The 40,450-nt window shown below is 71.3% G+C and carries 40 protein-coding genes and 1 pseudogene; 14 read left to right on the top strand and 27 right to left on the bottom strand.

Annotated features, from left to right (window positions below; translation table 11 throughout):
* From AE652_RS02870 to AE652_RS02845, 6 genes are all read right to left on the bottom strand, one after another.
* On the bottom strand, positions 1-888 hold an 888-nt coding region (locus tag AE652_RS02870; RefSeq protein WP_049649476.1), incomplete at its 3' end, for an acyl-CoA dehydrogenase family protein.
* A complete protein-coding gene (locus AE652_RS02865; RefSeq protein WP_082345178.1) occupies positions 885-2,741 on the bottom strand; it encodes an ABC transporter ATP-binding protein in 1,857 nt (618 codons plus the stop codon). The genes AE652_RS02870 and AE652_RS02865, both read right to left, overlap by 4 nt.
* Positions 2,738-3,595, bottom strand: coding sequence for an ABC transporter permease (locus tag AE652_RS02860; protein ID WP_049649475.1), 858 nt, complete (start codon positions 3,593-3,595; stop codon positions 2,738-2,740). The genes AE652_RS02865 and AE652_RS02860 overlap by 4 nt, the downstream gene beginning before the upstream one ends.
* Complete coding sequence (locus AE652_RS02855; RefSeq protein WP_234348201.1) at positions 3,592-4,554, bottom strand: ABC transporter permease; 963 nt, start codon at positions 4,552-4,554, stop codon at positions 3,592-3,594. Before AE652_RS02855 ends, AE652_RS02860 begins: the two co-directional genes overlap by 4 nt.
* Position 4,555: 1 nt before the next feature.
* Positions 4,556-6,205: an ABC transporter substrate-binding protein gene (locus AE652_RS02850; RefSeq protein WP_049649474.1), complete on the bottom strand. Its 1,650-nt coding sequence runs from the start codon at positions 6,203-6,205 to the stop codon at positions 4,556-4,558.
* A gap of 384 nt (positions 6,206-6,589) precedes the next feature.
* Complete coding sequence (locus AE652_RS02845; protein WP_049649473.1) at positions 6,590-8,074, bottom strand: MFS transporter; 1,485 nt, start codon at positions 8,072-8,074, stop codon at positions 6,590-6,592.
* 125 nt (positions 8,075-8,199) lie between these two features.
* On the opposite strand from AE652_RS02845, the gene AE652_RS02840 reads away from it, so the two are divergent.
* On the top strand, positions 8,200-8,634 hold the full coding sequence (locus AE652_RS02840) for a helix-turn-helix domain-containing protein (RefSeq protein WP_082345177.1): 435 nt from the start codon (positions 8,200-8,202) through the stop codon (positions 8,632-8,634).
* Between the two features lie 202 nt (positions 8,635-8,836).
* On the opposite strand, the gene AE652_RS02835 is transcribed toward AE652_RS02840, so the two are convergent.
* The 5 genes and pseudogenes from AE652_RS02835 to AE652_RS43660 all read right to left on the bottom strand — a co-directional run.
* Positions 8,837-9,211 carry a hypothetical protein gene (locus tag AE652_RS02835; protein ID WP_049649472.1) on the bottom strand — a complete coding sequence of 125 codons (375 nt, stop codon included), beginning with the start codon at positions 9,209-9,211 and terminating at the stop codon, positions 8,837-8,839.
* Positions 9,212-9,254: 43 nt separating this feature from the next.
* Positions 9,255-10,550: a hypothetical protein gene (locus tag AE652_RS02830; RefSeq protein WP_049649471.1), complete on the bottom strand. Its 1,296-nt coding sequence runs from the start codon at positions 10,548-10,550 to the stop codon at positions 9,255-9,257.
* Positions 10,551-10,623: 73 nt separating this feature from the next.
* A complete protein-coding gene (locus AE652_RS02825; RefSeq protein ID WP_049649470.1) occupies positions 10,624-10,851 on the bottom strand; it encodes a hypothetical protein in 228 nt (75 codons plus the stop codon).
* 36 nt (positions 10,852-10,887) lie between these two features.
* Complete coding sequence (locus tag AE652_RS02820; protein WP_049649469.1) at positions 10,888-11,970, bottom strand: site-specific integrase; 1,083 nt, start codon at positions 11,968-11,970, stop codon at positions 10,888-10,890.
* Between the two features lie 449 nt (positions 11,971-12,419).
* Positions 12,420-12,587 (bottom strand): annotated as a pseudogene (locus AE652_RS43660) (pirin family protein); the annotation flags it as partial.
* 95 nt (positions 12,588-12,682) lie between these two features.
* On the opposite strand from AE652_RS43660, the gene AE652_RS47820 reads away from it, so the two are divergent.
* Both AE652_RS47820 and AE652_RS02815 read left to right on the top strand, forming a co-directional pair.
* Positions 12,683-12,841: a hypothetical protein gene (locus tag AE652_RS47820; RefSeq protein ID WP_234348200.1), complete on the top strand. Its 159-nt coding sequence runs from the start codon at positions 12,683-12,685 to the stop codon at positions 12,839-12,841.
* A 90-nt stretch (positions 12,842-12,931) separates the two neighbouring features.
* Positions 12,932-13,837, top strand: coding sequence for a tyrosine-type recombinase/integrase (locus AE652_RS02815; protein WP_234348199.1), 906 nt, complete (start codon positions 12,932-12,934; stop codon positions 13,835-13,837).
* A 57-nt stretch (positions 13,838-13,894) separates the two neighbouring features.
* On the opposite strand, the gene AE652_RS02810 is transcribed toward AE652_RS02815, so the two are convergent.
* On the bottom strand, positions 13,895-14,086 hold the full coding sequence (locus tag AE652_RS02810; protein ID WP_049649468.1) for an AlpA family transcriptional regulator: 192 nt from the start codon (positions 14,084-14,086) through the stop codon (positions 13,895-13,897).
* Between the two features lie 272 nt (positions 14,087-14,358).
* Between AE652_RS02810 and AE652_RS02805 the strand changes: the two genes are divergently transcribed.
* The gene (locus tag AE652_RS02805) at positions 14,359-15,084 is read left to right on the top strand and encodes a hypothetical protein (protein WP_049649467.1); all 726 of its coding nucleotides are present in this window, start codon (positions 14,359-14,361) and stop codon (positions 15,082-15,084) included.
* Between the two features lie 213 nt (positions 15,085-15,297).
* Here the strand turns inward: AE652_RS02805 and AE652_RS02800 are convergent, their stop codons facing one another.
* From AE652_RS02800 to AE652_RS02745, 13 genes are all read right to left on the bottom strand, one after another.
* Positions 15,298-19,017, bottom strand: a complete 3,720-nt coding sequence (locus AE652_RS02800; RefSeq protein ID WP_159028334.1) for an ATP-binding protein — start codon at positions 19,015-19,017, stop codon at positions 15,298-15,300.
* A gap of 266 nt (positions 19,018-19,283) precedes the next feature.
* Entirely contained in the window at positions 19,284-20,153 is an 870-nt protein-coding gene (locus tag AE652_RS46125) for a hypothetical protein (protein WP_053111940.1), read from the bottom strand.
* Between the two features lie 5 nt (positions 20,154-20,158).
* Entirely contained in the window at positions 20,159-21,700 is a 1,542-nt protein-coding gene (fxlM, locus tag AE652_RS43395; RefSeq protein ID WP_199823031.1) for a methyltransferase, FxLD system, read from the bottom strand.
* Entirely contained in the window at positions 21,663-22,238 is a 576-nt protein-coding gene (locus AE652_RS43655) for a thiopeptide-type bacteriocin biosynthesis protein (RefSeq protein ID WP_049649465.1), read from the bottom strand. The genes fxlM and AE652_RS43655 overlap by 38 nt, the downstream gene beginning before the upstream one ends.
* A gap of 170 nt (positions 22,239-22,408) precedes the next feature.
* Positions 22,409-23,890, bottom strand: coding sequence for a LuxR C-terminal-related transcriptional regulator (locus AE652_RS02780; protein ID WP_159028333.1), 1,482 nt, complete (start codon positions 23,888-23,890; stop codon positions 22,409-22,411).
* The gene (locus tag AE652_RS02775) at positions 23,890-24,396 is read right to left on the bottom strand and encodes a LuxR C-terminal-related transcriptional regulator (RefSeq protein WP_049649463.1); all 507 of its coding nucleotides are present in this window, start codon (positions 24,394-24,396) and stop codon (positions 23,890-23,892) included. Before AE652_RS02775 ends, AE652_RS02780 begins: the two co-directional genes overlap by 1 nt.
* 36 nt (positions 24,397-24,432) lie before the next feature.
* Positions 24,433-25,887, bottom strand: a complete 1,455-nt coding sequence (locus tag AE652_RS02770; protein WP_049649462.1) for a hypothetical protein — start codon at positions 25,885-25,887, stop codon at positions 24,433-24,435.
* Complete coding sequence (locus AE652_RS46120) at positions 25,884-26,075, bottom strand: hypothetical protein (protein WP_159028332.1); 192 nt, start codon at positions 26,073-26,075, stop codon at positions 25,884-25,886. The genes AE652_RS02770 and AE652_RS46120 overlap by 4 nt, the downstream gene beginning before the upstream one ends.
* Positions 26,076-26,390: 315 nt before the next feature.
* Entirely contained in the window at positions 26,391-27,275 is an 885-nt protein-coding gene (locus tag AE652_RS02765) for a phosphotransferase enzyme family protein (RefSeq protein WP_049649461.1), read from the bottom strand.
* Positions 27,272-28,567, bottom strand: a complete 1,296-nt coding sequence (locus AE652_RS02760; protein WP_049649460.1) for a helix-turn-helix domain-containing protein — start codon at positions 28,565-28,567, stop codon at positions 27,272-27,274. Before AE652_RS02760 ends, AE652_RS02765 begins: the two co-directional genes overlap by 4 nt.
* Positions 28,568-28,688: 121 nt before the next feature.
* The gene (locus tag AE652_RS02755; RefSeq protein WP_234348198.1) at positions 28,689-28,970 is read right to left on the bottom strand and encodes a DUF397 domain-containing protein; all 282 of its coding nucleotides are present in this window, start codon (positions 28,968-28,970) and stop codon (positions 28,689-28,691) included.
* Entirely contained in the window at positions 28,967-29,197 is a 231-nt protein-coding gene (locus AE652_RS02750; protein ID WP_049649459.1) for a DUF397 domain-containing protein, read from the bottom strand. Before AE652_RS02750 ends, AE652_RS02755 begins: the two co-directional genes overlap by 4 nt.
* Positions 29,194-30,069, bottom strand: coding sequence for a helix-turn-helix transcriptional regulator (locus AE652_RS02745; RefSeq protein ID WP_063780036.1), 876 nt, complete (start codon positions 30,067-30,069; stop codon positions 29,194-29,196). Before AE652_RS02745 ends, AE652_RS02750 begins: the two co-directional genes overlap by 4 nt.
* Positions 30,070-30,364: 295 nt before the next feature.
* On the opposite strand from AE652_RS02745, the gene AE652_RS02740 reads away from it, so the two are divergent.
* Complete coding sequence (locus AE652_RS02740) at positions 30,365-31,003, top strand: HAD family phosphatase (RefSeq protein ID WP_049649458.1); 639 nt, start codon at positions 30,365-30,367, stop codon at positions 31,001-31,003.
* Here AE652_RS02740 and AE652_RS02735 read toward each other — a convergent pair.
* A complete protein-coding gene (locus AE652_RS02735; RefSeq protein ID WP_049649457.1) occupies positions 30,983-32,290 on the bottom strand; it encodes a helix-turn-helix transcriptional regulator in 1,308 nt (435 codons plus the stop codon). The genes AE652_RS02740 and AE652_RS02735 overlap by 21 nt on opposite strands.
* Positions 32,291-32,465: 175 nt before the next feature.
* Here AE652_RS02735 and AE652_RS46115 point away from each other — a divergent pair, with 175 nt between their 5' ends.
* From AE652_RS46115 to AE652_RS02695, 8 genes are all read left to right on the top strand, one after another.
* A complete protein-coding gene (locus tag AE652_RS46115; RefSeq protein ID WP_049649456.1) occupies positions 32,466-33,224 on the top strand; it encodes a 6-carboxytetrahydropterin synthase in 759 nt (252 codons plus the stop codon).
* The gene (locus tag AE652_RS02725) at positions 33,221-33,781 is read left to right on the top strand and encodes a phosphoribosyltransferase (RefSeq protein WP_234348197.1); all 561 of its coding nucleotides are present in this window, start codon (positions 33,221-33,223) and stop codon (positions 33,779-33,781) included. Before AE652_RS46115 ends, AE652_RS02725 begins: the two co-directional genes overlap by 4 nt.
* Positions 33,778-34,890: a glycosyltransferase family 4 protein gene (locus tag AE652_RS02720; protein WP_049649455.1), complete on the top strand. Its 1,113-nt coding sequence runs from the start codon at positions 33,778-33,780 to the stop codon at positions 34,888-34,890. The genes AE652_RS02725 and AE652_RS02720 overlap by 4 nt, the downstream gene beginning before the upstream one ends.
* Before the next feature lie 65 nt (positions 34,891-34,955).
* The gene (gene folE, locus AE652_RS02715; RefSeq protein WP_234348196.1) at positions 34,956-35,600 is read left to right on the top strand and encodes a GTP cyclohydrolase I; all 645 of its coding nucleotides are present in this window, start codon (positions 34,956-34,958) and stop codon (positions 35,598-35,600) included.
* On the top strand, positions 35,597-36,265 hold the full coding sequence (locus tag AE652_RS02710; RefSeq protein WP_049649454.1) for a hypothetical protein: 669 nt from the start codon (positions 35,597-35,599) through the stop codon (positions 36,263-36,265). Before folE ends, AE652_RS02710 begins: the two co-directional genes overlap by 4 nt.
* The gene (locus tag AE652_RS02705) at positions 36,262-37,314 is read left to right on the top strand and encodes a radical SAM protein (protein ID WP_049649453.1); all 1,053 of its coding nucleotides are present in this window, start codon (positions 36,262-36,264) and stop codon (positions 37,312-37,314) included. Before AE652_RS02710 ends, AE652_RS02705 begins: the two co-directional genes overlap by 4 nt.
* Positions 37,307-38,398, top strand: coding sequence for a DegT/DnrJ/EryC1/StrS aminotransferase family protein (locus AE652_RS02700; protein WP_234348195.1), 1,092 nt, complete (start codon positions 37,307-37,309; stop codon positions 38,396-38,398). Before AE652_RS02705 ends, AE652_RS02700 begins: the two co-directional genes overlap by 8 nt.
* Positions 38,386-39,054 carry a PolC-type DNA polymerase III gene (locus tag AE652_RS02695; protein ID WP_234348194.1) on the top strand — a complete coding sequence of 223 codons (669 nt, stop codon included), beginning with the start codon at positions 38,386-38,388 and terminating at the stop codon, positions 39,052-39,054. The genes AE652_RS02700 and AE652_RS02695 overlap by 13 nt, the downstream gene beginning before the upstream one ends.
* A 10-nt stretch (positions 39,055-39,064) precedes the next feature.
* Here AE652_RS02695 and AE652_RS47815 read toward each other — a convergent pair whose 3' ends face one another.
* Complete coding sequence (locus AE652_RS47815; protein WP_053111939.1) at positions 39,065-39,559, bottom strand: NUDIX domain-containing protein; 495 nt, start codon at positions 39,557-39,559, stop codon at positions 39,065-39,067.
* A 147-nt stretch (positions 39,560-39,706) separates the two neighbouring features.
* Between AE652_RS47815 and AE652_RS02685 the strand changes: the two genes are divergently transcribed.
* Positions 39,707-40,450: hypothetical protein (locus AE652_RS02685; RefSeq protein WP_049649450.1), on the top strand; the 744-nt coding region annotated here is incomplete at its 3' end.

Raw genomic sequence — 40,450 nt, 5'->3', positions numbered from 1 at the left:
GTCGGCGAACGCCTCCACCGCCCACAGCGCGGAGGCCAGGGCGCCGTAGTGCCGGGCCGCGTCCGCGGCGGCGGCCTCGGTCAGCGGCGCCTGCGACCACTGCTCGCGGGCGTGCCGGGCGGCGGCGTCCAGCGCGCCCCGGGCCGCGCCGATCAGCGCGTTGGCCTGGGCGAGCTGGAAGGCCGGGGTGAGGAAGGTGTTGTAGACCCGGGGCACGAAGGTCTTGTCGACGTGGCCGAGCGCCCCGGTCCACGGGATGTTCGCGCCGTCGGCGACCACCGTCCCGGCGGCCAGCGACCGCAGCCCGAACTCCTCGGCGCCGGGCTCGAAGGACAGCCCCAGGTGGTCGCTCATCGCGAGCGCGCTGATCGGGGTGTCGCCGTCCTCCAGGAAGCCCTCCAGGATGGTGATGTCCGACACCGGGTGGCCCAGGACGCGCTCCAGCCGCCCGTGGAACAGCATCTCGCGGCCGGTGTCCTGGATCACCAGGGGCGCCGAGCGGGGCTTCGAGGACCCGCTGTAGAACCACCGGGCCCGGGCCGACACCTCGGCGATGTGCTGGATCTTCTCGTCGGTGCCGATGAACTCGGCGATCGACACCCACACGTAGTGGTGGGCCAGCAGCTCGCCGACCGAGGCGTCGGCCGCCGCGACGGTGCGCACCACCCGGAACGCGGTGGACCACTCCTGGCCGGCCCCGCCGTACTCGACCGGCCCCAGCAGGGTCACCAGGCCGGACTCCTTCAGCAGCCGGATCTCCCGTACCGGCGGGGTGCCCTCGCGGTCGCGCCGGGCGGCGCCGGGTGCCAGCAGCGCCGCGACCTCCTCGGCCCGCCGCAGCCACGCCTCGGCGGCCTCGGGGACGGCGTCCGTCGTCGTGTCAGTCATGTCTCCCACTTCGTGACGTGCTCGCCGTCCTGCCCGGCGACGTGTTCGGTGTCCTGCTCGGTGTCCTGCTCCGGGGCCTGCTGCGGGTCCTGCTCCGGGTCGTCGCGGCCGGTGACGTCGGCGCCGTGCGTCCTGCCCGAGCCGTCCGCACTGCCCGTACTGCCCGTACTGCCCGTACCGTCCGTACTGCCCGCACCGTCCGCGCCGGGCAGCCGCAGGACGGCGTCCAGCAGGGCCCGGGTGTACGGGTGGACGGGGGCCTCGAAGATCCGCTCGGTCTCGCCCTCCTCGACGACCGACCCGCCGCGCATGATCAGCACCCGGTCGGCGACCTGCCGCACCACGGCCAGGTCGTGGGTGATGAACAGCAGGGCGATGCCCCGCTCGCGCCGCAGCCGGTCCAGCAGCTCCAGCACCTGCGCCTGCACCGAGACGTCCAGCGCCGAGACCGGCTCGTCGCAGACCAGCACCTGCGGACGGCCCGCCAACGCCCGGGCGATGGCCACCCGCTGGCGCTGACCGCCGGACAGCTGGTGCGGCCGGCGGGAGAGCAGCTCGGCCGGCAGGCCGACCTGGTCGAGGAGTTCCGCGCACCGCCGGGCCCGCTCGGCGCGCCGCAGTCCCGGCAGCGCCTCGCCGATGATCCGCGCCACGGTGAACCGGGGGTCCGCCGAGGCGTACGGGTCCTGCTGGACGAACTGGATCGCCGAGCGCGAGGCCCGGCGCCGCCGCTCCGGCAGCGCCGACCAGGGCCGCCCGTGCAGCAGCACCTCCCCGGCGTCGGGACGGGACAGACCCATCGCGACCCGCGCCAGCGTGGTCTTGCCCGAGCCGGACTCGCCGACGACGCCCAGCGCCTCGCCCGCCCGCAGGGTGAACCCGACCTCGTCGAGGGCCCTCGGCCCGCCCGGGGCGAAGGACTTGACCAGCCCGCGCCCGGTCAGCACCGGGGCCGCCTCCTCGGCGTCCGGTGCCTCGGCCGGTGCCGGGGCCTGGGCGGGACGGGCCGGCGGGCGGCCCGAGGGCACCGCGTCCAGCAGCATCCGGGTGTACGGGTGCTCCGGGGCGGACAGCACCCGGCCGGTCGGCCCGCTCTCCACCACCTCGCCCCGCCGCAGCACCAGCACCCGGTCCGCCAACTGCGCCACCACCGCCAGGTCGTGACTGACCAGCAGCAGTCCCCGGCCCTCGGCCTTGAGCCGGCCGAGCAGCGCCAGGATCTGCGCCTGGACGATCGCGTCCAGCGCCGTGGTCGGCTCGTCGGCGATCAGCAGCGGCGCGTCGGCGGCCAGCGCGGAGGCGATCAGCGCGCGCTGGCGCAGCCCGCCGGAGAGCTGGTGCGGGTACTGGGTGCGCCGGGCCTCCGGCTCCGGCACGCCCACCGCCGTGAGCAGTTCCACCACCCGGGCGCCGACGTCCGGACCGGCGGTGCCGCCGAGGCGGGCCGCCTCGGCGATCTCGGCGCCGACGGTGCGCAGCGGGTCCAGCGCGGTCAGCGCGTCCTGGAAGACCACGGCGACCCGCCGGCCGCGCACCGCGCGCCACTGCCGTTCGCCGAAGCCGGCGGTGTCCGCCCCGGCGACCTCCAGGGTCCGGGCGGAGACCCGGGCCCTGGCGCCCGCCAGCCCGATGAGGGAACGCGAGGTGACGGACTTGCCCGAGCCGGACTCGCCGACCAGCGCCACGCACTCCCCGGGGCCGATGGCCAGTGACACCCCGTCCACGGCGGGCCGCGGCGCGCCGGGGAACGACACCCGCAGCCCCTCCACCCGCACGAGCGGGCCCGGCACCGGCGCACCGGTGTCCCCGGCCGTCGCCTCCGCACCGGTCGCTTCCGTTGTCGTCGTCGTCATCGCACCGCCCTCAGTTGCAGCGAACGGCCGATCAGCGTGGTGCAGACCACCACGACCGAGACGGCCAGGCCGGGTGAGATCGAGATCCACCAGGCCGTCTGGAGGAAGTCCTTGCCGTCGGCGACCATCGAGCCCCAGTCCGCCTCCGGCGGGACGGGGCCCAGGCCGAGCAGGCTGAGCCCGGAGCCCGAGATGATGGCCGAGCCCAGCCCGATGGAGGCCAGCACCACCAGCGGGCCCCCGACGTTCGGCAGCACGTGCCGCAGCACCGACCGCCAGGCCGGCACCCCCAGCACCCGCGCCGCCTCCACGTACTCCGAGCGCAGCACCAGCCGTGCCTGGCCGCGCACCAGCCGGGCGTAGTGGGGCACCCCGGCGATGCCGATGGCGATCGCCACGTTGACCGTGCCGCCGCCCAGAACCGCCACCACCACCAGCGCGAGCAGCAGTTCGGGGAAGCCCAGCAGCACGTCCACCAGCCGCATCAGGACGAAGTCGACGCGCCGTCCGCCGCAGCCGGCGACCAGGCCGAGCAGCGCGCCGCCGCCCACCCCGATCAGCGTCGCGCCGACCGCGATCAGCAGCGACAGCCGGGTGCCGTGCACCAGCCGCGACCAGACGTCCCGGCCGAGCTGGTCGGTGCCCAGCCAGTGCTCCGCACCGGGCGGGCGCAGCGCCGCCGCGACGTCCGTCGCCGCGGGGGAGTGGGTGGCGAACACCCCGGGGAAGGCCAGGACGAGCGCCACCACGGCCAGCAGGACCAGCGGCGCCAGGCGGGCGGGCGAGCGCAGCAGCGCGCCCCGGCGGGCGGCGGCTGCGGCCGGCCGGTCGAGGAGGGCGGTCACCGTGCTCATGCCGCTCCTCCCTCGCGCAGCCGGGGGTCGATCAGCGGGTGGAGCACGTCCACCAGGGTGTTGATGACCACGAACGCCGCGCTGGAGATGACCACCAGGGCGCTGACCACCGGGAGGTCGCGCGAGCCGACCGCGTTGGCCAGCACCCGGCCCAGGCCGGGCCGGGTGAAGATGTTCTCCACCAGCACCGCGCCGCCGAACAGGCTGCCCAGCACGAAGCCGGCCAGCGTGGTCAGCGGCAGCAGCGCGTGCCGCAGGGTGTGCCGCAGCAGCACCGCCGTCGCGCCCAGGCCGCGCGAGCGCGCGGTCAGCACGAACGGGCGGCCGTCGGCGCTCTCCAGCTCCTGGCGGATCACCTGGGCGAGCACCCCGGCCAGCGGCAGCGCCAGCGCCAGCGTCGGCAGCACCAGCGCCGCCGGCCCGTCCGCCCCGATCGAGGGCAGCGCGTGCAGCCGGTAGGAGAACACCGTCAGCAGGATGATGCCCAGCCAGAACGACGGCATCGACACCATCAGCAGCTCGGTGACACCGGCGGCGGCGCGCACCGCCCGGCCCCGGCCGGCCGTCAGGGTGGCCGCCAGCACCGCCAGTACCAGCGCGGTGACCAGCGCGGACACCGCCAGCTCGACGGTCGGGCCGAGCTGGCTGCCGAGCAGCCGCTCGATCGGCTCGTTGAGCTGGTACGACCAGCCGAGGCCGCCGCTCGCCAACCGGGCGAGCTGGCGGCCGTACTGGACGAGCAGCGGGTCGTTCAGGCCGTTCTCGGCGATCACCTGGTCACGCAGGGCCGGGGTGCCGGCGGCGCCCGGCCCGATCAGTCCGTCCACGATGTCGCCGGGGGCGAGGTGGAGGGCGAAGAACGTCACCGTGAGCGTCCCCCACACCACCACCAGCCCCGCCGCGAGCCGCCGGGCGACGAACCTGGCCCAGGGCGGCACGTGCCGGGCACTGTTCGACACCTCAGGCCACCCCGATGCCGTAGAAGTCGGTGTTGGCGTCGACGTCCAGGACCAGCCCGTTCACCTTGCCGTGCCGGGCGACGTCCATGGTGGCGATGTAGGCCGGGAAGGAGTACGCCTGCTCGACGATCTTCCGCTGGACCTTGCGGTACAGCTCGGCGCGCCGTTCGGCGTCCACGGTCGCCTCGGCCTCGTCCAGCCAGCCGTCGATCTCGGCGTCCTTGACCCGGCTGCCGTTCGCCCCGCCGCCCCCGAACTGGGACTTGGAGTGGTAGAGGCTGCCCAGCAGGACCGGGTCGGAGCCCTGCCAGGCGAAGGCGAACACGTCGTAGTCGCCCTTGCCGGTGCGCCCGATGGAGCCCGCGGAGTCCAGCGGCACCAGCTTCAGCTCGATGCCGACCTGCTTCAGCGCGTCCTGCACGCCCACGTCGAAGGTGTGGTTCTGGGCCGAGACGAAGGTCTGCACGTACGGCTGCTCGGCGCTGAGGCGCTTGCCGTCCCTGGTTCGGTAGCCGTCGGCGTCCCGCCCGGTCCAGCCGGCCTCGTCCAGCAGCTTCTCCGCCTTCTCCTTGCTGTACTCCCAGGCCGGCTTGGCGAACGACGGCTCGGCGCCGGGGGTGGAGGGCGCCAGCGGCCCCCAGGCCTGCTCGTACTCGCCCTGGAAGACGCCCTTGACGATCCCGGCGAAGTCGATGGCGTGCCGGACGGCCTGCCGGGTGCGCGGGTCGTCGAACGGCGCGCGGGCGGTGTTGAGGTAGTAGGTGTAGGGGACGCCGGGGACCGCCTTGCGGACCACCTCGACGCCGTTGCGGCCGCGCAGGCCGGCCAGCCGGTTGGCGGGGATCAGCTCGGCGGCGTCGACCTGACCGGACGTCAGGGCGCCGACCCGGGAGGCGTCCTCCTTCAGCAGCAGCACGACGATGCTCTCCAGCTTCGCCGGCCCCTGGTGGGCGGCGGTCGGCGGGGCCCAGTCGTAGTCGGACCGGCGCTTGAACACCGCCTGCTGACCCGGCGTCACCGAGTCGAAGGTGAACGGGCCGGTGCCGACGACGAACGCGCCGCCGGAGGAGAGGTCGCCCGCGTGGTCGCGCAGCGCGACGGGGGAGTGGAAGCCGAGGAAGGTGCTCCCCGCCGAGTTGAGGAACGAGGCGTGGGGGGCCGTCAGGTGCACAGCCACCGTGCGCGGGTCGACCACCTCGGTCTCCTTGTACGGGCCGAGCAGGCCGGCCGCCCGCTTGGACGCCGTCTTCGCCGCCGTGACGTGCTCGAAGTTCGCCTTCACCGCCGCCGCGTCGAACGGGGTGCCGTCGCTGAAGGTCACGCCGGTGCGCAGGGTGAAGGTGTAGGTGAGGCCGTCGGGCGAGACCGTCCACGACTCGGCCAGCCACGGCTTGACGGTCCCGTCCGGAGCGATCGCGACCAGCGACTCCAGCACCGGGCGCAGCAGCCGCCCGGTGACGGCGGTGGACGCGGCGTGCGGGTCCCAGCTGTCGGGTTCGACGGCGGCGCCGTAGCGCAGGGTGCCGCCGCCGGCGCTCTTCGCGGAGGGCGGGGCGGAGGAGTCGGAGCAGGCCGTGAGGACGGCGGGGCCGATGACGGCGGCGGCGGTCAGGGTGACCGGGAGACGGAGGAAACGGCGTCTGGTGTACATGGGTTCTTTCTCGATCCTGCGCGAGGCGGGGAACGGTGGGCGGCGTGAGGCCCGCCCACCCCGCGGGGGAGACGCTGATGGACCCGGCCGCGGACGATGCGACGAGTCTGCTGGCTCCGTCCGGATCCGACCCCCCTGACCGTCCCCCTAAGCGGGCCCTTTCCCGGGGCCCGCGGGTTTCGCGGCGGGATCCTCGTGGGTGTGCTCGGCCGGTGTCTCGGCCGACGTGCTCGGCCGGCGTGTTCCGCCGCGGTGCTCCGACGCGGTGCTCCGCCGCGGTGCTCCGACGTGGTGCCGAGTGCGGTGCGGCCCCGGCGGCGGTGCGCGCCGTCGGGGTGGTGCGGCCGTTCCGGGAGGCCCTCCGGAACGGCCGCACGGGGACCGTCAAATGTGCGGTACGGGGGTGTCCGCAGACTTGAGGTCCGACTCGGGGGCGCTCTCGGCGCCGTCCGCGGGGCTGCGCAGGACGAAGGCGGCCACCAGGACGCCGACCGCCACGAACAGGGCGCTGAGCCCGTAGGAGAGGTGGAAGCCGCCGGTGAGCGCCGCCACCTTGCTGTCGCCCTCGCCGAGCAGCGTCGCGGTGCGGGAGGCGGCCACCGTGGCGAGCACGGCGGTGCCGATCGAGGCGCCGACCTGCTGGGTGGTGTTCACCAGGCCGGAGGCGATGCCGGCGTCGTTGGGCGAGGTGACCGACATGGCCTGGCCGATCAGCGCAGGCATGGCCGCGCCGAAGCCGAGGCCGAGCAGCACGAACGGCGGCACGATGTCGGCGAGGAAGCTTCCGTCGCTCGGCACCCGGGCCAGCAGCGCGAGCGCCGCGGCCACCAGCAGCAGGCCGACGACCAGCACCCGGCGGGGCCCGAACTTCTGGTTCAGCTTGACCGCGAAGCCCAGCGAGACGATCGCGATGGTGACCGGCGCGGGCAGGAAGGCGAGCCCGGTCTTCAGCGCGTCGTAGCCCAGGACGTTCTGGAAGTAGAGCGCGGTGCAGAACTGGTAGCCGAACAGGCCGGCGACCATCAGGACCATGATGCCGTTGGCGCCGGAGACCGCCCGGGAGCGGAAGATGTGCAGCGGCAGCAGGGGCTTGGCCGCGTACGCCTGGCGGACCACGAAACCGACCAGCAGTACCAGCGAGCCGGCCAGCAGGCCCAGCGTGCGGGCGTCGCCCCAGGTGTACTCCTCGGCCTTGATGATCGTGTAGACCAGCAGCATCAGACCGCCGGTGGCGAGCACCGAACCGATCAGGTCGGCGCCCTCGCGCAGCCCCGCTCCCTTCCCACCGGGCACCACGCTCTGCGTCAGCACGAGCGCCACCAGGCCGATCGGCACGTTGACGTAGAACACCCACGGCCAGCTGAAGCTCTGCGTCAGCACGCCGCCCAGGATCAGGCCCAGCGAGGCGCCGGCCGCGGAGACGAACGCGTACGCCGCCAGTGCCTTGGCGCGCTCGCCGGCGTCGGGAAACAGGGTGATGATCATGCCCAGGACGACGGCCGAGGCGAGCGCCCCGCCGACCCCCTGGACGAACCGGAACACCACCAGCGCCGTCGAGGAGGAGGACAGGCCGCAGGCCAGCGAGGCCACCGTGAACAGGCCCAGGCCCGCACTGAAGACGCGCTTGCCGCCCAGCAGGTCGCCCAGTCGGCCGGAGAGCAGCAGCAGCCCGGCGAAGGCGATGAGGTAGGCGTTGACCACCCAGGCCAGGCCGGACTGGGTGAAGCCGAGGTCGGTCTGGATGGTCGGGAGGGCGACGGTCACGATCGAACCGTCGAGGATGATCATCAGGTTGCCGGTGCAGAGGAGCCCCAGTGCCAACCAGCGTGACCTGGAAGGCTGGAGGGACGGCGGGGCTTGCGTGGTCATCGGAGCAGTCCTTCGGGGGAATGGCCCGGGAGGGGCGCCCGGTGGCGCCCGCGCTCCCTGAGGGCACTTCTTGTTACAGCGACCATCATGTGTGACCATCAAGTCCACCGTAAGGAGGCACTTTCATGTTCCTGGGGAACAACGATGTGATCGAGGACATCGACGAGACCGGCGGCCTCGACGACCCGGCCCCCGCCCGCGAGGCGTGCACCGTCCTGGAGGCGCTCAACCGGATCAGCGGCAAGTGGGCGATCGGCATCCTGCTCAACCTCAGCCACGGCCCGGTCCGCTTCACCGAACTCGAACGGTCCGTACCCGGAATCAGCCGCCGCATGCTCACCCTGACACTGCGGAACCTCGAACGCGACGGACTGATCGAGCGCACCGTCTACGCGACCGTGCCGCCCAAGGTGGAGTACCGCGGCACCGAGATGGCCGCCGAGCTCTACGCCTCCCTCAAGGGCCTCACCGCCTGGGCGGAACGCCACCGCGACGCCATCGCCCTCTCGCGGGACTCCTACGACCGGGAGCAGCTGGCGGCGGGCGCCGGGGACCTCTGAGGCCAGGCCCTCCGCTATGCGAAGGGCGAGCCCGTCATCACGCTCGACGGGCTCGCCGCCCGGATACTCTGCGTCGACCGGCAGGAGATCGCCCGCCGGGTCCTGACCCCAGCCGTTCGGCGCGGCGGCGCCCGAAGAACTGCCGGATGGAACAAGGACGTTGGTGGCAAGCAGGGCTCGGCCTGACCGCCAGGATCCCGGGCTACGTCAGCTTGTAGGCCATCTCGGCGAGTTCGAGTGCCTGGCGGAGCGTGTTCTCGTCCGTGATCTGCACGCTCACCCGGTAGGCCCGGTGGCCCTTGGGGACGAGATAGGCGTCCGGCGCGATGCCGAGAAGGGTCGCGGCGTCGCTGTCGTAGTTGAGCCGCAGGTTGACCACGCCGGTGTCGGCGTAGACGTACGCGAACCCGCCGAGCTGGCTTCCCTGTCGTCGCAGGCGCAGGTAGTCGCTGTAGTCGAGGGGTTCTCCCTCCTGGTGGGTCTTCCGCTTGACCCCGTGCAGCGCGGCGTTGGGCCACGACGTCGTCTCCTCGAGGAACGAGACGAACTGCTCCGCGGCGGGGTTCCGGGTCAGCATCTTCCTCACCTCCGCCTGCACGGTGATTCTGGTTTGCATCCGGTCATGCACGAGGCGTCCAGCTGACGGCAAGGCGCCACTCAGGTACCGGGAGGTCCCCGTCGTACTGGTCGCCCACCCACCTGAGGAGTTCTTCCGGTGGGGCCCACCTGTCCCGCACAGTGGAGCGGAGAGTGCGCTCAAGTTCCGGCGTGAATGCCTCTTCGGTGACGGCCTCGGCAGCGCTGTTGAGGAGCAGCAGTTCGGTCTGAGCCACCACGAGTACGTACTGGGCGTCGAGGTAGTAGCTCCGGCACCGGTAAACCTGTTCGTTGCTTTCTTCCAGTGTCAGACCGTGGTCGACCTCTAGGCGGTACATGACGGATTGCGCGAGGAGTTCGGGCTCGGCTGTGGGGATGAACCCGAAGGCCCCGTTGGGAAGCTTCTTATGGGCGCCCCGCAGCGCATCGCTGACGTGTTCGTTGTTCTTCTCCCAAGCCACCAGGGAGAATCGATGGGCGGTGTCCGGGCGCTTGCGCCGGGTTCGTGTGGTCACAGCGAGTCCGGACCATTTCGTCCGCTCGCCCATGAGGCTGGTGTCCCGTCGGCATGTCAGGCACTGTGGCGAGGACCAGGCGACCACTGCCAGCAAGGTCTGGATGACAGACCCGCATCGAGAGCACGTGCTCCAGAGGGCCGTGTAGGGGTCCTCTCGATAGGAGGTCCTGGTAGCAAGCCGGGCGTTCGACTCGCTCCTCGCTTCAAGGGCAGGTTCGACCGGTTCGTCGCGTGCGATCCCGGGGGTCGATGGCATCGTATGGTTCCCGCCGCGAGGCCTCGGGATGGGCTCGACTGGAGAGGGCGCGGGGACCCTTGCCTCGGGCTTCGGTGCCACCGGTGTGGTCGGAACCGGTGAATTGCCGGCTTTGCGGAGGAACTTGTCCTTCAGCTTGGCGAACCGGCCCTTTTTTGGGGCGGCCAGCTCTGCGAGTTCAGGCGCCGCTTCCAACTCGGTAGCTGGTGCAGCCACCGGCGGCAGCAGCGCAGCTCCGCCCGTGATCATGCTGAACACCTCAGCCGGTGAGATCACCCGAATGTCGAAGGTCTCCGTGTATCCGCTCTGGGGCATCTGGTCGGGCCGCAGGAAGCCGAGGAGTCCGCGGAGCTGAAGAACATCCTTGACCAAGACCTCGACCTGGGCGGCCTGCTCGCGTGTGGGCAGGATCAGCGAGCGGTACAACACCCATCCGTATCCGACATGTTGAAGTACACGCGTGTTCGACGAAGTGCCGGAGAGCCCCACCTTCCCAGCGTGCCTGCTGGCGTCGACGACCACGTAGACCTGCGCTGGCTCGTTCACTGCACGCCTTCCCTCCCGTTCAGCCGTCATTGGCCGGACGCGCCAGAGTCCCAGAGGGCACTGACAGTCACGCTTACGCGACGATGAGTGCAGGGTGTTCGATGTGCCGGGCGCCGTGATCGAGGGGAGTGCGTGGCAGGTCGACCTCCGTCGGTCGCCAGCCGAGTTTCGGGCCGGTCAGCATGCGGTGCTGCGACAGGACGCCCGGAGGGCTGCTCTCGGCTCTATCGTCCCGGGTCCGTGCCGGCAGCCGGACGACCTCGACCTCGTCCGTCACGCTCTCGACGACCAGTGTCGACACCGGGTAAGGCTGTTCATGCAGGCGCGTTGGCGCATCTCATATGACCTGTCTACGACTCCTGTCGCGCTTCGCTGCCACCGACTGCGGGACGGAGTCGTCCATAGGTCCGAATTGACTATCCGGTGCCGTTGCTTCGGCGCCGGTGGCAGGGGTGCGGGTGCGGGTGCGGCGGAGGGTCGCACCGTCGGGGTCGGCCGGTTCGAGCTCGATGGCGCGGCGTAGCTGTTCCATGCGTCGGGGCAGGGGCTGCCAGCCGGGTTCTGCGGCCATCTCGGTGTTGAGGTCGTTGATCGCGCGGGCGTAGGCCCGGGCCAGGCCGCGGAAGTGCAGGGGCAGGCCGGGCCGGGGGTGGCCGCTGGGGGCGATGCTCACCCACAGGGCTTCGGTGGTCTCGTTGCCCGGGCCGAGGGGTTCGGTGGCGTCGCGTGCGACGAGGCGGCTGCGGACGGTGAGCCAGTGGCTCATCGCGGCCCGGGTGGGGCCGGACAGGCCGACCGTCATGGTGGCGGGCGTGGTGCGCGGGTTGCGGTGCTGGGGGAGGCGGGTGAGGCGGATCGTGCCGTGGCGCAGGTCGACGTCGTCCGTGCGCAGGGCGCAGAGTTCGCCGGCGCGGCAGCCGGTGTCCAGCACGGTGCCGATGATCGCGAGGATCCGGCTGCGGGACTCGGACCGGCCGGGGCGGGCTGAGTGTTCCAGGTGGCCGAGGAGGATGCTGCGCGGGCGGGCGGCGACCATGGGCCGGAGTTCGACCCGCGGCGGGTTGCGGTCCGGGAGCGTGACGGTGATGCCGCCCAGGGCGCCGAGGATGCGGAGGCAGTCCTCCCGGACGCGCATGGACGCGGGTGAGGCCTGGTCCGGTCGTGCGGCGGGCTTGCGCCGCAGCAGGCCCCGCTCGGCGGCTGTCAGGTAGTCGGCGAGGGTGTCCGGTGCGAAGAGCAGGGTGAGTGAGCCGGCGGCCGTGGGCGCGAGTGCGCCCCGCTCCAGGGCGGTGCGCAGTTCGCCGGCGACCCAGCGCAGTTGCTTTGCCCGGGAGATGCCAGTGGGAGGTCGGCAGGCGCGCTCGGCGAGGGCGTCCAGGGCCTCGACCGAGGGTGCTGCTGTCGTCGGGGCGTCCGCCATGAGGTCACCCTAGCGCTGGGGCGGGGCGGGTCGGCGGGCTCCTGCCGGCAGTGGGGGCCGGGCATGTCCGGCGGGGCCCCGGGCCAATAACTGGCTTGAAGCAAGATCGTCGGTGAGGGCAGCGGACGGCATGGTGGCTGTCTTCTCCGGCCCGCGCCGCTCTGGTGGTGACCGTCCTTCGGCAGCCGGCGAGGGGGCCGCGGCAGGGCATCACCCGTCGGTGACTTCCCCGGCGCCGTGGGTGCTCCGGCCTGCTCTGATGAACCGTCGCCAAACTCGGCATCGGGGCGGCATCAGGCCTGTCAGGCGCTGTCGTGGATGGTCGAACGGTGTCACGTGGAGTGCGGAGGCCAGTGTCGGCAGGGGCGCTTCAGGGCGGGCGTAGGGGGACTCCGGCTCGGGGGTGCGGTGGGCCCGGCCGTCGCACCCCCGACCGCGTAACGCGCGGGTCAGCGGGCGTTTCCGCGGGGCTTGAGGGGGAGGCCGGGGAGTTCGGGGGCGGGGAGGCGGTCGCCGGGGTAGCCCTGGACGGCGCCGAAGCGGTCGGTGGCGGCCTGCCACTCGTCGCGGGCCTGGACGATGTCCTTGTGGGAGCGCCCGATGAAGTTCCACCACATACCACGTGATTTGCGTTTCTTCCCAGGTCAGGGAGGTGGCGGACCATCTGCGCTCAGCAAATCGTCAGCATTGGACGGGATGGAGAGCGCAGACGATGGCCCCGAGGAGCCTGGCCCGCGGCATGGGCACCTTCTTCAAGACCTGCGACCATCCGCAGGCGCGGTGGTCGAAGTGCCCGCACGACTACAAGATCCGGTTCCGCAACGCCTCCGGGAGGCAGACCGAGGAGTCCGGCTTCGCCACCCAGGACTAGGCGATCGACCGGCTCACCGAGATCTACCGGGCGAAGCGCGAGAACCCCTGGAGCCAGAGCAAGGCCGAGCGCAACCGCAAATACGGCGCGATGAACTTCGGGACGTACACCGAGGAGTGGAAGGCCGGCCAGCGCGCGCTCGCCCCGGCGTCGCTGCGGCACCTCGACTCGCTCCTCGAACACCACCTCTACCCGGCGTTCCACAGTCGCCGGATGGCCACCTTCGACCACAAGGTCGTCGACGCCTTCATCCAGACCATGGAACGCAACGGCGTTGGCCTGGCCACCCAGGCCAACGCCTTCGACAAGCTCAACGCGATCCTGCTCGACGCCCACCGCCTCGGCCTCTACCCGGAGAAGCCGTTCGACGGTGTCACCCCGCCCCAGTACGACCCGAAGCGCGCGGTCATCCCTTCGCTCGTCCAACTCGGCGCGATACGCGAGGCCGGCGACGAGACCTTCAACCTCGTCGCCGAGCTGATGAGCGGATGCGGGCTGCGCAACGGCGAGGCCCTGGCCGTCAACGTCAACAACATCGTGGCCGACGACGTCTATCGCGTCACCGAGCAGGTCAACCAGACCACCAAGGACTACGCGCCGCTCAAGCACCGCAAGGAGGGCGTCTACCGGGATGTCCCACTGCCGGCCCGCACCCGGCTCAGCCTGCTGTCGTACGCGGACACGTACGGCACCATCGACGGCTACCTGCTCCGCCACCCGCTGGACATCGCGAAGCCGTACCCGTCCTACTACCTGCAGAACCAGTGGGACCGGATCAAGCGGGCTGGCGACGTCGACATCCCCGACGGCATGACGCTCTACGGCCTGCGCCACTTCTTCGCCTCGAACTGCCTCAGCCACAACATCCCGATCACGGACGTCGCCGAGTGGATGGGGCACAAGAGCATCGACGTCACCTTCAAGATCTACCGCCACCTCATGCCCGGCTCCATCGGGCACGTCGCCCAGGTCCTCGACCTCGGCCTCGCAGCCTGAAGCATGTGGGGCCCTGTTCGCCACCGAACAGGGCCCCACTTCTTTCTCCGCCCGACATCAACCGCCGGACATCCGCTGCTGCTTCACCCAGGCATGGACCTCGGTGACCTTGAACTGCAGCTTCGCATTGCGCCCGCTCCCGAAGCGGTACGGGAGGAGGCCGACCTTGGGTGCCTCGCGGTAGACCCACTGGACGGACATGTTCAGGTGTTCTGCGGTCTGCTTGACGGTCATGAACTGTGTGGACATGGACTCTCCTCAGGCCTGGCGGGTTGCCACAGGTGTCCAAAGTTGCTTCCGCAGCGGCGGTTTGGGAGTGCCGTGGTCGCGTGGTAGGTTGCCATCGCCATGCAGGTCCGGGCTCCAGTGCCGGGTCTGACAGCGCCGCTTGGTCGACCATGCGCTCGGATTCGTAGTCCGAGCGACACATGGCTGTGCGGACTCTCCCTATCCCTGTGGTGACGCTGACGCACGATCCTGCGCAGTGGCACTGCTCATGAGACGTCTGGCAGGACCGAACAGTGATCAACTCGTTCATCGCACACACGAGTCCCGGGCGGAGCAGGGTCTTCGCCCTTCGCAAGGAGCCCCGCGATTACGACCGGCTGGAGGCGGTCACCACGCTTGGAGGTGACGACCTTCGCCACACCGACCAGCTCGTCGGATCCCTCAACAACTACCTGGCGGACCGCGACGACACCGCGTTGCAGGTAGTACTGGACTACCTCCCCAAGGCCGTGCAGATGGCCACGAAGCAATACCTCAAGGAGAAGTGCCCTCCGCAGATGGGTGCCTTCACCAGCTTCGGGCCGATCAAGATCGTTCGCCACGCTGTTTACTTCCGCCGGATCGACGACGAGCTCGAAGACTACCTCGAAGGCGCCTATTCGATCGGCCTGGGAATCCGTATGTCGAACGAGCGCCGAAGTGATGGCGGTGTCGACTGGGTGGTCCAGCTCCGTGACGACGAGGTCTCGGTGCCGGCCAGCGCCCAGCCGCGCTCGTGGGAACTCCCTGCGGAGGTCGAGCTCCTGGAGACCTGGACGAGCGAGGAACCGCATCCCGGTCTCGGGCCCGTTCGTGCTGCCCTTGGTGTGGCAGCCAGCGCCAGCGCCGAGGGCAGCTGGGTGAGGGTCCACACGCTGCTCCACAGCGACCTTGACGTCGACTACGAGGGCAACGGCACTTCTGAGTTTGTCGTCGACGTCTTCGATGCGTCGATCCCGAAGCAGAACCCCGAGGACTAGGTAACCGTGATGCCCGTCGTCCGCCGGAGGAGCCGAGCCTCTTCAGCGTACGACGGGCGGACCGTCAGCGCGAAGAAGCCCTCCTACAGCAGGTCGCCGGCCGCCAGCCGGTTGGCACCTTGGGCAGACTGATCAGGGCGTCGTTGCATTGGTTGTACGAGAAGCGGCCTAGCTGATAGAGGAATCGGGTGTTCACCCTATTCCTCCGAGGATCTATGGGCGCGGCACGCGGGCGAGGGCGTCGTGCAGGACCCGGCCGACGTCCGGTACGGGGATGCCGAGTTGGGTGAGCCACTCGACGACCTGCGCAATGGGCACGCCCATCCTCCTGGCTCGCTCGATCAGTACTTCCAGCGACACCGGGCTTTCCTTTGACAGGTGGCCTTCGTCCGAGGAGTGCTCCGGCTCCAAGAGCCGCATCGCAGCGGTCAAGGAGAGTCCTTGAGGCAGGTCCCGACAGGAGACGGGAACACCGTAGGCATCGAACCGTTCCACCAGCGTGTACGGTGCGCAGAACGTCCGCTGTGCCGCTACGAGGAGATGGGCGAAGGGCATCTCGTCGTCCGTTCCCACTTCCCACCACGAGCATGGCCCATGCGGGTCGAGTAGCAGCTCGTCCAGGTCGCTTGGGTCCGACGGGGCACGTAGCGGCACGTGGTACCCGTAGTCCTCTAGCCTGGAGATCACTTCTGGCAGCGGCCGGTGGGCCGCTGCCAGAAGGATTAGCATGTAGGGAATTGGAGCCGGTGGACACCGGTCCACGGATCCGTCCGCCCACTTGTTTTCGAACAGGTCGGTGTCGTCGACCGAAGCGTCTAGGGGGAAGACCTCCGGCGTGTGGAACTCCAGTCTCTGGTACATCTGAAGGATCTCTACCGGGCCCCTGTACAAGACTGCCGCGGCTTTGAGGATCTGCAGAGGGGACAGAGGGCGGTCACGGTAGAGCCAGGATGACTCTTCGCAGAGATCCCTGAGGACTTCCGCGATCTCCGGAGTCGGATGGTCCGGCAGGCCTGCGGCGTCGACTGCCAACCCGAGGTCGTGAAAGCGTGAGCACACCTCGGAGACGCTGAGGCCGAGCTCGGCACTGACCTGTGCAATCCGTCCGGGCGGCACCGTGTCATCAATGTCGAACCATCCAGCCTCCGGCCGGGCACTATCGCACCGCAACAGTTCGTCGGGCACCGCCTTCCGCTCGGCCGGAACAACGAGGAGGCCTTCGGGCTTAAGGTCGTAAAGGCTGAGTTGGGCTGCCCGACGGGCCACGTCGCGTGGCGAGGCGCCCCAACGCTCTACCGCTTCGTCGAACTGATCCTCCGGGGAATGCTCGGTGGTGTGCCAGCGCCAATAGCGGCTTCGCTCGTCTTTGCCTGAGAGAAGCAGTTGATCTGACGGCATCGCAGTCAGCACCGATGTGATGTCCCGCAGTTCCGGACAGAAATGGGCGAGGTCGTCGAGAGCCGGATGGGGAGCATGTGCGAGGAGTCGCCAGAGGAGTACGTGATCGGGCGGAAACCCGCTGAGATCCCACGAAACTTCCGGCCGGCGGGAGGTGAACGTTGACAGGAGATGTGCGTCCCCTGGCAGGATGCCCGTGCGCACGAGGTCGAGTGTACGGTCGTCCAGTGTGAAGGTCCGGCCCGCCACTATGGCCGCCGTTGCTAGCAGGTCTGCCAGCTGAGGGCTGGTCCCGGTGAGGCGGCACACCCAGGCGTAGTTCGGAAGCGGCTGGTCGGCCGCAGCCAAGGCCTCCGCCGCCGGGGAGAGGAGGTCCAGCAGGGTGGACGAGACGTCATCGAGTACCTGGATGCGGTCTGCGGACAGCTGGGCCGGGGCGTACGGACCGGTGAGGTTGACCACGACGCCACTCAGGCCTGCGTCCTCTGTCGACAACACCCCTCCGCGGACATTCGGTTGGACGACCAGCCCGTCCACGAGAAGAGCTCCGCCGTGCTCCGTCCAGGTCACCTGGACGCCCTTCGGTGCATCGGCCCAGGCGGCTCGGACGCCGTGGGCGTCGAAGCCGAAGCGTTCCCGCTCCGGCTGCTTTCGTACCTGGACCACCCCCGTCGGCCAGTCGGCTCGGCGGTCCCCGTGAACGGCTGCGGTGTCGAACTCTGCTACACCGAGCAGCCGTTCCAGCACGTCCACGTAGGACCAGGATGCCGCCGACTCCCGGAGGTGAAGTCGGACCGTGGTCCCGCACTCTTCGCCCTTGGGCGCACGTTCGACGATCCGGAAGAGGTGGCCCGGGCCGTGGATCGATACGTCCAGGACCGGCCCGGGGCTTCCTGTGGGGCCCATCCGGCAGGTGGTGACGGTGAGTTCGTCGGTCAGCATGAAATAGCTGAGTACGCCGATGCCGAAGCGGCTGTTGGGGAACAGCTCGACGGGCGGGTCAAGCCGCTCCCAGGCCGCGCGTTCGAGCCTGAACTCCGCTTGCTCGGCAAACCGCGCCCCGGCCTGGGAGAACACACCGCGCAGTTCTGCCTCCCCCATGCCGATCCCGTTGTCCCTGCACTCCACGTACCCGCGCCCGTCCCGGTCGAAGCCCTGCTCGAAGGTGATGCGGCCCTCGTAGTGGTAGGAGGCAGGTTCGGTCCGGTGAAGGTACTCGGTGCGCGCGCGACGGTAACGGCAGGCGTCCAGGGCGTTCTGATAGAGCTCCCGCACTGCGAGGTCGCGGTCCTTGTAGAGCTGGACGCCCATCAGAAGTTCGCGCACTCTGCGCTCGTCCATCCGGAACCCGGCCCAGCCGTCGAACACGCCGGCAGCGGGGCGGACCTGGTCCGCCGACAGCCGGGCCGGCAGGGCTGGCATGGCGCAGGTGATCCGCTCCCGGCTCGCGCGGGCCACGGCATGCAGGACCTCGTCGGCACGCGTGGTGTACGCCCGCAGACCCTCGATGACCGCCTCGTGGTGGCAGTCGGCGCGCAGAACGGGCAGGGCTGGATCGCCTCCCCATGCGGCCCGTTCAACGGTCTCCCGGGGCTGGCCGAGATCTACGGGATGTGGGATGCCGAGGTGTTCCACCACGACGTCCGGCAGCGCTGTGACGTCCAGGCAGGTACTAAAGGCCAGCGCGAGCAGCAGGACCAGTCGGCGGTCGCGCACCCGCTGGTGGCCGGGTCCGCGGACCCGGTCGTCGGCCGGCAGTTGTTCCAGGAACTCGGCGTTGGCGACATCGGGGCCACGGCGGATGCCGTGCAGCAGATGGGTGATCCGGGAGGTGTCCAGGATCTCGCCGAGGGGGCGGGCTTGTTCACCCATCGTGTCCAGCAGCCTCGCCACGTCCGCCGGGTCGGCGAGCGCTCCGCGGCGAAGTAGCCACCGGTGGAACAGCCACCAGCGGATCGGCGCCGCCGACTCGGGCCGTAGCTGGGTGCGGTCTCGCAACATGCCGTAGTCGGCGGCGTACGCCTCGAAGGATAGCCGTTCGGGGCCCTCTTCGGCTGTGCTCTCCAGTCGCGCTGGGGTGACGGCGGCCGCGAATTGGGCGGTCGCGAGTAGCTGATTGGCGCGGTAGATGAACGGGAGGAGGACGAGCAACGCGGCCTCGGCGGGATACAGCTCGAACGGGCCGTCCGCCTCCGGTTCGCCCAGCAGCCACTCCACCCGTTCGGCGAACCTTACTGCCATGACCGGGTCCTGCCAGGGATCATCGCCGAGTGCGGCCTCGGCCCGGTCGCGCACCGCCGCCAGCGCCCCTACGACGGCCAGCGTGTGCGCCCGGACGATCGTCGTCTCCCGGGCAGCCGGCACGTGGTCCCAGATGGCCGACGCGGTGGCCGCTGCCGTCCAGGGGTCAATTTCCGGTGTGCCTCCGGCATGCGGCGGGCGACCGTCAAGGTGGAAGTGGACGGTCCCGCCTTGGATCACTGGCCCGTGGAAGGTCCCGCCGTCCACGATGTTTCGGATCTCTGCGTCCCCCATAGTGGTAGTCATAGCACGGACGTCCAGCGGCGTGTGAAACCAAGATGGCGCCCCGCCCAGGGGGCCAGAACCGACTGTGGCGGACGCGCTCTTAGCTGTATTAGGCCGTTGGGGTGTGGTGGCCGAAGGGATCGCTTCCGGGCGAGCCTGGGCCGAACGGGGAGTTTTCGAGCACCGCGCGGGCTGCGGCGAGGGCGGCCTCCAACCGGTGGCGGACGGGCGCGGCCATAGTGGCGGAACCCAGTGCGTAAGCGGCGAGAGCCCGTTCAAGTGAATAGCTGCTCAATCAGGTTTCGGGCAGTGGACGAGCCCGGGGCGGACGCGTCGATGGCGGACAGGGCGAGGCGGGTGGTGAACACGGCCAGGCCCTCGCCCGGGTCGAAGGCGAGGAAGAGGTCGATCGCGCGCTCGGCAGCATGACGGTCGCCCGGGCGGCACAGGGCGGTGAGGACGGCGGTGACGGCGTTCTCCCAGGGCGCGCCCGGCACGGTGTCGGCCAGCAGGGCGAGGGCGCCGGGGAGGTCGCTGGCGGTGGCGTGGGCGAGGACGGCGACCTGGCGGCCGTCGAGGATGCGCCGGCCGATGCCGCGGTGCTGCTCGATGTGGCGCAGGGCATCCGTCCAGCGGCCGGCGGTGGTGAGGGCGAGGGTGCCGTCGGCGATGAGGACGCGCCACAGCCACCGGCGGACTTCGCGCTGTTGCTCGGTGGTCTGGGTGAGGCGGGTGGGGATGGTGATGCCGTCGAGGGTGGTCTCGGTGGCGGTGGTGACGGCTCGGTAGAGGTCGAGGAGGAGCTGGTGGCCGTGCTGGTGGTGGCCGGCGCGGATGTGGAGGCGGGCGAGGTTGACGACGGGTTCGAGGAAGTGGATGGCGCTGGTCGCGGGGAGCAGGCCGCGGGTGAGGTGCTGGGCGGCGTGGCGGTGGCAGAGCTCGCGGGCGTAGCCGGGCAGGGCGAGGTCGGAGGCGAGGAGGGCCGCCTGGTTGAAGACGGCGGAGGCGAGGCTGGGATCGTCCTGCCGGGAGGCTGTGTCGGCCAGCTCGGTGAGCCGGCCGACACGGGCGGTCAGGGGCAGGCACGCGGGCCGGTGGCGTGCGACCAGCGGGAACCGCCGGGCGATCGGTCCGGTCGGGTGCATGCGGGTTACTCCCAGATGACGGTGATCGGGTGGTGGGGGCGGTCCAGGAAGAAGCGGCCGGCGGCCGGGTCCGCGGTGGCGGGGGTGTCCGGGAGTTCGAAGCGCGGTTTCCGGCTGCGGTAGCCGGTGTTCCAGGTGCGGATCTGGTCGGTGACGAGGTCGGCGAGGGCGGCGCCCGTCGGGCCGTGGCCGATGACGCCGGTCTCGTAGGTCTTGCGGCCGTCGGTGTCGGGTGGGCCGGGGCGCAGGGTGAGGTAGGCGAGGGAACCGGCGTCCACGGTGGCCATGGCGCCCCAGCCGAACATCGGGTTCACGCCGCGTTCGCGGGCGGTGCCGGTGACGGCCATCCGCATCAGGGAGTTGGGGAGGGTGAGGGCCAGCCACAGGTCCTGGTACTCGTAGGTGGTGCCGGCCGGGATGGTGACGCCGGTCCAGACGTCGTGGCGCTCGGTGTCGAGGACGCCGAGCAGCAGGTCGGCGTGGACCGCGTCGCTCTGGTCCTTGTGGACCTGGAGGGTGACGTCGCCCTGGTGGGTCAGGGCGACGGTGCGGCGGGCGTCGTCCATGCTGCCGCGCAGCGGCATGAAGACGGCGAGCTGGTCGTCGACCGACACCCAGCCGTTCTCGCCGCGCTCGAAGGCGATGGTGCGCGAGGCGGTGCCGCGAAGACGCAGCGGCAGGACGATCCGCCCGGTGGGCTTGACCTGCCGGAGCCAGGCGGTGGGCACCTCGCTGGTGCTCACGGTGGCGATCAGTCGGTCGAACGGGGCGCCGTCGGGGTGACCGAGCGCGCCGTCGCCGAGGACCACGTCGGCGTTGGTGATCCCGGCGTCCGCGAGGTGCTTGCGGGCGCCGTCGACGAGGTCGTCGTCCACGTCGACGGCGACCACGTGCCCGTCCGGGCCGACGATGGTGGCCAGGTAGGCGGCGTTGACGCCGGTCCCGGCCCCGGCCTCGAAGACGCGCTGGCCGGGCCGGGCGTCGAGCTGCTCCAGCATCAGGGCGACGATGGCGGGCTGGGAAGCGGCGCTGATCTGGGTGCCGGACCCGTCGGTCTTGGTGTAGGTGGGGTTGTCGGCGTAGGCGGCCTCCAGAGGGAAGCCGGGCAGGAAGTGCTCGCGGGGAACGGTGCGGAAGGCACGCTCCACCGAGGTGCTGGTGATGTGCTTCTGGGCGAGCAGACGGTCGGTAAGGCTGTTGCGCAGCTGCTCCGCGGAGGTGGCGGCGCTATTGCTGAGAGTAGTCACGTCGGCGACCCTAGTGGTTGTGCGGATGGTGGGCTGCGAGGACGTGGGGCCCTCGCCGAAATGGAAGACGGTTTCCAACGCGCGTGCAGCAGTGGCGGATTGGTGCTCGACGGGCAGGCCGGCGCGGTTGGCGTGGAAGATCATCAGGTGGGCGAGGACGGCGCGTAGCCCGCGGGTGAGGCGGCCGTCGCGCGCCAGGCGGACGAGGTCCTGTCCGGCCTTCTCGAAGGCGTCGACCCAGTCGGATTGGCCGGCGAGCGGTTCACCAGGGTGGGTGAGTCGGCGGGTGTCGAGGGTCATCAGGCGGCGCATCGCGGCGGTCAGGGGGGGCTGCCCGTACGGGTGCGAGGGCGGGCGGCTCGGGTCGCAGTTCGGCGAACTTGGCCCAGACATCGCCCTGTTCGTACCAGTCGAGGCCGGCGGAGCGGAGCATGGCGGAGACGAGGACGACGAGGGTCTCGGTCCGGCCGAGTGCGGGCGGGTCGGGCTCGGCGGTACGGGCCATCAGGTGCCGGCTGTCGGTGTGGAAGAGCCAGTGGGCGATCTCCATGGCGTCGGGGCCGCCGAACGCCTCGGTTTCCGGTTCGTAGATCACGGTGGCCCAGCCCGTGAGGAGTCCCTCCTCGGCGAGCACGTCGAGGAGCGCGGTGATGACGAGGGCGGGGTCGGCGGCGCGGTAGCGCAGTCGCAGCCCCTTTTTGCGCATGTACCACCAGTCGTTCAGCGCGCTGGAGTTCTGGCCGTAGGCGAGGACGGGGGCCAGGCGGTGGGCGGTGATCTGTTCGACGGTGGCGGGGTCGGCGAAGGTGAGGTCGTGCTGGATCCAGCCGGTGGTCATCGAAACGGTCCTTGGTCAGGCGGTCAGGCGGTCAGGAGGCAGACGCCCGGAGCGAGAGCGCGAGGCGGCGGGGGTGGGGTGCCGCCCAGCGTGCGGAGCGGCACCCCACCGGGATCACTGGCCGGAAGCCGCCCAGATCGGGAGGCTCTCAGCGACGGAGGCGGTCCGGATCAGCCAACCCATAGAGGTGTTGGAGGCAGGGCGACGAGGCCGGTGACGAGGGCGACGGCAGCGGCGTGGGTGCGGCTGCCGCGCCACGAGAGCGCACGGACGACCCTGGCCTCGACGGTGCGGGCCTCGCGCAGGCTCAGCCCGGCGGCGTTCGCCCCGGCCTCGCTCATCGTCCCGGTGCAGATCAGCGTGAGCACGGCTCGCCCCGCCTGATCCAGCTCGGGCACGCGGGCGGGCAGCCCGGCGCGCAGCCGCTCGGTGCCGATCAGCTCCGTCGTGATCAGGCGGACGGCCAGGTGTGCGTCGTCCACGGCGCTGGTGCGTCGGCGCAGGTCGGCCAGACTGTGTCGGACCAGGTACTCCCCGGTGTGGACCCGGCCGCCGATCTCGGCGATGGTCAGTCCCTCGGCGGCGAGTTCGGCGATCCGCCGCTCCAGCCCGTTGAGCTCGGGCACAGGGGCACGTCGTGGCTCCATCCTCGGAACGAAGCTCGTGGTCGCCAGGACCCGGCGGAAGCCGGCTTCCCCGGCCACGGGTACTTGATCGGCGGTGCACGCGAGCAGGAGGTCGTCGGCCGGGGCGCCGAGGCGGTGGGCGGCGGCCACGTAGGCGGCGGTGCCGTCGTACGCGCCCTGGCGTACGGCGCAGGACCAGGCCGCTCTCAGCCCGACCACTTCGACAGCACGGTCCGGATCGACCGCTACTGAAGGAAGCACCAGAGCGCACGGGAGGCCGAGGGCCAGCGCCTGGTGCACCAGCCGGACGACGGTCGGCGCGGCCCCGCGAGGTGCGGCCCCGGCCAGAACCTCCGCCAGCGACGGCACTTCCGGAAGGGCGGCCAGCGCGCCGAGGTGTACGACCAGACCGCGCGTGGACCGGAGCATCGCGACGGCGCGCTCCACCGGATCGGAACGGTGGCAGAGCTCTGCCGGGGTCGTCGCTACGGGTCCGGACGCACCGGCAGCTCCCTTCGTCCGGTGGTGCCTGGCGCGGCCCTGGCCCGAATCGGCCGCCGTGGGTGTGGTGAGCCCGGCCAGGGTGTCCCCGGCCGGGGCGATCAGCTGGTGTTCCAGTGCTCGGCGGACGGCGACAACGCGCTTGCGCGTGCCGAAGACGTCCAGCACGGCGTCCTCGTAGAGCTCCGCCGCGCGCTCCCGGACCTCCAGCGCGCGGGCGACGTCGAGGCGGTTCCCGCCCGCCGCCCAGATCCGCAGGATCAGCGTCTGCTCGTCCGTGAGGGCCGGCGGAGCACCCGTCGGGGCCGAACGCGTGAGCAGACCGGACTGCCACGCCCAGGCGAAGGCCTGGACCCGGTTCGCCGTCCCCAACCGGTCGTACGCCTGGCGCAGGTGGTACTTGACGGTGTCGACACTCAGATCCATGGCCGTGCCGATCGCCGCGTTCGTCATCCCGAGACCGACCCTGTCCAACACCGCGACGAACTGCGCGGCTGGCGCCGTGGACACCACTTCCGTACGCATCAGCACGCCTTCGCCCGCTGCCGAAGCCTGCTGAGCTCCACGGCCGGCCAACCGACGCCGAGTGCCCGCAGCGGCACCAGGTCGCCGAGAACGGCCGCGGCGCTCGCCTGCTCCCGCGACCGGGCCCCGAGCGTCCTCAGGACGGTCTGGGTGTAGGTCTTCACCGTGTTCACGGCCAGGCCCAGGCGCTCGGCGGTGACGGTCGGGTCCTCGCCGCCCACCAGCCCGGCGAGGACGGCGACGTGCTGCGCCGACAGCGGGTTGCCGGTGGGGTTCATCAGGTGCACCTCCTGCACCAGGCCCCATCCCGCGCCCAGGGCGGTGGCGTGGAAGCGCGACTTCGCTCCGATCTTCGGCAGCAGCGTGAGGATGGCAGCGCCGACCCTGGCCCGCTCGATCCCGGTGGCCCGGCTGATCGCCCCGTACAGGGTGCCGCGGGCCAGCTGTTGCAGGAGGAGGACGTCGGCCTCGGACAGGTCGGGCTTGACGGGGCGGGAGGTGGGCATGGCGGATCTCCAGCGGAAGCGGGGGAGGAGGGGAGGCTACGACCGGTCGAGGGCGGCCAGCAGGGAGGGCCCGATCCGGCGGGCGGCGTGGGGGCCGATGGTCAGGACGAGGTCGCCCCGTCGGACGAGGGAGGCGACCAGCGACTCGGGGCCCGGCTGGTCCAGGCCGGGCTCGTAGCGGATCACCGTGCCCGCGGGACTGGCGGTGAGGATGCTCTCGCCGCCGTCGACGCGGTTGTGGTGACGGGGGAACGTCGAGTGGACGGGCAGCAGCACCGTCCGGTCGGCGGCCGTCAGGGCGTCGGCGATCAGGCCGGCGAGGGTGTTCGACCGCAGATGCCCGGAGGGCTCGTACACGGCCACCACCGCGCCCTCGGTGAGCATCCGGGCGCCCTGGAGGTCGGCCTCGATCTCCCTCGGGTGCACGGCGATGGACTCCACGACGTCGATTCCACAGCTCGTGCCGAGCCGGGTCAGCGACCGCTCGACGCCGGCGAACGCGCCGAGCCCGTCGACGAGTTCGTGGCCTGGGACACCGAGCGCCCAGCCCGTGGCCCAGGCCGTCGCCACGGCCATGGCGGAGTTCGTCCCCGCGACCGGCACGGTGAAGGTGTGACGCTCGCCGCCGGCCTGGATGGTGACGCGGTGCTCCTCACCGGTCCAGAAGCTCCCGAGGACCTGCACGTCCATGTCGGCGCCGCGACCGACGGTCACCACGCTCGGGCCCCGGCGTCGGCGCAGCCGGTCCGCGAGCTCCAGGCAACCGGGCTGGGCGGCCCACAGCACCACCGCCTCGCTCCGTCGGGCGAGGGCCTCCATCTGGTCCAGCGCCTCCTGCTGGTTCCACCAGCTCGGCGGTGCGGTGTCCGCGGCGGTGACCAGCGTCACGGCAGGGGTGAGGCCTTCACCCAGGGAGCGGAAGCGCCAACTGGGCGGCGAGGCGTCGTGGCCGGAGCTGTCCGGGCACAGGTCCACCACCAGGAGCTCTCCGCCGCCGTCGTAGCCGGCGGAGTCCCCTTTGGGTGCCTCGGCGAGGATCCACCCGGGGTCGCGGCTGACGAGCGCGCAGGTGAGCGCGGCGGCGGCCATGGTGGTCGAGTGGCTGCCGGCGACGGCGACCGTGGTCGGCGCCGTGGCGGCCAGCAGCTCGACGGCCCGCCCGTAGCCCAGTATCGGAAGGCCTCGCCCGACGGCGTGGTCCAGGACCTCGTGCACCACGGTGTTGTCCCCGCCCCAGATCAGCGAGGCCGTCCCGGGAGTGGCCGCCCGAAGGCCGACACCGCACCGTTCGAGCCTTTGGAGCAGGTCGGGGCGGGAATCGGGGCGCGGCGGCGAGACCGTCACCCGAGCGTGCCTCCGGGCCAGGTAGGAGGCCAGGCCCGCGATGCCGGGGGTGTGGGGGTCGAGGATGTGGACGGCCGAGAGGAGGCCGGGCAGCGGCAGGGGCCGTCGAGGCGCCTCGGTGCTGTTGGCGTCGGCGGTCGCGTTCACGCCGCCTCCGTCAGAGCGGCTCCGTCGTCGGCCGGTTGGACGAGGTGGAAGGCGACCTTGCCCAGGTGCTCGGTGCTCGCGCACACCACGGCGAGCATCAAGCCGATGTCGATAGCGGCCGGCACACCGGCGTCGCCGGTGACCGGGTCCTTCAGGAACAGCGGATGGCGCAACACGTGAGCCTCCATGGCCGGAGTGGAACGTGGGGGGCGGGTCGAAGCACGTGGATCGGCTGGGACCCGACGGGAGCGCCGGTGGCGGCGTCTCCGACACGTCAAGAGTGGCCAGGGAGGCGGTACGAGCGGGAGGGGGTTGAAGGGGACAACCCCGAGTGTCCCCTTCATGTTCATGGGGACAGGGCAAGCTGTCCCCATGAACGGAGGCTGGCAGCCTGCGAAGGCATGCACAGTCAGGGAAGCGGTGAGGGACAGACCCACCTACGCCTATGACGGAGGGGGATCAGGAATCGTCGTTCGACCGAATCCCAGAGGGTGTCGACGAGTTCAGATGACCGTCCAGCCCCACGGACGGGCCCCTTCCCGGCCTTGGATACAAGCGAGGCGGTAGTGGGCCTGCTCGCGATGCCGTGTGGGATCGGCCGCAGCGAGCTGGAGTGCGAAGCAGGTGACGCGCAGTTCGCGGATGCTGCGCAGGACCGGAAAGCTCGGCTGCTCCGTGACATCGGTACCGTAGGCGGTGCAGATCGCCTCGTACTGCTGGGCGGTGATGCTGCCGAAGCTCGTGAAGCCCGCTGCCATCGTTGCCAGGTCGTACTCGGGCCGGCCCAGGGAGGAACGTTCGAAGTCGAGAAGGTAGGTGGTGTTCCGGGTGACCGCGGTGTTGCCGCCCCAGGCGTCTCCGTGGACCACACAGAGCGGCCCTCCGAGCGGAAGGTCGTCCCAGGCAGTCTGGAGGTCCGCGAGGTGCCCTCGTAGCCAACTGCGCTGGTGGTCATCAAGGGTGACCGCTTCGGCGATCCGCTCGGCGATCCGGACGAGCGGGTCGAGGAGGCCGAGATCGATGTGCTCGGGTACGGGCAACTCGTGCAATCTGCGGAGGAGCGGAGCCATGTCCGCGCCGGTGCCCGGTCGATGGGGCGGCAGCTCGTGCCAGAAGGTGACGGGCCGGTCGCCGACGAGGACGGGGACGGAGAAGGCGTCCAACGGACGGACGACGGGCAGGCCGCTCTCGTGAAGCCACCGGGCTATCGCGATCTCCTGTACCGCCGCGGGCCGTTGGCCGGTGCGGGCGATCCGGGCCACCACACCTTCGGGGAGTCGCCACAACGCGTTCTCGCCCAGCCTGATCAGCTCGGCATCGTCGGCGGACAGACCGGCTTCGGCACATGCCCTGAGCAGGACGGCATGGGAACCGCTGGCAGTAGTCACCCACCTACCGTAGCGGCGATCTGGAGGTGCAGGCCCTGGAGCCCGCTGTGCCGTTCGTACCGGCGTGCGATGCTCGCCAGCTCCTGGAGGTCCCGCACGGCCCGGTGCGAACGGAGCCGGGCGACCTCGGCCATGGCCAGCTCGGTTTCCGGCAGCACGTCGTCGGGGTCTCCGACGACCAGCAGGAGGCCGGTCAGCTTGGTCCGGCTGAAGGTCCTGGATCGGGCGAACGATTGAGAGTGTCCGTCGACGGCGTTCCTGAGCCGGTCGAGCGCGTCGTCGACCGCGTGACCGGTGAGTGCGAGGTCGTAGACGGCATGGCCGGTGTCGCCGTGGTGCTGCGCGTCGTCGTAGTAGCTCATCCAGGGGGACTCCTGGGTTGCCCGGACCTGGCCGTACGCCTCGTCGGACCGTCCGATGGCCGCGAGAGCTGCCTGGCGATTGCCCAACCGGGCGTGCCCTCGTGCTGCCGCGTTGTTCAGCATGGCGCGTTCGGCGGGGGAGAGCCGGTCGGACCGGACGAGGCCCAGCTCCGCCAGGGTCACGCTGTCCTCGTACTGCTCACACCAAGTGGCGAGCCGGGAGCGCAGGTTGAAGGAGACAGCACGTGCCGACCAGTCGCTCGCCTCCTCCGCGAGCTCTGTCGCCCACCGAAGGTGTCGGCCGGCCTCGGCGAACTCGCCAGTGTCGAGCAGAACGGCGCCGGCGGCGGAGGCGAGACGGCTCGCCGCGGTGAGCAACTTCGGGCGTAGCGGACTGCTGCACGGCGCCTCGGTCAGACCCCTGACCCACCGAAGCTGTGCGACGGCCGTCTCCCGAACGAGACCACCTCCACCGTGCAAGTTGTCCCAGCTGCGCAGGACGGCGGCGGCGGACTCGACGTGGGCGATATCCCCTGGAAGCACCGACGAGCCAGGTCCTGAGCCGGGCTGGATGAGCGGAACCGCGATCGGGCTCAGGCTGTCCACGGATGCTGCTGAGGGATGGGCTGCCTGCGCGGTCGCGACGGCGGAGTCGTCCTCGCCGCGAAGGCCCACTTGCATGTTCACCAGCACGAGGCTGCGGGCGAGTGCTCCGCCGGTGTCCAGCGCGATGTCGAGCGCCTCGGCGTGATGCGGCAGGCACCTGCGCTCACCGCGTTCCATCTTGCCGATCAGATCGCCGCTGAGGTGCACCAAGGTGCCGAGCTCGTCCTGCCCGTAACCCCTCAGCATGCGCCACTGCCGGATCTCGTTGCCCAGCCACTCCTCGGGCGAACGCTCCGGGTGCAGTATGTTGGGTCGTGCCGCCATCTCGCCCCCTTCGACCGGCCGTGGGGACCGATCTCGTTGTCCCCACGGCCGGGAGGATTCCTCACCTGTACCGGGAATCGGTGCTTCCACACATCTGCCGTCGTGGGCCAGGCGATCCTCGTCAAGGCCGGACGGCCTTGACGAGGATCGCCTGGCACTCGGCCGTGTCGATGTCCTGCTCGAACTCGCCGTCCTGGCAGCCCCGAACGAAGGCGGTCCACTCTGCCGCGGTGAAGAAGAGCACCCTCCCCGTGGCCGAGTGCCGAAGTGCGGTGGCGCCGTTCGGGAGGATGGCCACCTCCAGGCGATCCGCAGGATCGCTCTCCGGGGCCACCATCCATCGAGCTACGCGGAGGTCGAGCGTGTAGAGGTCCGACTTGGCGGCCGGCACGTACGTTGTCACGCTTCGACCAGGGTGTCGGCCGCGAGGGCGAGGATGAACGCACGAACCTGACCGGCACCGGACCTGAGCGCGGGGATCTCCGGGTTCTTCGAGTCCCGGATGGCGACAGCCGGAAGCCCTGGCACGGTCGCAAGCTCGACGCAGTTGCCGTTGTTCGCGGTGTAACTGCTCTTGTGCCAGAGCACATTGTCGAGCGGAACGGAGTAGAGGCGGTTTGTCTCGATCATGATGCGGTCAGTCTTCTCTCGGTCTTCGCGATCAGTGCCAGCGACTCCTGGGGACCGAGGGCGGCTCGCAGGAGGTAGGAATGGAGACGGGCGAGACGCCGCAGCCCGAGCGCGTCGTCCACGACGATCGTGCCCGTGACGGCCTCGGCGAAAGCGGTGCCCGGCGATTCCTGGCCGTCGCCCTGGAACAGGGTGAACGCGCCGGTCAACGTGCCTTCGGCCCCCTTGTCGAAGGGGACGACCCGAAGGTCTACGGACTCCAGGTCGGCGGTTTCCCGGAGATGGCGGAGCTGAGCCGCCTGGACGGACGGTCCTCCCACCTCGAACTCCAGCGCGGCCTGGGTGATGACGGCCGTCAGGCGAAGCGGGACCTCGTCGCGCAGACGGCGTTGCCTCATCCTCTTGACCTCGACCAGGCTGTCGACCTGGTCCGGGCCGAGCGCCGCGAAGCCGACCTCGGTGACTGCACGGGCGTAGGCCTCGGTTTGCAGGAGGGCCGGTATGTACGCGACCTGGTACTCGGCCGCGGCGACAGCCTCGTGCTCGTAGGAGATGAACTCCGTGTACCTGCTGCTGAGGACGTCAGCGTAGGCGTCCCACCACATGGCCGTGCGCGCTCGTCCCCGGCGGAAGAGGGCCTCCAGGTGGCCCCGATCCGACTCGGAGACGTCGAAGAGGTCCATGAGGGCCTCGAAGTCGGCCGGAGTGGCGCTGCGCTTGCCGGTCTCGACTCTCGTGACCTTGGAAGTGCTGCATCCGATCCGAGCGCCGACCTCTTCGGCGGTCCAGCCGAAGGCTTCGCGCCGGTGTCGCAGGTCGGCGCCGAACCTGCTGCGTGCTGCGAGCGGTTGCTGCGGGACGGCGGGCGTCATCGATTCCTCCGTGAAGCCGTGGTTCGAGGATTCTGTCGCTCCGTCAGCTTAGCGGGTCGGACCATGTACGGCATGTGTATGGCAACAGAATTGGCAATTTGCCAATCATGCGTAGGCCGTATCAGCGCGGCATCGTCCCATAGATCCAGGCGCCGGCAGGCGTGCTGCGGTATGCCGGTGACCTGGCGACCCGGGTCCTGCCGGGATCCGGTGAGCCGGGTGCTGCCCGCGAGGAGCTCTACGGTCCCGATGCCGCGGAGTTCCCGGAGCCTGGCGGGCGGCCTAGGCTGCCGGGATGACGACATCTCCGGCGACCGGGTTCGGCGCGGTGGTATTCGACTTCTTCGGTGTCCTGACTTTCAACATGGTCGAGGTGATCCAGGCGTTCGAGGATCGGGAGAAGATCGTCCGCGGGACGTTCCTTCGCGGGTGGGCTTCACCGGAGGGACAGGAGCTGTTCCGTCGGCTCGAGCTCGGCCAGATCACCCAGGAGGAGTGGAACTCGAGGTTCGGCGGCCTGATCGGCGTCGAGCCTGCCGGCTTGATGGCGCGGTACCTCCACGACGCCTTCCCCGCCTACCCGGTGCTCCGCGTTGCTCGCCAGGCGCGTGCAGCCGGGATCAGGACGGCGGTGCTGTCGAACTCGCTCGGCCGCCAGCCGTTCGACCCGTACTCCGGATTCGACCTCGCCGGTACGTTCGATGCGGTGGTGCTCTCCGCCGACGTCGGCGTACGCAAGCCGGATCCGGCGATCTTCCGGATCGTGTTGGACCGGCTCGGTGTGGGCGCGGATGAGTGCCTGTTCGTTGACGACAGTGAGTCGAACCTTGAGGCCGCCGCCGGGCTCGGGTTCACGCCGTTGCTCGGGTTGGACGAGGACGTGGTGGCCCGGCGTCTGCGCGAGCTGCTGCACCTACCCGGCAGCGGCCTGTAGGAAGTCCGCGATGGGCCGGTAGGCGGCGTGCGGGGCGAGTTTGACCCGCAGTCCCTTGAGCTGGGAGGAGGAGCGGGCGGAGTCGACGGAACCGAGGCAAGCGGCGGCCTGCCAGGCGGCGGCGACGGCCGCATCGAGGTCGTTCAGGACGAGGTGGGCCTCGGCGGCGCGGGCCAGGTAGATGGCATGGCTGCGGGGAAACTCCTCGTCGACGCTGGGGTGTGCCCGCATGCCGGCCTCGAAGCGGCGCAACGCCTCGGCCGGGTCGCCGAGGTCGAGCGCGCACGAGCCGGCGATCATCTCCACCTCCGACCTGGTCACCCAGTAGAGGAACTCGGGTTCGTCGTCCTGTGGGCCTCTGTCCAGCATGTCGTGTGCCAGGCGGAGTTGGCGGCCGGTTGCCGCCTTGGCAGTGGTCTTCGACATCGCACGGGCGGTGCGGGCGGCCAGCATCGCCTCCATGCGGGGGGTGCTGTGTCGCCGCAGCTGCGAGCGGGCGGTCTCCAGGAGGGCCACCGCGCGGTCGGCCTGGCCGGTGGAGTAGAGCTGGACGGCTGCGAACGAGATGGTGTAGACGCCCCCGGTTGCGTCGCCTGCTTCGGCGGAGGCGCGGAGGGACGCGTCGAAGTACCGCTGGGCAACACCGGGGCGGCCTTGGTCGAAGGTGCACCAGGCGACCTGCCGTGCGGCTTCACCCGCGAGCCGGAGGAGACGGTTCGCGGCAGTGCCCCGGTAGCGGCCGGCCTTGAGGAGGGTCACCGCGAGCGACAGTTCCCCGGAGGCCTGCCTGCGGACCTCCCCGCTGCCGAGCTCGTCGTCCAACCTGCGCAGGAGCTCGAGTCGGCCGGCCATGTTGACCAACATGGCCGTGCCCCCGGCGCTCTGCGCGCTCTCGACGGGTGCGTTGGGGCGGGCGATGCCCAGAGCGCCGGCCCATCCTCCCGCTGATGCCGACATTGCGGCACCGGCCTTGACGAACCCCCGGCGATCCACTCGGCCTGCTCTCCCGTCCACGAGGTCGGCGAGGACCGTCAGTGCCGCTCCGTCCTGACCCCACGGAACGGCGGACGGCGCAGCCTTGGCGTTGGCCAGCTGCTTCTCGAACTTGCCGTCGGTTCGCAGCGCGCGGTCGTAGGCCGCGGCCACGTCGATGGTCAACGATCTGTTCCCGTTCTCCACGTTACGCAGATACGCCGGTGTGAAGCTCGTTGCCTGGGAGAACTGCGCCCAGGACATCCCGGAGTCCCGGCGAGCCTGCCGTAGGTCGTTCCGTAGTCGCTCGGACATCGCGACGCTCCTCGGGATTTGGGATCGCTCGTGGATCGGACCCAGCCATTGTTCCCGGGACGCTGGCGGTGTGTGCTCGGTTCAGCACAGATTGCCACTTCCGCCTGGTCGGAGCTGGGCCCCGGCCCCGCGGCGCCATGCTCTGCCTCGTACCCCTGATCTCGAGAGGTGCACGATGAACTCCCCCTTCGAAGCCGACCCGGCGGCCGGCCCTCTGCCCAACGGATGGCTCCCGGGCCTCCCGGCGGGTGGCACCTACACCATCGGCAAGCGGGCGAACTGCGACATCGCCCGCACGGTCGACGGAATCGACGGCAGCGACCTGGTCACCGTGGAACTCGTCCTGACGGCCACTGAGCTGACCAAGCCCGGCTTCGTCTGCGACTTCGGTGACCTCTCCGGGCTCCAGCAGCACGTCGACCAGGTCCTGGACCACCAGGACCTGGACACGATCCTGGCCGACCCCACCGACGCCGGAATCGTCGCCCATGTCCGGGCGTGGGCGCAGGAGAACCTGCCCGACGACGTGCGTCAACTGCTCGACGACGTCCGGGTCTTCACCGGCCGCCTCCCCGACCCCGCCGCTGATGAGGCCGTCCGCTTCCGGGCCCGGCACTGGCTGTGCGATCTGCCCGACGGCCACAAGTGCGGTCGCCACCACGGCCACGCCTACCTGGTGACCCTCCCGGACCCGGACCAGCCGGACAACCTGCTGCCGGTGCCCGGGAAGCTGCGCGAGGTCGTGCTCTCGCGCTTCCACGGGCAGGTCCTCAACACGGTCTTCGACTTCAACCCGACCAGCGAGCACCTGGCGGCGGTGCTGACCGCGTGGCTCGTTGAGCAGGAGCTGACGGCCGTGGGCGGGCGCCCCTTCACGGTCCGCGTGTCCGAGACGGCGAGCACCTGGTCGCAGTTCACCCTGGAGACGGCGTGAGCACCCGGGCCACGGCGGCCGCCTCCCCCGACGGAGCCGCTGCACCGGGAAGCAGCATCAGACACCTGGACTGGGACGACGTCCAGGCGCAGGCCGCCCGGATCGCCGCCGCCATCCGGACGGACGGGGTGCCGCAGACCGTGGTGGCCGTCGTACGCGGCGGCATGGTCCCGGCGGTGCTGCTCGCCCATCAGCTCGGTGTCCGCGACCTGCGGGCGCTGGAGGTGACCCACACCGTCGACGACAGCGCCAACGCGGCCAAGACCACCGAGCCCACGGTCCGCAACCCCGCCTCGCTGGGCGGGCTCGACGGCTTGGACGTGCTCGTGGTGGACGACGTGGCTGGCACGGGCCAGGCCCTGGCGAGCGCGGTGCGGATCGTGGAGCAGGCCGGCGCCGCCCGGGTGCGCAGCGCCGTGCTGGTGGTCAACGAGGCGAACTGGACCGGCGACAGGCCGCCTGGCGAGACGGTGACCTGGATCGGGGAGACGGTCCGCGGTTGGGTCGTCTTCCCCTGGGAGGCGTCCGCGTCGGCGGGAGCGGAGGGAGCGTCGTGAGCAGGGTCGCGCTGGTGCTGTTGTCCTATCGGCCCGACCAGCCGTCGGGTATCGACCGGTCGATCGGCGCCTTGGTCAAGGGGCTGCGGGTGCTCGGGCACATGCCGCTGGTGCTGACGGCGGGCCCGGCCGGTCCGCTGGACCACCTGGAGACCGGCCTGATCCGGCTGTCCAGCGTCACCCTGCCGCACCCGGCGACGAACGCGGACGTGCTGGCCGCCCTCGCCGACCCCGCACCGGTGGCGGCGGAGGTCCGGTCCGTCCTGGCCGAGCACGGCGCGGACGCGGTCTGCTGGGGAGACACCCTGTGGGGCCTGGGCTACCTGAGCCCCGCCCCGGCCGGAGTCACCACCGCGCTGATGGTCCACAAGATCCGCCCCAGCGCGGAGCAGCGCTGGCAGAACGCGCTGGCGGCCGTCGACGTCGTCTGCTCTGCCAGCGACTACCTCGCCGACGGCGGGTCCGCAGCCGGTCTGGACACCAGCCGCTGGCGGCCGGTCCTCAACGCCCTGCACACCCTCATCGAGCCTCCGACCGCCGGGGAGCGGGCCAAGTTGCGGGAGACGGGGCCGGTGCGGATCGTCTCGCGCGCGGACCCGGCCAAGGGCCTGGCCGAACTGCTCTGGGCACTGCCCCCGGACTGGGACCGGCCCGTGGAGCTGGTCCTGGCCGAAGCCGGGTTCGAGCTCCAGAGAGGAGGGCAGGCCCGGACCCTGGCCGCCTGCCGGGAGGTCGAAGCCCGGCGCCCCGGCCTGGTGAGCATCCTGCCGGCGCTCGGCTGGGCCGACGTACCGGACTTCTTCGCCGGCGCCGCCGCCACCGTCATCTCCACCCAGGTGCCGGAGACGTTCTGCTTCACCGCCGCCGAGGCCCTGTCCGTCGGAACCCCGGTGGTCGGTGTCGACCTGGGCAACGTGCCGCTGCTGGCCGGCGAGGCCGGACGCTACGTGCCGCTGGAAGCCGGTCCCGGGGGACTGTGGTCGGCCGTGGCCGAGCTGCTGGCCGACCCCGGCCGGTACGAACGGGCCAGTGCGGCCGCCCCCGGCCGCATCACCCGCTTCACGCCCCAGAAGTCCGCCCGAGCCCTCCTGGACGCCCTCGGGCTCTGAGCCCACCGCACGACGCTTCGTCGCACGGGCGACCCGTGCGACCCCGTCACCCTTCCCACGGACAAGTGGAGGACACCTTCGTGGACACCACCCTGCCAGCCCCCGCCGAACCGCACCCGGGGCCGGACTCCGGCACCCGCGCCCCGATCGACGCCACGGCCGTCGAGACCCTGCTGCGCGACCTGCTCATCGCACTCGGCGAGGACCCCACCCGGCCCGGCCTCGCCGACACCCCGGCCCGCGTCACCCGGTTCTTCACCGAATTCCTCGGGCACGAGGCTGGCACCACCGACACCACCTTCGAGTACCAGGCCGAGGGCGAGGGGTGCGTCGCCGTCGGCGGCATCCGCACCGCCTCCCTGTGCGAGCACCACCTGCTGCCGTTCACCGTCGAGGCAGTCGTCGCCTACGCTCCCGTCGACCGGGTGCTGGGCCTGTCGAAACTGGTGCGGATCGCCCACCAGCACGCTCACAAGCTCCAGCTGCAGGAGCGGCTCGGCGCCGAGATCGCCGAGGACGTCGCCCGCCTGACCGGCAGCAAGCAGGTGGCGGTGTGGATGGTGGGCGACCACTCGTGCATGGTGGCGCGCGGGGTACGCGCCCACGGGACCCGCACCGCCACCGAGTACCTGCTCAAGCCGCTGGCCGCCGACATGGTGGCGGTGGAGCGGCTGCGCCGCGTCGCCGCACTGGCCGGCGGTGCGCGATGAGCGCCGTGGTTACGCTCGAAGGCGTCAACGGGGTCGGCAAGAGCCACCTCGGCCGCCTGGCCGCCGCCGCCCTGGGCCCGGTGTGCGTGCCGCTGGTCGAACTGCCCGACTCCGCGCCGACCGGCCTGCCCGGCCAGGTCATCGCCGCGCTGCACAGCGAGGGCGACCGGTTCCTGCGAACCGGCCACCCGGGTACCGAGACGCTGCTGCTGGCCGCGCTCCAGGTCCACCGGCACGAGGCGCTCGCCCCTGTCGGCCCCGGCCGGATGGTGCTGGAGGACCGCGGTCCGGCGTCGGTTGCCGTCTACCAGGCCGCCGTCCTCGCCGAGGCGGCCGGCGCCACGGACGCTTGGGCACTGGAGCGGTCCCTGGCCATCGAGCAGATGATCCGGGGGTGGCGGCCCGCTCCCACGACCGCCGTGCTGCTCACCGACGACCCCGACGCGTGCCGGGCCCGGTTCGAGCGACGCACTGGCCAGGCGGCGAGCCGGGACGAGCGGGCCCTGATGTCCCGTGCCGGACGGATCTACCACCAGCTGGCCGCCGTGTCGGACGGCTACGTGGTGCTGGACCGGCAGCTGATCGGCGAAGCCGACGCCGTCGACCTCATCACCGGGCTGTGCCGCGACGCGGCCGCCACGACCGCGGACGGGGTGGCCGAGTGAAGCCGGGGAAGACGGTCAGCCTGCTGTGGGGCCTGCGCTCGTTCTGCGCGTCCCACGGCTGCCGGTACTGCTACTTCGGGACCGTCGCCGAACACAGCGTGCAGATGCCCACCCAGCTCGGGGTGCTCTCCCACCTGTCGCCGAACGACCTGACCACCGAACAGGTCCTGGCCTTCGCGGGCACGCTGGCCGACTCGCCGGTCGGCCGGGTGTTCCTGGCCGGCGGGGAGCCGCTGCTGTGGAGGCCGATCATCAAGCTGATCGAGATCCTCAAGACAGGCGGCCTGGAGGTGGTGGTGTGCACCAGCGGTGTTGCCCTGAACCGGGCGGACTTGTGCGATCAGCTGATCGAGCTGGGTGTCGACGCGGTGTCGGTGTCGCTGGACTCCGCCGACCCGGTCCACAACGACCGGTGGAGGCCGCCGCGCCGCGAGGGCGACGGCTGGAAGGCCGTTGTTTCCGGGATCAGCGCGCTGCTGGAGGCCCGCGGGCCCGCGCCCCATCCCAAGGTCGGCATCTACAGCGTCATCACCGCCCGCAACCTGACGGACATCATCGCTGTGCCCGAACTCGCGGTGGCGCTGGGCTGCGACTACGCCGTCCCGCAGCCGATCGCCCTCGACCCCGGCCACAAGCTCGTCAAGGCGCTGTCCCTCACCCCCGACCACGCGCCCGAACTGCGCCAGCACTTCGACGAGTTGTACGCCGCCGAGCTGCCGCTGGTGCTGCCCGAGCGCTCCTACGCCCGCCAGGTCGCCTCCGCGGTCACCAAGCCCACCGACCTGGTCCCCGGCTGCTTCGGCGGCGACACCCTCTTCTTCGTCCAGCCGGACGGCACGGTGTGGGACTGCCCCTCCGGGCTGAAGATCGCCGCCACGGCGCCGGAGCGCCACCGCACCATCAAGGACACGGCCGCCCGGGACCTGTTCCCCGCTCCGACCGGCTGCGGCGCCGACTGCTCCCTGTTCTCCGTGGACTGCGTCAACATGTGGCCGCTCACCGGCTTCCCCGTGCTCTCCCCGACCGGAGCGGAGGTTCACCGTGCCTGAACCCGCGCACCACCAGGCGATGGCCGCCGCCGTCGCCCGCATGCCCAACCCGTCCGGCTACCAGGAGGTCACGGCGCTGGAGGAGGAGCTGGCGGCCGCGTTCGGCACCCGCCGGGCCGTCGCCGTCTCCTCCGGCACCGCCGCGATCACCACCGCGCTTGCCGCCTGCGGCATCGGAGCCGGCGACGAGGTCCTGCTGCCGGCCGTCACCGTCGTCATGACGGTCGCCGCCGTCGTCGCCGCCGGGGCCCGCCCGGTGTTCGTCGAAGCCGGCGCCGACGGCCGGGGCCTGGACCTGGCCGACCTCACCGCGAAGACCGGCCCGGAGGCCAAGGCCGTCATCGCCGTGCACCTGGCCGGGCGCACCGACGGCATCCACGACGTGGCCGCGTACACCCGCACCACGGGCCTGCGGCTGATCGAGGATGCCTGCCAGGCCCAGGGCACCACCACCCGGGGCCGCCCGGCCGGCACCGTCGGCGACACCGGCTGCTTCTCCCTCAAGGACGGCAAGATCATCGCGTGCGGGGAAGGCGGCTACCTCCTCACCGACGACGACGCCCTCGGCGACCGGGCCGCCGCCTACCGCACCCACTGGCAGAGCCCCGCCCCCGACGCCCCGGCCGGAAGCCGCCTGGGCGTCAACTACCGCCTCGCCGAGCCGCTCGCAGCCCTCGCCCGCCACAACCTCCAACGCTTCCCCGAGGCGCTGGCGCATCGCCGTAGGCAGGCAGCCGCTCTCCACCGCGCGGTCGACGGCACCGCGGGCCTGGAGCCGATCGCCGCGGGCGACGGCGACATCCCCAACGGCTACAGCGCCCTTTGGCGCCTGACGCTGCCCGCGCCGCGCGCCTTCGCCGCCCACCTCGCCGGCCTCGGCGTGCCCAACAGCGTCGGCACCCACCGCCTCACCGCAGCCCACCTGCACCCGGCCTGCTCCGGCTACGCCACCGGCGATCTTCCCCGCGCGCACGCTACGGTGGACACCCTGCTGGCCGTCCCGTTCACCGAGCACGACACCGAACGGGCCATCGAGCAATGGGCGTTGACGATCAGGCAGGAGGCCGCCGCGTGGAAGAGCTGATGCGCGATCCCCGCTTCGCCGACACGACCCTGGTGGTGATCGACTTCGAGGGGCTCACCCCCGCCGGACGGCCCGCCGAGCCGATCGAGGTCGCCGCCCTCGCGCTGCGCGCCAGCGGCCGCCGACTGGTGGAGGTCGGCCGGTTCGAGTCACTGATCCGCCCGCCCGCCGACGTCCCCGTCACCGCGATGGACACGGCCCAGACCGGCCTCACCGCCGCCCTGCTCGCCACCGCGCCCTCGTCCGCCCAGGTGATGGCTGGCCTGGACGCTCACCTGAGCGCACCGCCGTACCGGCTGGTGGCCCACCACGCGCACACCGAAGCCGGCCTGATCGCCCATCAGGCCGAGCACTGCCCCGTCCTGGCCGCCACGCCGCTGCTCGACACGATCGGCCTGGCCAAGGCGGTCCTGCCGGGGCTCGGCTCCTACCGGCTGGACAACCTGCTCGGCCACTACGGCATCCCCAGACCCGCGGACCGGCACCGGGCGATGCCGGACGTCCAGGTCACCGCCCAGGTCCTGGAACTGCTGCTGGCCGCAGGGTGCGCCACCGGCCGGTGGCGCACCCTGTTGGAGCTGGACATGGCCGCCGGGCTGCAGCCCAAGCGCCTGACCCCGGCCGTCCCGGACGCGGAGCAGAGCGCCCTGTTCTGACCGTCCGCCCTCACGCCGCCAGGCGCAGCGACCCGTCGGCGATCATCGCGAAGAGCTGCTTCACCTGAAGGCGCGAGTCCTCGGACAGGCCCTCGACCTCGGCCGCCTCCTGCTCGGTGAACCAGCGCACCTCGTGCACCGCACTGCCAGGCGCCTCGTCGTCACCCGCCCGGGCGACGTACACGTGGTCGATGTGCCGGTGCGGCTCGCGGGTGTGGTTGTCGGCGCAGGCGTCCATCTCCACCACCCACCACGGCGCGACAGGCGCGCTGTGCGGGAAGCCGGAGGGCAGCGGAAGCGACGGACCGGGGAGCAGCTCGGCCCGCAGCCCCGTCTCCTCCTCGATCTCGCGCAGCGCGGCCTCGGCCGCCCCCTCGTCGACCTCGACGTGCCCGCCGGCCGGGAGCCACAGCTCCAGCCGCGGATGCCACACCAGAGCTGTCCTGCACTCCCCGTCCCCGCCGACGCGGAAGACGAACGCACTCGCTGTCGATTCCTTGATCACTTCGCTGCTCCTCGGCACTCGGCCACCTACGGTGCCGCACCGGCCCACCAGGCGGCAGGCGCCGAGCCTTTCACACCACGCACCACCCAGATGACCAAACGTCACCGATCCGGCCACCGCGCCGCCGGCCCCGGCAAGGAGAAATCCGTGGAGCCCGTCTGGAACGGCCAGCTCTCCTGCGACTACGAGCACACCAGGCCCGGCAGCACCCCGCTGGAGCTCGACCTGTACACCACGTCCCTCACCCGGTGGCCCGGCGTGTTCATGAACGACCCCCGCCCGTACGGGCGACTGCGGCGGCCGGGGATCGTCGACATCCCGGAAGGCGACCATCTCGCTCTCACCGGGCGCTGGCACCAGCTGCTCGCCGATCCCGCCTACGCCAGCTCGATGGTCACCGCCGCCGAGCAGCGCCACCGCCTCGCCGACACCACCATGCTCGCGCTGGAGCACCAGCTCAAGGCCGGTGCAGCTGCTGAGCGGCAGCTCGCGGCGGCGACCTCGGCGTTCCTCGGCGTGATGAGCGCCCACATCGTCAACTGGCTGCTGCCCGACGACGACTGGCAGCACCTGCTCGCCGAACTGCTCGGCGGTGACGCCGAGGGGCGGGCCTGCCGCCTGGCCCTGAACACCCCCGATGCCACCGGCCACCTGCTGGACGCCCACCTGGTGCTCCTGGACGGCGCCGCCGCGCTCGCCGGGGGCGCCGACCTCGTCCTCGCGGCCGGCACCCTCGCCGCGCGGGCCGGAACCCTGTACGGGGACGGCTCCCCGGCCGCCGCCGCGATGCCGCTCGAAGACCACGCCCGCGCCGCCGGGCTTCTCACCGCCACCGCCGCCACCGACACCACCGGCCAGCGCCACGTCATCGACGCCTCGCGCCGACGCGCG

Origin of the sequence: Kitasatospora sp. MY 5-36 (assembly GCF_001182915.1) — a bacterium.
GTDB lineage: Bacteria > Actinomycetota > Actinomycetes > Streptomycetales > Streptomycetaceae > Kitasatospora.
Note: the sequence above shows the minus strand (reverse complement) of the source record. Positions and strands in the feature narration are given on the sequence as shown.

Coding starts and splice junctions, on each gene's coding strand:
- AE652_RS47820 (WP_234348200.1), top strand. CDS start 12,683: ATGGCCCCGAGGAGCCTGGCCCGCGGCATGGGCACCTTCTTCAAGACC.
- AE652_RS02800 (WP_159028334.1), bottom strand. CDS start 19,017: ATGGGGGACGCAGAGATCCGAAACATCGTGGACGGCGGGACCTTCCAC.
- AE652_RS02750 (WP_049649459.1), bottom strand. CDS start 29,197: ATGATCGAGACAAACCGCCTCTACTCCGTTCCGCTCGACAATGTGCTC.
- AE652_RS02820 (WP_049649469.1), bottom strand. CDS start 11,970: ATGGCGGACGCCCCGACGACAGCAGCACCCTCGGTCGAGGCCCTGGAC.
- AE652_RS02865 (WP_082345178.1), bottom strand. CDS start 2,741: ATGACGACGACGACAACGGAAGCGACCGGTGCGGAGGCGACGGCCGGG.
- AE652_RS02745 (WP_063780036.1), bottom strand. CDS start 30,069: ATGACGCCCGCCGTCCCGCAGCAACCGCTCGCAGCACGCAGCAGGTTC.
- fxlM (WP_199823031.1), bottom strand. CDS start 21,700: ATGACCCTCGACACCCGCCGACTCACCCACCCTGGTGAACCGCTCGCC.
- AE652_RS02775 (WP_049649463.1), bottom strand. CDS start 24,396: ATGCCCACCTCCCGCCCCGTCAAGCCCGACCTGTCCGAGGCCGACGTC.
- AE652_RS02740 (WP_049649458.1), top strand. CDS start 30,365: ATGACGACATCTCCGGCGACCGGGTTCGGCGCGGTGGTATTCGACTTC.
- AE652_RS02860 (WP_049649475.1), bottom strand. CDS start 3,595: ATGAGCACGGTGACCGCCCTCCTCGACCGGCCGGCCGCAGCCGCCGCC.
- AE652_RS46120 (WP_159028332.1), bottom strand. CDS start 26,075: ATGGAGGCTCACGTGTTGCGCCATCCGCTGTTCCTGAAGGACCCGGTC.
- AE652_RS02845 (WP_049649473.1), bottom strand. CDS start 8,074: ATGACCACGCAAGCCCCGCCGTCCCTCCAGCCTTCCAGGTCACGCTGG.
- AE652_RS02780 (WP_159028333.1), bottom strand. CDS start 23,890: ATGCGTACGGAAGTGGTGTCCACGGCGCCAGCCGCGCAGTTCGTCGCG.
- AE652_RS02815 (WP_234348199.1), top strand. CDS start 12,932: ATGAACTTCGGGACGTACACCGAGGAGTGGAAGGCCGGCCAGCGCGCG.
- AE652_RS02760 (WP_049649460.1), bottom strand. CDS start 28,567: ATGGCGGCACGACCCAACATACTGCACCCGGAGCGTTCGCCCGAGGAG.
- AE652_RS02710 (WP_049649454.1), top strand. CDS start 35,597: ATGAGCGCCGTGGTTACGCTCGAAGGCGTCAACGGGGTCGGCAAGAGC.
- AE652_RS43655 (WP_049649465.1), bottom strand. CDS start 22,238: ATGACCACCGGCTGGATCCAGCACGACCTCACCTTCGCCGACCCCGCC.
- AE652_RS02850 (WP_049649474.1), bottom strand. CDS start 6,205: ATGTACACCAGACGCCGTTTCCTCCGTCTCCCGGTCACCCTGACCGCC.
- AE652_RS02735 (WP_049649457.1), bottom strand. CDS start 32,290: ATGTCCGAGCGACTACGGAACGACCTACGGCAGGCTCGCCGGGACTCC.
- AE652_RS02840 (WP_082345177.1), top strand. CDS start 8,200: ATGTTCCTGGGGAACAACGATGTGATCGAGGACATCGACGAGACCGGC.
- AE652_RS02810 (WP_049649468.1), bottom strand. CDS start 14,086: ATGTCCACACAGTTCATGACCGTCAAGCAGACCGCAGAACACCTGAAC.
- AE652_RS46115 (WP_049649456.1), top strand. CDS start 32,466: ATGAACTCCCCCTTCGAAGCCGACCCGGCGGCCGGCCCTCTGCCCAAC.
- AE652_RS02835 (WP_049649472.1), bottom strand. CDS start 9,211: ATGCTGACCCGGAACCCCGCCGCGGAGCAGTTCGTCTCGTTCCTCGAG.
- AE652_RS46125 (WP_053111940.1), bottom strand. CDS start 20,153: ATGCACCCGACCGGACCGATCGCCCGGCGGTTCCCGCTGGTCGCACGC.